Genomic DNA, 57671 nt, shown 5'->3' on the forward strand with positions numbered 1-57671 from the left:
TGTCCGTTGTCAGGGGTTTTGGGACGGATGGCGGCGTGATCTAAGAGAGTATCTGTCTCATCTGGTTAGATTGATTATGCGGCGGTTTTGCGGTGAAGCAAGCGCCGGGTTTCGATAGTCTTTCGTTTGATCCTTTCTCGTTGTTTTAGAATGGTCTGCCCGCGTCCGAAGTAGACATCAGCGGGCGTGAGGTTTTGCAGGCTCTCGTGATAACGCCGGTGATTGTAGTGCTCGACGAAGGCGTCAATCTGCTGCGTGAGATCACCGGGCAGATAGTAGTTTTCCAACAGGATGCGGTTCTTGAGCGTCTGGTGCCAGCGCTCGATCTTTCCCTGAGTTTGCGGATGGTATGGTGCCCCTCGAACATGATCCATTTTCTGATCTTCCAGCCATTCGGCAAGCTCACCAGAGATGTAACTGGACCCGTTGTCGCTGAGCAGACGTGGCTTGTGCAGCACCGTTGCCTGATCACAGCCTGAGGCGTGCAGGGCGAGGTCCAGTGTGTCGGTCACATCCTCGGTCTTCATCGTCGTGCAAAGCTTCCAGGCGATGATGTAGCGGCTGTAATCGTCCAGGATCGTGCTGAGATAGAACCAGCCCCAGCCGATCACCTTGAGATAGGTAAAATCGGTCTGCCAGAGTTGGTTCGGTCGTGTTGTCTTGTCCTGGAACTCGTCTGCGGCTGACAAAACCACATAGGCTGGGCTGGTGATCAGATCGTAAGACTTGAGGATGCGGTAGACCGAAGCCTCTGACACAAAGTACTTTTCTGTGTCAGTGAAGCGAACAGCCAATTCACGCGGGGAAAGCTCACTTTCCTTCAGAGCCAGATCCTTGATCTTCTCGCGCACTGGCGTGGGAATGCGGTTCCAGACCCGTGACGGCGTGGGTCTACGATCTTCAAGCGCCTCGGGGCCGCCGACGAGATATCGGTCGTACCAGCGATAGAAGGTGGTCTTCGGAATGCCCAGCTTCTCCAAAGTGCGCTTGGTCGGCAGATGCGATTGCTCAACCAAGCGGATGACTTCCAGTTTTTCGGATGCGGGATATCTCATGCGTCGTCGTCCCCATCCGCGATCATGCTTTTTTTGAGCAACCGCAGTTCAAGAGCCTGTTCGGCAACCACCTCCTTCAGATCACGGGCTTCCCGTCTCAGATCCTTCACTTCGGTGGAAGTTGCCGCGCGGGCCGTGTCGCCTGCCAGACGTTTCTTGCCGGCCTCCAGAAATTCCTTGGACCAGCTGTAATAAAGGCTCTGCGCGATGACCTCACGACGGCACAGCTCTGCAATGCTGTCCTCGCCTTTTAGGCCGTCCAGCACGATCCTGATCTTCTCTTCTGCGGAATACTGTTTGCGGGTCGCACGGCGAATGTCCTTTACGACCTTCTCACCGTGGCTCTGCTTGGTTCCGGGTTTCTTTCTCATCTCCACTCCTTGGCGGTTACGATGAGCCAGAAACCCTCTCTTATCAAATCGACCTAAACTGTCCCATTGGCGCTGACGTCAGACAATCGAGGTATCGTTCCCACGCACCATTGGGAATCTTGGGGTTTCGTCGGCCTGGGGCTGTATAAATATGATCCAGCATGTCTTCGCGGATTAGATAGCGAACGTTGGAAACGGGGATGCCCACTCGTTCAGCTAATTCCCTTGGTGTCTCGAGAATTTTTTGCAATTTCAACTCCTCAATGACTGCACACATATCGAGGCAAAATTTTCGTTTTGCGTTCAGATCGAAACAAAACTACGATAATGCTACCTAAAACGAACCAAATGCCTCTATCAGCGGTTACATTGAATAGAGATAACCATAATCGTGGTCAATGCAACCACAAAAAGGTACATCATGACTGTTCCTGACCTAGGGGTGCGCCTTGCGGCTGTCCGAACCGAGGCGCGTCTGTCACAAGAAGAAATGGCGCAACGACTTAGCATCAGTCGAAGTGCATATCAGTACTATGAACGTGGCCAACGCGACCTAACCGCCACCCTACTTCTGAAGGTTTATGAAGAATTCGATGTCGATCCGCTCTGGATGCTCGAAGGGGACACTGCTGAAGGCAAAAGCCGCCGACATTCGGAAATGGCGCATGCCTATCGTAAACTTGGAATCGCAGTTGAGCACAGAATAATTAATCGCGGCCTTGTTGTAGCACCCGAAAAGAAATGGGACGCTATAGATTTTCTTTTCAAAGAAGCTCTGAGCCCCGAAACGATTGAGGGCCTTAACCAAGTGCCCGATATAGCCAGAATTGACACCATCTTAAGGTTAGTCGCTTGATGTTAGAGAACGAAGTTTTGCGAAAAGCCGAGCAATTGAGGCCGCGCAAAGTGGGCGTGTTGGGCAAGGTAGATAGCATCCTAGAAGAGACCCAACTTGATGCACCGTACCAACCTGGAAGCTCCAACGGAGTTAGGCCGACTAGAGGTTGCCCGAATGCCACGGAATGTGAGGCCTGCGGAGGGATTGAGTATCTTTCTAGAGAGTTTTGTCGTTGCGGCCATTATTTACGTGGCCAACTAGAAGACGAGTACTTGTCATGGGTGCGTAGGCTGGAGCATGAGGTTGAGGAAATATCTACGGATTATTTGCAGAAGCAGAAGAAGTTGAAAAAAGGTTTGATGCTTACAATTCTTCTTCTCACCCCTCCGATAGCCGTTCAAGTTACCAGCCCAGATCTACTAGGGCTTTTCGCGTACCTTTGGATACTAGCCGGGCTTGTTGTTGTGTGTATTCTTGCGTTTATAGAAGCAAGACTTGCGCGCCCAACCAATGATGCTTCTGAATTTCTGCAAAACTCCTCTCTCCAAGTCTATCTGGAACACAGAAATCTAATCTTGAACTCAAGTCCGGATGCTTCTGGATAGACTGGTTCCCTCAAAAGTATGATGGAAGCATGAGTTTTAGTTCTATCGATTTATTTGCAGACTGCTGCGGCCTTTCGCTCGGGCTTAGGATTTGCATTCCCTGGAACTTGTACTTCAACATTTGGTTGCAGCGCGTGTTTGCCCTGATAGGATCATTGAAAATAAGAGATTTTTTCAGGCTAATATTCAGCGCCTCGACAGGCTCGTTGAGCCCGTTCCTGCCGTTTAGCGAGAGTCGGTCTTTCGCATATGCGGTAGGTCAAAAACCGCACATTCCGGACGTTCAAATTCCAGTGTCGGATGGCAAGGCTGCGGACAAAGTTGCCATAGGCTCAATGGTTGTTGAGGACCGGTCTCAGCCCAAACCAGACATTCAGAGTCGGACTTTGCAAAGTCCGACGGAAGGAATAGGCGGACTTTCTTGCCTATTTGAAGATCATGCAAACTTCATTCAACTTGAGATCCGGTGTGGTAGCTTGGTCGAGCGAGTTCATGAGATCAGATCAGTCCAATTGGAGTACGACCATGCGTCATATCGAGCTATTTCGGATATTACCAAAAGCGACCATAGCCTTTGTGGCTTCAGTATCGATGGCCTGGGGATGCACTGGCATCATGTTGACAGGGCAGGATGGAAGCATCGTTCGCGCAAGGACCGCCGAATGGGGGCCGTTCGATCTTGAGACAAAGATCAACATTATTCCGCGAGGTTTCACTTATACCGCAGGCGAAATGCCAGATGAGCGAGACGGAGCAAACTGGACCGGCCGATTTGGAATGGTCGGTATCAGCATGTTGGATCATGGGGCTCCCGCAGATGGCATCAACGAAGCTGGGTTGACCGCCGGGTTGTTTTATCTGCCCGGCTTCACCGAGTATCAGGAGTACGACCCTGACCTTTCCGGCAACACGATTCCCGGCGATTTGCTAGCCAGCTATGTCCTTTCCCAATTTGAGACAGTTGAAGAGGCTGCCACCGGGTTGGCGAATGTCCGTGTTGTCGGGGTCGTAGATGAGACTCTCGGATTTCCCTTCCCATTTCATATGTTGGTTGCTGACCGGTTCGGCGGAAGGATCGTTGTCGAGTACATTGACGGTGAACTGACGATTTTCGATGCTCCGCTTGGCGTGATCACCAATTCGCCAAACTACGATTGGCACATGACGAACCTTAACAACTACGTAAACCTGTCGGCCCTTGGGCTTCCGGAAGTTGAGGCAAGTGGCGTTACTTTCGCGCCCCTTGGCGCTGGGAGTGGAATGATAGGGCTGCCAGGCGACTTCACACCCCCATCCCGGTTCGTCCGCGCAGTCGCCTTTTCTCAGTCGGCGCGGGAGACGCAAGGTGGCTATGACACCGTGCGCGAGGCGTTTCGCATTCTGGATAATTTCAACATTCCGGCCGATGCAGCGGAGGGCGCTCAAGACGATGTGCAGTCGGACGACCTGCTTTACAGCGCAACTCAGATCACGACCGCTGCGGACTCCCTCAACCTCGTCTACTACTATCACACGATGTACGACAGAACGGTGCATATGGTCGATATGAAGCAGATTGACTTCGGAGCTATGGGAGACGAGATGATCGTCTTTGAAACCAGCGGTGATCGCGAACCAACGTTAGTCGATGTGACCCCAACGAACTGACGTTTTACCACGTGGGCCGTGGCGGCATCACCGCTGGCTGCGGCCCAATAAAACTTCGGAATGGAGGGTTTACCGCTCCAGCGAATTACCGGCGCTAGGCTCGAAGCCGCGTTCACCACTGTTCGCACTAGTGACTGGAGGCAGCCCGAAGCGGACCTTCACTATGAGCTTTACACCCTCTGAGATGCGGACTTTGCGGCCGAAGAAATTTCTTGCACCAAGGTGCTGAGCCCAAAAAGTTAACAAATCAGACCGTTCCTCTAAGCCGATGTTTTTCCTATGGTTGGTAAGTAGTACCAAGCCGGGAGGTCTTAATGAACAAGCTTATCTCAGTAACGGGTGCCGTCTGCTTTGCTTTCACTGGAGCTTGGGCCGACGAACATACCCCGCCCAACATTCTTGTCATCATGGCAGATGACGTAGGTTGGGCGAGCGTCGGCGTTTACCACGGAGGTGTCAAAAGCATCGAGACGCCGAACTTGGATCGTCTCTCGTCAGAGGGTGCTCGTCTCACAGATTATTATGCCGAGCCAAGTTGTACTGCCGGTCGATCAGCTTTCATGACCGGACAATTGCCAATACGGACTGGTATGCACACGGTTGGACTGCCGGGTGATCCGATAGGTTTAAACCCAGATGACCCAACGCTTCCGATGTTCCTGAAAAAGTTGGGGTATACGACGGGACAGTTTGGAAAAAACCACCTAGGCGACCTCAATGAGTTCCTACCGACTACAAAAGGTTTCGACGAGTATTGGGGTTGGCTCTACCACCTGAATGCTATGGAATATACGTCTGATCCGGATTGGCCAGACGACCCAGAATTCAACGCGCAATTTGCGCCTCGCAACATCATTCATTCATTTGCAACAGAGGAAGTAGACGAAACAGTCGACCCGCGATTTGGAAAAGTCGGGAAGCAGCGCATTATTGATGACGGGCCTGCGCCTCCTGAGCGCCAAAAGACTTTGGATGACGAAGTGACATCTTACACGAAGGACTTCATTTCTCGTGCAGTAGAGTCGGACACTCCGTTTTTTGTCTGGATGGCTCCAGCCCGTGCACACGTCTGGACCCACCTCAGCCCCGAATACGAAGCTATGTTGGGCAATGGGCGCGGACTTCAGGATGTTGTCATGAAGGAGTTGGACAACAACGTTGGTAACGTTCTCAGCCACCTTGAGGATCTGGGAGTTGCCGATAATACCATAGTGATGTTCACCGCCGACAATGGCCCAGAAACACTGACGTGGCCCGATGGCGGTACGACGCCGTTTCATGGGGAAAAGGGTACTACCTGGGAAGGTGGCTTCAGGGTTCCCGCGATTATTCGCTGGCCGGGCAAAATTCCTGAAGGACAGGTTTTGAACGGTATCTTCAGCGGAATGGATTGGATGCCAACACTTGTAGCCGCGGCGGGAGGCCCCACAGACTTAAGAGAAAAGCTCCTAGATGGTTATGAAGGGTACAAAGTACACTTGGATGGCTACAACCAACTATCTTACTTGACCGGTGAGGACGAAGAGAGCAATCGCCGCGAGCTGATTTACTATCAGGGTACGGACCTCCAAGCAGTACGCTACAACGATTGGAAAGCGCACTTTGTCGTTCAAAACCACGGCTGGTCAGGCCCGAAGGAAGAACTGGTCGCCCCCTTGCTTTTCAACCTCCGCCGCGATCCCTACGAAAAAGCTGCGGAGGAAAGCGGTATGTACGTCCGCTGGATGGGTGAGAAAATGTGGGCATTCGGCCCAGCCGCCCGGTTAGTGCAGGCACATCTCGCTACTTTCGAGGAGTTCCCTCCGCGCGGGAAGCCGGTCGCCAATCAAGACCATGTTGAAGAACAAACATCAACCGAAGGCGGCATCTCTCAGTAGAGGAAGCTAGGCAACCAATACGCCTTTCCCACCGCAGCGTGGGCATCCGGCTCGGATCATCGGATGCCCAAAATAACCGACTAGGAATCTCGCAAAAAGCGAAACCTCTACGAGACGGAGTCCTCCATGAGTGCTAGATTGGTCCTTCTGCTTGCTGCCGTCGGCCTCATGCCAATCGCGTTATCATACGGTCTGATGCCGAGCAGTTCGATCCCAGTTTTGCTGGGATTTTCGGTGGAAGGAACGAACCAGACGCATGTCTTCCGTGCGATTATGGGACTTTACCTGGCAAACGCTTTGTTTTGGTTAGCGGCCGTGGTGAAACCAGATCTACAACGACCGGCGCTTTGGGTTCTTTTTTTGTTTATGTCGGGACTGGCCGTTGGACGCATACTAAGCATTCTTATCGATGGAGTTCCGAACGGGATACTTCTCTTTTACCTTGCGGCCGAGATAGCTTTTGCAGCTCTGGCGGCGGTTTCACTGAAAAAAGCACGATGAAACAGGAAGTGAAAAGATGCTGAGGTTTTTCTTTGTTCTCTCGATGATTGCAACTTCATCAATTTCGACATCGGCTCTTGCACAATCGTCATCTGCCCAGAGTGCGGTGGACGAAAACTTCTTAGTGCTTGAGACTGCCGTTGAAGAAGCGGGAGCTACGCCAATCGCATCGATAGATCACGCGCGACTGGCCAAGGCCGAAGGCGTCGAAATGCCAGCATCTCGTGTACTCGTTTTCTCTGATCCAGAGGTAAACACACCTATACTGGAGGAGAACGTGCGAGCAGGTCTGGACCTTCCTTTTCGCGTTCTTTCCTTCGATCAGGATGGTCGTCCACAGATCGCCTACACAGACTCTCAATTTCTCAAAGTCCGGCATGGGCTCACGGACGCTTCTTCGTTGAGTGCGTTTCAGAGCAAGATGCTCGAAGTTCTAAACGACTTGGATGCAACATCAGCGCCGACCAACGGATTGTTTGCCGACTACGGGATCATCGAACTGCAAACTCTGCTCAGCGTACCAGAGGCAGTCGAACGTCTCAGGACAGCTGTCATGGGGCAGGACGATACTGTCTGGTTCGGTGAAATCGATTTTGCGACCGAAGCGTCCCAACTGGGGGTGGACCTGCCGGAGGCGGTACTTTTACTGTTCGGCGGACCAGCACCCGGTGGCGTGGCTATGGCGGGCTTTCCGGCAATTGGTTTGGATGCCTTTTGCCAAAAACTATTGGTTTACGCGAATGAAGAAGGCGGCTCCGTAGTCATTTTCAATGACATCGCTGCTTTGGCTGAGTTGCACTACGGTTCTTCAGCCGAACCTCATCACGGTTTGAACAAACGGCTTACCGCAACATTTCAAAACGCAATAGAGTAGCCGCTGATAGGAAACCGCAATAGAAACCCTATACCGATTGGCCATCTTTTCGTTGTCCACTTTGGGCTCGCAGTCGACCTTCGCTGGTTCCCGTGCCTATGTCTGGAGGCAGCCCTAGCCGGACATTCCAAACTGAACTTTGCAAATCCCGACAAGCGGACTTAGCTGCCGTTAACTTTTAGCGGTCAAATGTCCGCTTCCCTCGGTGTTCTAGTGGTCTCTGTCGCACAAGCCGTGGTCGGCCAACGATGCTAATACGTAGCAGTCTTCGGAAACGCCTTTACCATTGCAGCCCTTCGATATCCGGTTGAGTTCCTTTTCAAGTGTTCGGAGGCGTTTGATCTTGGTGCGGACCTCTTCAAGTTGAGATGTTGCGATATCCGTCGCAGCCTCGCACGACCGGTCGGGGTGCTCCTGCAATTCGATCAGCGAAGAAATTGCTTCAATTGAAAACCCAAGATCACGCGCATGGCGGATGAAGCTCAGCCGCTCTAACCCAGCTTGGTCGTATCGTCTTTGGTTGCCTGACGTGCGCTCTGCCTCGGGCAGTAGTCCCATTTCCTCGTAATACCGGATGGTCGGAACTTTGACCTTTGTGCGCTTAGAAAGCTCGCCAATGGAAAACATGAAGAAACCTCTTGAACCTCTAGTCGCTAGAGACATTACATCATGAACAACCAAAGATGAAAGAGGATTCCCATGGCTGGTTGCTGCGGACATGACGCCAAGTTTGACGGTGTTTCAGATGACTACAAAAGACGGCTTTGGATCGTGATCGCGCTCAACGCGACGATGTTCTTTGTCGAGATGACAGCGGGTCATTTGGCCAAATCCCAAGCGCTGCAGGCAGACGCACTCGACTTCGCAGGCGATGCGCTCACCTACGGCATTTCGCTTGCTGTTATCGGGGCCTCTCTCCGCGCAAGAACGAATGCAGCACTGTTCAAAGGCATCAGCCTTCTGATGATGGGCCTTTGGGTGTTCGGATCGACTGTCTATCGCGTCTTCTTTGTGGGCGTTCCAACTGCAGAGATAATGGGGGGCGTCGGCTTTCTCGCGTTGCTTACCAATCTAGCAAGCGTCTTGCTTTTGGTCCGCTACAAAGATGGTGATGCCAATGTTCGGTCGGTTTGGCTGTGTTCGCGCAATGACGCGATTGGGAACGTGGCAGTGATGTTTGCAGCACTTGGTGTCTGGGGCACGTCAACAGGTTGGCCTGATCTTGTCGTGGCAACCGTCATGGCTGGGCTCTTTCTGTCGTCTGCCTTCCAAATTGTGCGCCAAGCCTTGGCTGAGCGCCGGGAAATGACCGACCATAAGCACGCGGAAGCATGATGCTGCCGACCAAGCGCAAAAACAGACCTTCGCCATAGCGCGGCTTCTTGGGGGGTATAGGCTCGAAGTAGTTATTCGTGAAATGACTGCTCAGCGGACAAAGCTGACATAGTCTTTTTCCTGTTGAATTGCTGCTACGGTAACTGAAGAAGAGTTCCAAATCAGCCGTCAACTGTTGTGTTGTGCACGCGTTCATCCTATGTGCACATAATCTGAAATGGAGATTTCATGTCCCGGTAAGGAAGGGAGGCAGCGCGCCTCCCGGAGCACATTCAACATCTGAAGAAACACCGTCACATTATGGCCGACGGTGAGTTTTGATGTGCAAACTTTTTTCTCACCAACAGCGCCCAGATCAGACTTGGGCCAGAGACATGAAAGTGACACCCTATGATAAGGGATTACTCAGACTTCCTTCCGCTTCGCGCACGCAACGCCGGAAGACACTCCGACTTCAACCCTCTTCAGGCATTGGGATGGCAACCGTTTTTCGCCCAGCAGATCAGCGTAGAAGATTTGTCGGTGACACCGCCCGTTCGAATTGTCGAAGTGCATCGCAATGGCCTGCACGCCCTCGGTGACGGCATCGATACGATACTTCCTCCCAGAGCCGATGTAACTGTAGGGGACTGGCTGATGCTGGATCCTTTGCGCCCGCGATCCAGTCGGGTTCTAGAGCGCACGAGCCTCATCAAACGGCGTGCGCCCGGAACCGACCGGCAGGAACAACTGATCGCGGCGAACATTGATACCGCCTTTATCGTCACGTCCTGCAATCAGGATTTCAAAGTGGCCCGGCTGGAACGCTATGCAGCTCTCACTTTTGAGGCAGGGATCACGCCTGTCATCGTCGTCACAAAGACCGACCTCCTGACGGACTCGCAAAGCTACATCGACACGGCCCGCACGGTGTCGGACATGATCGATGTGGTCGCACTTGACGCCCGCGGAGACGCGCCCCGGACAAAACTGACTTCTTGGTGCAGGCCCGGCAAGACGGTGGCGTTTCTCGGCTCATCTGGCGTTGGGAAATCGACGTTAGCCAATGCATTGCTCCAGAGCCAATCCATCGAGACCCAATCTATTCGCGAGGACGACGCCAAGGGGCGGCATACGACAACGCGGCGCGAGCTCCATGCAATGCCCAATGGATGTCTGATACTGGACACCCCGGGTATGCGGGAATTGCAGCTCACCGATGCAGCTGACGGCATTGATGATCTCTTTGCCGACATTCAGGAGTTGGCCGTGCGGTGTCGATTCAGGGACTGCCAGCACGAATCCGAGCCGGGATGCGCTGTTCTGAAGGCTATCGATGAGGGTGCTCTTGATGGCGGTCGTCTTAGCAGATGGCGCAAGCTCATGGCCGAAGACGCCTTCAATTCCGCGAGTCTTGCGGAACGAAGGTCGCGCGACAAGGCGTTCGGGAAGATGGTCCGCGGTGTCAAAAAGCTCAAAGATGTCAGGAAGTAAGACGATGACACAGTCGAAAGCAGGTCAATTCGTATGGCATGACCTTTTCACATCGGACAGGGCGTGTTCGATGGCATTCTACCAGCACGTCGCCAACTGGACGTATGAAGTCGAGCGGGCATCGGATTTTGCATGGGGTGGCGGCGAGCAGGATTTCGTCCTTGCCCTTTCCGGTGACGAAGCGGGTGCGGGATTGATTGAGACGCCCCTGGAGCAGGAAAATGGCTGGATCTCTTACATCGAAGTTCCCGATGTGGACATAGCGATCAACCGCGTCGGTACACTCGGAGGTAAGATCGTTCGGGAGCCATTCGAGGTGCCGGGTGTCGGTCGCAATGCGCTCGTCCGCGATCCGCTCGGTGCTCTAGTGGGGATTTCTTTGTCTCGGCACACTTTCCCCGTACCGCAAAGGCAGTTCGGCCCTGAAGTGTATGTCAGCAACGGGAATGACTTTCCGCAAGCGTTCTACATCGAACTCTTCGGATGGCAGGTTTCTCCCCAGCGGGGCAAGGATTGCGTCACCCTCCTCGAGCCTCAGGGCCAACTTGTTGCAATCCAGCATGCCGCGACTTGGTCAACTGCCTCAAACGCATCTTGGGTTCCTTGCATCAAGGTTGCTTCAGTCTCCGATGCCTCCCGTGCTGCCGAAACCAAAGGGGCGCGTCTGGCTTCTGTGAATGATAATGAAACCGTTCAAGCCGATAGCCCCATCCTGTGTGATCCAAACGGTGCGCCGTTTGCTCTCGGCGTTAAGCAGACAACGAATCTCTATTAGCTTGCCAAATTCTTCACAGGAATTGCAGAGCGGACATTTGCCCGCTCTGCAGCATCCGTGACTCAGGGCTCAGGGCAGCCGTTCGCTGCACTAGGTGTGAACGACTTCTACGCAGGACAAAGTGAGCTTTCGCTGTGGCTGCGCCAGTGACCGCTATGGAGACGATGCCCGCATATCCGCGAGCCTTGCCCTCATATCGCCAAGACTGACTCTAGTTCTTTCTTCGCATTTTCACTGGCGGAGTTTAGGTTTTATCCGGTGACCAATCTGACTATCGACAACAGTGTGTCCGGCGAGCGCGACTTAGGTTTACTATATTTGAAGTCGTGGTTCGTTAAGCGTTGCTCAATGTTGTAAGGAACCGGGCGCTTTGTGCGCGCAATGCCCAGCGTTCTATTACACTCCAAAAGTCCGATGTTGAACACTCCATAACTCAATAACCCAAATCGTCAGGGCCGTGCGCACGCATGGGACAATCCTTAGTGAAAATATATTGGGCTAGCGGGTCATTTCCCATGGGCAATCAACCGACCAGACAATCACATTGCGCCAAAATACCATCTGAACGTGCCAATTTTCTTCAGGCCTATGGTCCACTTGAAGTGACGCGTACACTAAGGGGTGACGCAAAACCTTGTTATAGGAGGCTAAAACGCCAAACCGCCTTTACCCTATGGCCAAATACATCGCGCAGGTGGCCAAATTACTAAATATTTCACCCGAGCGGATCGCGCGCCGAGCCCGGCTCACCGCAGATTTGACACGCGACGAGCGTGTCGAGTTGACGCCTTCGCAAGTGTTCGATCTGTGGCGAGCTGTTGAAGCTGAAGCCGGCCGCCCCGATTTATCGCTCACTTTGGGCAAACTCTTTGCACACGCGCATTTTACGCCTGCGATGTTTGCCTTTTCTTGTTCGCCTGATGTTCGGACCGGCCTTGACCGCTTGTCAGTGTTCAAACCACTGATGGCACCGGTAACCCTGAAAGTCTCCGAGGAAGGTGATTACCTGCATGTCGCAATCGGATCAGTAGACCCAAAAATTCAAATCCCGCCGCAAATGGTCTGGTTTGAAGCAATCTTTCTGCTGGAATGCATTCGTTGCCACACCATCAAGCATATCGTTCCGGCGCGCATAGAACTACCACTCATTGAACATCCAGGGGATGAAGTGATTTCATACTTAGGATGCGAACCTGAGAGAGGCGCACAGATTTCTCTGCATCGGCAAGATGCCGATCTGCTCTTGGTCACCGAGAACGAGGAAACCTGGCCAGAATTCGAGAAGCAACTTCGAGACCGAATGGCAGCACAGGAGCCGAAAGTGGTCTTCGTTACTAGGGTTAAGAACGCCCTACGCGAAATGCTGCCATCAGGAGAAGCAAGCATTGAAGCGATCTGCGAAAAGATGGCCATATCCAAACGCACCCTGCAGCGCCAATTGAGTGAAGAAGGCAAAACTTTCAAGAAGGTTCTCGCATCAACGCGCTTGGAACTGGCAATGCACTATCTGAACGAAGAAGATCTAAGCATCGAAGAAATCTCGTTTTTGTTGGCATACCGAGAGCCAAACTCATTCTATCGCGCTTTCCAACGCTGGACGGGCAAGACCCCAGCGGAAGCGAGAGGTGTGTCAAAGGTTGAACTGAATTTTCTAAATAAATGAAGTGGCGGGGTTACAACGAGGACAGCATGGTCATCAGGCTGCGCGCGACACATATCAACCTTTTCTGGGAGTTTGAGTTTGTCGGCTGATTTCATGCTCATCACATTTTCATTGTTCTTTGCCGGTGCGATCGCGGTCCCGCTGGCGACGCGGTTTGGCCTGGGGTCCGTCCTTGGCTATTTGATCGCGGGCATTGCGCTCAGCCCCATACTTGGCGCGATCGGAGCAGACGTCATCGCTCTCCAGCATTTCGCCGAGTTCGGCGTTGTAATGATGCTGTTTTTGATCGGCCTGGAAATGAACCCACGCGAGCTTTGGGCACTTCGCAATCGAATTTTTTTACTTGGAGGCCTGCAGATCGGTCTGACGACCATAGCCTTTGCCTTGATCGCTCTCGTGCTCGGCCAGCCCTGGACCGTCTCGCTCGCTATTGGCTTGGTGCTCGCTCTTTCTTCAACGGCGATTGTCAATCAAACCCTGAAGGAGAAAGGCCTGTCACGCTCCGACGGCGGGCAGTCCAGTTTCTCTGTGCTACTCGCGCAAGACATCGCCGTAATCCCAATGCTGGCATTGGTCCCGCTTCTCGCCCTGCCGGAGCTTACCGAAGCGCTTAGCCACGGTTCGGGCCACGCAGACGATCACGCCGGCTCCGGGTTCAACATTTCTCTGGTTGAACATCTCAGCGGTTGGCAGACCGCCATCGTGACGGTCATGGCCATTGGTGGGGTGATTGTGATCGGACAATATCTCGTCACTCCCCTCTTCCGCTTTGTTGCCAGAGCGCGGCTGCGCGAGCTCTTTGTGAGCACAGCCCTGATGGTGGTACTTGGCATTGCGCTTCTGATGACAATGGTTGGCCTGTCGCCGGCACTTGGCACATTCCTCGCGGGTGTCGTTCTCGCCAGCAGCGAATATCGCCACGAAATTGAAAGCGATATTGATCCGTTTCGCGGCCTGTTCCTGGGCGTGTTTTTCATGACCGTTGGCGCCGGTATGGATTTCGATCTGCTCTTTGGCAGCTTCGGATCCATCATGGGGCTGACCTTTGGCCTGATCGCGGTCAAAGCCATCATATTGCTGGCTTTGGCACGGGTTTTCAAAATCCGAGGCAGCGACCAATGGCTCTTTGGTCTGGGTCTCGCGCAGGCAGGTGAGTTCGGCTTTGTTTTGCTCTCCTTCACCGTTGCAAATGCCGTCATCCCTGGCGGTGTCGCCGACACTTTGTTGTTGGTGGTTGCGCTCTCAATGCTGGCAACACCGCTGATGTTTATCGTCTATGAGCGTTTGATCGTACCGCGCTACATTTCTGATGAGGACACCGCATCAGACGAGATCGAAGATCACTCGGGTATCATCATCGCCGGGCATGGACGCGTTGGCGGAATCGTCAATATCGCATTGCGTGCGTCTGGCTATGAGACGACTGTCGTTGATTACAGCAGCCAGCAATTGGAGATGCTGCGCCTAATCGACCTCAAAGTGTACTATGGAGATGCCACTCGCCACGACCTCCTGAAAGCTGCGGGCATCGACGAAGCCAAGCTTTTGATTGTTGCCATTGATGGCAAGGATCAAACCACTGAGCTCGTCCGTTATGTTTGCGAAACCCATCCAAATGTACATGTGATTGCCCGTGCCTATGACCGCATTCACGTCTTCGATCTGTGGGATGCAGGGTGCCGCGACATCATCCGTGAAACCTATGACAGCTCGATACGCACTGCGCGATCAGCGTTGGAGGCTCTGGGGCATAGCAAAGACGCCGCAGGACGCATGATGGATGAGTATGACGCGTTTGAGCGAACCCGCATGTTGGAGACGGCTGAGCTTCACAAGCCTGGCGTCGCAATACATGAAAACGAGGAAATGGTCGCCAAATATCAGGAGACGCAAAGTGAGTGGGAGGCCGAGCTTCGGGACCGCGTCCACAGGGCGAAGACAAATCGAGCAGAGTGATCCGTCCTCTTCGGCAAGTCTAATGGCACCAAATGATATTGTTGGTTTTTTGAGTGCTTGTTAGAAATTTCTGTGAATTCAATCTATTACCTAAGGAACTGCCCATGAAAGCGCAGGACGCATTTGACAGCCTCAATCCGACAGCATGGGCCGAAACTTCGGTCGTGGAACGGCTAGCCCTTATTGTGGAGATTCAGGAGAACATCCTGAAATACTGCGATGAATTGGGCACCGCCGATGCAGCGATGAAGAATGAACAGGTTGGCGCAGAGGGCGTTTCTCACTCAGAAGGGATTGTCACGACCGTCAACGCAATGGGCAATACGCTGATGGGGATCCGGCATCTCCATGAGTCGCTTGTGCACGGAGAATTGCCAAAGCCAATCGGTATCAAGCAGTTGCCGGATGATCGCTCCGAGATCGAGGTTTTTCCGCTCTACAAGAAAGACAAGCTGATTGCAGGCAAAGTAAGAGGCTTCCTGCATGTCGCCGGTGAGCCAAAGCAGGTCAATCCCCTCGATAGGCCTGCCGGCATTATCGCGGTCTCTGGAGCCGGCAACTACAGCTCCTCCATCGAGATGGCGATGGCGCTCTTTCTCGAAAACAAAGCCGTGATCCACAAGCCGCACCAGCTGAACGAAGAGTCTGACAAGGTGTGGGCGAAGATTTTCGCCCCGCTCATCGAGCGTGGCGCGCTGGCTTTCATCGACGGCGATCAAGGACGCGAAATGTCCGCCCTCGAGGGGCTTCACTCGATTTACTTTACCGGATCGACCGGCGTCGCCCACGCGATCCAGAACGCAGCGAGCGCTCCGCTCGTTTCAGAGTGTGGTGGCAACAACCCCTGCCTCATCGTTCCGGGGAAGTGGACTGACAAGGAAATCGAGCATTGGGCGATCCAACTGGCATCGGTCGGCAAGCTTAATGGCGGCGCGGTTTGCGGACGGCCACAAACGATCATCACGTCGAAGAACTGGCCGCAGCGCGATCAGTTCATCAAGGCGTTGCGCAATGCGATCTCTGAGACAACTTTCGGGACCTCTACTTACTATCCAGGTGTTGATAAGACCAAGGAAGCGTTCCTCGAGAACCAGCCAACCGCAGAGGTATTGAAACCCGAAGGCGGCAACCACCCCAACAGTGACTTCGTGTTCATACCGGGCATTGGTGAAGATGATTTTGCGGTCAGCAATGAAGCCTTCTGCCAAATCTTCAGCGAGCTTCCTTTGGATACGGAAAACGACGCAGGCGATTACCTCACCAAAGCCGTGGACTTTTGCAACAATCGTCTGCTCGGCACGCTTGGCTGCATGATGCTCGTGGACAATGACACCTTCAAAGCCAACGAAGCGGCTGTTCACTCAGCCGTTCACGAGCTCGACTATGGCGGTATCGCGGTCAACAATGTGCCACCCAATATCTGGCTCAATGCCTATCTGACATGGGGCGGTTGTGGTGAGACAACAGACGACTTTGTTTCTGGAGTAGGCAATTTTGGCAACGGTCTGAACTTCGAGAACGTCGTGAAATCGGTGATTATCGACGATTTTGGGGCGTCTGCCTTCGCCTTCACGAACCGGAAGCAAGTGGACCACATGTTGGTGAACGCGTCCAAATACTCGGTCGATCAAAGCTGGGGCCGGTTCGCCAAGCTCGCCGGGCAAATGGCCTTGGACAGCCTGCACGGCAAAGACTTTTGATGACGGCCCATTGATTCAACCCGGTGGGCATGAGGCCCATCGGGATCACTAAGAATGGCGTGATCTCTTGATTTGCATCGCGCCCGATTTCGCCAATCCGGCGAGGCATACATAGACCATGGCAGGAGATGAATATGACACAAACAATTCTAATCACAGGGTGCTCCAGCGGCATCGGGCGCATGACCGCCAAGTTCTTTCAGGAGAAGGGCTGGAACGTTGTCGCAACCGTGCGCTCCAACCCAAAAGATGATGACGAGCTGAACGCGTTAGACAATGTGTTGGTGACCGCTCTCGATGTGACCAACGAAGAGACCATCAAAGGCGCGATGGCTGAGGCGATTGAGCGCTTTGGCAAGATCGATGTGCTTTTGAACAATGCTGGTTACGGCGCATATGGCATATTGGAATCCACGCCCGAAAAAGCGATCCGTATGCAGTTCGACGTGAACGTCATCGGTGCGCTGCTGGTCACGAAAAACGTGCTTCCCTACATGCGGGCAGCAGGTGAAGGAACCATCATCACCATCTCTTCCATGGGCGGCAAAATCACCTTCCCGCTTGGCACGCTCTATCACGGTTCAAAATTTGCCGTAGAGGGCATGATGGAATCGCTCTCCTACGAGCTTGAGTCTATAGGAATCAAAGTGAAGCTGATCGAGCCAGGAATGATCAATACCAACTTTGCTGAAACAACTGGATCAATGATTAACTATGACCCGGAGCAGGCTGAGTATGGTCCCTTTATGGACAAGGCGCTCGCCGCTATGCAAGCCGCTGGCTCACAAGGATCTGACCCCATTATGGTGGCAGAAACGATCATGCAGGCCGCCACAGATGGCAGCGATCAATTGCGCTACATCGCAGGCCCGGATGCCGAGCAGGTAATCGCAGCCCGTAAGGCAATGGATGACGCTGAATACCTTGCTATGATGAAAGGACAACTGGGGCTTTAACTTAATCGTGAGCGGCCTCCCCAAACCGCTTTTCCCACCTACTTACAGCGCACGCCCACAGAGTCCACTATCGATGCTGGACACTTAGATCATTCCCCCAGACGACTTTAGCGGACGTTTGGTGACTTTGCAGCATCGGTTACAGTGGGCTCGGAGCTGCCATTCTATGCGGTTGGTGCCGAATGGAAAAAGAGCCCAAAGTTGCCTTTACCGTGCCAAAAAATGCTGTAGGGAAAATCGGCAGGTCGCAGCCCAATGCGGACCTTGCAGGGAGCGTCAGAACCGATACTCTTCACCATTTCGAGTAATAACCCTAAGCGATGGCGAAAGACCGTTTGAATGAGGCCCGTTTTGTCGCAATCCATGGTTGATATGAAAGCTGAGACTCAAAGAATATGGTAACAATACCAGACTTTATTTCAAAGTACCTTGAGGGAAGTATGTGGCACACCACGTCCGTACTTCGGTTTGAGAAAATTCTAGATACAGGTTTCATTTTGTAGATCCCCCGTTGCCAGATAGTGAGCGTTATGGAGGCACGCCTTTTGTGCGGGCTGAAGGAGGGGTTAGCCTCTTTGATTTCCCTAAAGGCTTTGATTTGCAAGAATACGAAGCTGAGTTCTTCACAAGTTCTATTGGTGAGTTTCTCCCTTTCAAGAGACAATGGGGGCGATCTGTTTGGCTGCGAATAAACACCGATGTAGTGGCAGAGAACATCAAATCCGGGAGGGAAATCAGAGCCCTTTGGAAGTTAGAAGAATCGACAAAAAGATTTATGGCAGAGATCGAAAGTGCTCACCTGGGCGATATTCCAGTTGCCGCCATTTCTGATGCTTTCGAGATCGGTGCAGGAGACGACTGTTGGAGCAGGCGCTCACTGCGCCCTAGATCGCCAGAAACGCGCAAAAAACAGCCCAGGCCCACCTGAGTAGGATTACAAGTGAAACTCTATGATAAAATCGTTCAGGAACTAGTGGGACCGGAGGACGAGCCTCGATTTCTTGGTGACCGCATGAGGTGTCGATTCTGCGACGCCACAGGGTCAAAGGCATTTGGAAAAAGGACTAACGCTCATACGTTCCCACGATCTTTGGGGAACCGGAGTCTCTACTTTCTAGACGAATGCAAGAAGTGCAATACCGAAAAGTTCTCACGCTACGAATTCACTGAGAATACGCAGTTGAGCGCTAGGCTAGAACAACTTGGCCTATTTTGATCATTTTCGCATCGACCCCAAGTTCTGGTATCAAGTAGCCGTTTTTGGTCCTGAACACATTCCGCAAATACTGATTTCCGTCAGTGTCCATAAACAGACACCGTAAGTTGTAGCAATCGCCCCAAACCCCTGCAATTGCAACTAGTGGAATGCCTATCGGTAGCGAGTCGACTCTTTCAAATTCTCTGTAGTCAATCCCGCAGGCGCAGGATTGGCGGAAGCTCATGGTGAAGCGTTCGTGATGAGTGGGTATCGTCATTCCTTCAGATCAAAGATGGAAGCCGTAGTCTTGGTCTCGTTCAAGCAGCCCATGATTCAGCTCTCTTGCAGCAGAGTTTCGGCGGCTCTCGCTAGCTTCAAACTCGTCTGCAAGTTCTCTTCCAGCGTGGTGTAGTTCTGTTCTTCGGTCAGCAAGTCGGCCAATGTAGCTACGGACTTGAGACGTGATTTCATCAGCAGCTCGATGCACTGCGTTAAGCCATTTAGCCTGGCCTCGATCCCGGTCGTCGAGCGTTCTTCCAAATTGCGCAATTCCGAGGCGGAGGTCTCGCAAGCCGTCACCAACTGCTCGACGCACGCGAGCAAATCTCGCTCCAAGGCTGTCAGGGATTGGTCCATCTAGTTTGGCTCCACTCTGATGCAAGAAACCAATCGGCTCGCCACCGAACAGGTGCGCATGCTTGATGTTTCTGGCGGCAGGATCAAATAAGTCGCTCCCTCGTGAAGTACCGCCTGGATGCCCAACCTCTCTAGCTGCGTCGAGGCGGCTATCGTTGAGAGTTTCCAGCTCCACAGAAAAGTCAGTCCTAAGGTTGCTGCGATCAACACCATACAGGCCGTTATCACCGCCCAAGGTGAGATCTGAATCAGGAATTTGATCTTGTCGATGTGACTCTGCCAGGTCGTCCCGCTCCAATCCAAAAACGTGCGGGTATCGGCTTCGATTGTATTCCGCGCGAGTGTTACACATGCTTGAATATCGCTCCTGAAGCTCTGCAATTGAGAATCCATCAAGGCGGCGTGCTCTTTTCGGATCTTGTCCAAGTCCGCGTTCAATTTCTCGCTCAGCCGGGTCGGCTTGCCAGTCGTCATGGAAAATCTCTCCTTTCAATCGCCAGCGTTCGCCTGTGTCGGGGTCTTTGGCCGTGATGTAATTTTTGCTTACGCGGGGGATATCGAAACCTGCGTCGGTCAGAGCATCGACCATGCTTGCGCGGTCGGTGATGGTGCCGATGCTGATCTGGTCTAAGATCCATTCGTGGAGTTCTTCGCGGCCCTGTGCCCTAGTTGGGGCCTCAACGGTGGCTTGAACCTCCTGTGTGCGTTCCAGATCCATCGGATCGGCCCAGTCGTGCGTCTTGTTCATTAAGTCGCGCAGACTGTCATAGGCTGTCCGATAGCCAGGTGGCGCGATGTTGAGGCTTTTACCGGTTGTCAGCTCCAAACGCGGTGTACAGAAATGCAGCTCAACTCGGTCTTCGTGGCTGTGCCGGACCCAGAGCAAGTCGAATTGCTCACTGTCCATACCAGCGAATGCCAGTGCCTCGAAGGCGTTCATGACTTCGACCTGCTGGGCTTCGGTGGGTGCGTCCTCGCTGGCAAAGCTGATGACGCCCGCGCGGTAGGTCCACTGATTGCGACTGGCGTCGATCAGGGCCTCGGTGCGGGTGGAATCGCCGCGCAGCACTTCAGGCAAAGGATCGCGTATGACCGTCATGGGCTGGCCATCAGCATCGCGGATTAGATCGCGATTGGAGTCATAGGCCAAGACCTCACGCGTGACGAGATAGCCAACTGGACCAGCACCCGCGCCTTTGCCATTGGGAAAGAACTTGATCAGCATTGTCGTGCCTCATCAAGGATCTTGGTAAGCTGGCGTTCAATCACAACCAGTTGTCGGGCGACGGCCAGCGTATCCATGTCAACCCGACCAATCAGAAGCGCCCGATTCACAACCCGCGCAACCTGGTTGAGGTTACCGCCAATGCGCCCTAGTGCCAGGACCAGAGCGGGGTCGACGCGAGGCGCAGGCTTGCGACGACGTGCTTCCGTCAGACCCAAGGCTTCGCGCAAGAGGGTCGCGGCAGACACTCCGGCAGCTTCGGCTTTGGCGCGAAGCTCAGCCTTCTCAGCAACGCTACATCGAAAGACGAAGGTCTCGGTGAGCGGCGCTTTGGCGGGCGGCGTGCCTCCGCCGGTGGGGTTCGAAGGGGAGGCTTGCCACCCCTCGCAAGGTCCCGTGTCAGCAGCGCCAGCGTATGACATGGGTCGCCTTGCTCTTTGCTCAGACCGCATGGCACAGTTCCTGCTTCGATGGTGCAAACAGGGTCCAGCCTTCGGTGATGAGCCAGCTGCGCAACACGGGCCACTCGTTCTTGTTCGTTGGAGGGAACCTGCCGGGGAGCCAGTAGCCGCGCTCGTTGTTTTCGATGGCTTCAGGAAGTACCCGGTCGATCCAAGCACCAAACATTCGTTCGGTGAACTGCTCCCATTGGCGGCAGCCGAAAGATTGGCGCGAGACGAATTCGGGTTGCGCACTGCCCACGCGCGCCGAGTCGGATGGCCCACCATTCGGCAGATCCGGCTCAAGCGCGAGGTTTTGTTCTATGGATTGTTCTTTCTTTATATAGGAAAGATCACCCATGCGCCCTTTGTCTCTCACGGGCGAACCCTTTCGCCCTTCTGAAAGGCTCATCGGTGCATCCTTTTTCCTCCGGCGAAACGGGATGATTTTTGTTGGGGAGCGAAGGTCGTATTCTGTGTGATTGCCTGCGCCACGCCCTTCAGTTCGAAACAGCCAACCGAACTCGACAAGCTGTTTGAGGCAGCGTTTGATGGTTGCTAGCGACATTCCGACCAGGAACTCATCAAGCGTTTTTAGTGAGGGATTGAGTTGGCCGGTCCTGTCGTTGGCGAACTGTACCGAAAGCGCTGAGGCAACTACCTTAGTTGACGAGTTGAGGTCAGCGCATTGCAGAACGGCCTTGAGCCATTCAAAGCGATTGAGCCTAGACATATGCGCCTCCCGCGATTGCGGACCGGCTGCGAATTTGGTATTCTGTTCGTGCAGATAAATTTGCATTACCGTTGAGGTGGGTGGCCGCCCCCTCAGCGGTTTTTCTTTCACTTTTCTTCGGAAACCAGACCCTGAAAACAGAATAATCCGGACAAAATCCGGGTATGCTGCTGCGGCGGCGCAGTTCATTCGTATTTAACTGATTGATTTTATTGGTCGGAGTGAGAGGATTCGAACCTCCGACCCCTGCCTCCCGAAGACAGTGCTCTACCAGGCTGAGCTACACTCCGACCGTGGCGGCGGGTCTATACGCGTGGGTTGGGATGCGCAAGGGGGATTCTTGAGGGCGAAATTGGAAAAGTCCTGGCGTGTTCTGCTGAGTTGGGATGAATGCACTATTGCAGTATCTCGGTTCTATACAGGCGAATTTTCGTGCCGCCGTGATCGACGAACGGACCAGTCGGCAGAAAAGGCAGGCGCGTCGCGCGGGCGAGGGCAGGGGTGCTGGTGATTACACCGACGCGCCAACCCTGGAAGCGGTTCGTCAGCGTTTTGCCAAGGCTGCCGTATAGCGACCGCAGACGTTTTTCGTCACCGATCCGTGCACCGTATGGTGGGTTCACGATGACCAAACCAGCGGGGCCGGGGGGTGGTTTGATATCGCTGACTGAACGATGCTGAAATCGGGTGTGCTCCGCCACACCAGCCTGTTCGGCGTTGGCAGAGGCGGCCTCGACAGCGCCTGTGTTTCGGTCGGAGCCGTAGAACTGAAGGGGGCTTTCGGATGGGTGGCACGCGCTCCGCATTGCCTGCCAGGCCGCTTTGTCGAACCCGGATAGCTGTTCGAAAGCGAAGGATCGCGAACGTCCCGGCGCCAGCCCAAGGGCGATCTCGGCGGCTTCCATCACAAAGGTGCCCGAGCCGCACATAGGATCGAGAACCGGCTCCGTCCCCTCGAACCCGCATTCGCGCAGGAACATAGCGGCCATGGTCTCGCGCATGGGGGCTTTGGCGACAGCGGTTTTGTGGCCGCGCTTGTGCAGCGGCTCGCCTGAGCTGTCGATCGACAGCGTGCAGAGATCCTTTTCGATGCGCAGCAGAACGCGCAGATCGGCCTCGGGAGAAATCGGTGCGCCCAGGGTGTCAGAGATTGCGCCCTCAATACGCTGGCGCGCGGCCCCGGCATGGTAAATGCGGGACTTTCGGCTGGTGGCTTCGACCTTGAGGGGAACATTGGGGCGCAGGAAGTCAGACCATGGGAACTTACGCGCGCGTTTATCCAGTTGGGCCAGATGGACGGCAGGAAAGCTGCCGATGCGCACCAGAACCTTGTTGGCACCGCGCAGGACAAGATTGGCCCGCCAGACCTCTGACCAATCGCCCGTACAGCTGACGCCGCCCGGCACGATACGCGCGCCTGCGAATCCGTGCTGCGTGGCCTCGGCGCAGAGCAGGGTTTCGAGGCCCGGTGTTGCCACCAGGAAGATATCTAGGTCATGGGTCATGCTCATTTTTGTTGCTTACACCGGATGCGGCAGAGGTGCGACCGGCAAAATATCGGTGTGTTAGCGCCAATATGAACATTCGATTAAGACAAAGTGACAAACAATAGATAATTTCGAGCCTAACGGGTTTGCGTTTCTGGTCGTCGGCGCGTAAAGGACCGACATCAGACACACGCCTGCGGATTCCGACCCGCAAATAGCTCTTTGCGACTCGGTCGGTTCATCATCCGCGCTATCAGATGCCTCTTCCAATTGGGCTATGATAGCTGGCGCAGGAGAGAGGCTTGGAAGACAGTAGCGAGATGCAAACTTTCAAACTGAAAAAAGGGCTGGAATTGCCGATTGAGGGTGCCCCGGATCAAACGATCCAGCCAGGGCCGGAATTCAGCCAGGTTGCGGCTTTGGGCGGTGACTATTTGGGGTTGAAACCCCGCATGCTGGTTCAGGAAGGCGATGAGGTGCAGCGTGGCACTCCGCTGTTCTGCCACAAGGACGTCCCCGAGGCGATGATGGTTGCCCCGATGACCGGCAAGGTCATTCAGATCAACCGGGGTGCGCGCCGCGTTTTGCAAAGCGTTGTGATCGAAATCTCCGACCCGAATGACGCGGGCGTTGATTTCTCGGGCGTGGGCAATGGCGACACGGCCGAGGGCGTGGCAGAGAAACTCTGCGCGGCGGGTCTTTGGACTGCGTTCCGCACACGGCCATATTCGAAAATGCCGTCCCCCGGCACCAAACCGGCGGCGATCTTTGTCACCGCGATGGATAGCGAGCCGCTGGCCGCTGATGCCGCTGTGATAATCGCCGATGCAGGGGAAGCTTTTGCCGCCGGTCTGGCGGCGGTTGCCAAGCTGTCGGATGGCAAGACCTACCTGTGCCACAAGGACGGCGAGGCAATCCCCGGCACAGACGTAGCCGGAGTGGAAGCGGCGGCCTTCGCAGGTCCACACCCTGCCGGTCTGGCGGGTACTCACATCCACTTCCTGGAGCCGCTCGCTGGCGACAAACAAGTTTGGACCATCGGATATCAGGACGTTATCGCAATTGGCCGCCTGATGCAGTCCGGCCATCTGGATCCGAATATCGTGATCGCTTTGTCCGGGCCTGGCGCACGTCAGCCGCGTTTGATCCGCACCGCAATGGGTGCGTCGACGGATGAGATGACGAAGGATGAGATCAACTTGGACGGAACACCCCGGATTATTTCGGGCTCGGTTCTGTCGGGCACGCAGGCCGAAGGGCCGACCGCCTATCTGGGCCGGTTCGCGCGTCAAATCACCATCATCCGGGAAGACCACGATCAGATTCCGATGGGCTGGATTCGTCCGATGCCGTCGAAATACTCGGTCCAGCCGGTTCTGGGTTCGGCATTGTCCAACAAACTGTATAATCTGACCAGCAACCTCAACGGTGGCCGTCGCGCGATGGTGCCGACAGGTGTGTTCGAACGGCTAATGCCGCAGGATTACCTGCCCACGCAGCTGCTGCGGGCCTTGCTGGTGATGGACACCGATACCGCTCAGGCACTGGGTGCACTGGAGCTGGACGAAGAGGATCTGGGCCTTGTCGGCTTTGCCTGTCCGGCGAAATATGAATATGGGCTGGCGCTTCGCGACTGCCTCGCCAAGATTGAAAAGGAGGGCTGATCCAAATGGGTTTGCGCAGCTTCTTTGATCGGATCGAGCCAAACTTTACTAAGGGTGGCAAGTACGAGAAGTACTTCCCCATCTACGAGATGGTGGAAAGCTTCATCTACACTCCGAAAACTGTAACCACCGCCGCGCCGCATGCTCGGTCGTATATCGACATGAAGCGGATCATGACCTACGTCGTGATCGCGACGATCCCCTGTATCCTGTGGGGGATGTACAATACCGGCTATCAGGCGAACTCGGCCATTGCGCTGCTGGGGCCTGAATCGGCGACCGGATGGCGGATTGCTCTGCTGCAGATGTTTGGTATCTCGCTGGACCCCTCCAGCGTCTTTGCCAACGTGATGCACGGGCTCACTTATTTCCTGCCGATCTACATCGTGACGCTTGTCGCGGGTGGTATCTTTGAGGTCATTTTTGCCACCGTGCGGGGCCACGAAGTAAACGAAGGTTTCCTCGTTACTTCAATGCTTTACACGCTGATTATGCCTGCAACCGCGCCTCTTTGGCAGGTAGCGTTGGGCATCATCTTCGGCGTTGTAATCGGGAAAGAAGTCTTCGGCGGCACCGGCAAGAACTTCCTGAACCCGGCTCTGGTCGGTCGTGCGTTTCTGTACTTTGCATACCCGGCGAGCATGTCCGGTGACACAGTCTGGACGCCGGTTGACGGCTTCTCGGGCGCAACCGCGCTGTCCGTCTCCGCGTCGCAGGGCTTTCAGGCTCTGGCCGCTGACGGCATCACCTGGTGGAACGCGTTCTTCGGCTCGATCCAAGGCAGTTTCGGTGAGACTTCGACCCTTGCCTGTATGATCGGTCTGGCCTTCCTGCTGGCCACTCGGATCGCCAACTACCGCCTGATTGTAGGCTGTTTGGCTGGCACGATTGGCTTTACCCTGCTGTTAAACCTGATCGGTTCGGACACAAACCCAATGTTCGCGATGCCTTGGTACTGGCATGTGGTCATTGGTGGGTATGCCTTCGGTCTGGCCTTCATGGTGACCGAGCCTGTTTCGGCCAGCCACACCAACATGGGTCGCTACATCTATGGCGCGCTGATCGGTATCATGGTTGTGATGATCCGTGTCATCAACCCGGCTTTCCCCGAAGGCATGATGCTGGCCATTCTGTTCGGCAACGTCTTTGCTCCGCTGATCGACTACTTCGTCGTCCAAGCCAACATCAAACGGAGGGCGCGTCGCCATGTCTGATACGCAATCCCCAGATCAAAACGAGGCACCTAAAGGCGCAATTGCCAAGTTTCTGGCAGCCTCGCCGGACTCTGTCGGCAAGACGATCATCATCGCGGTTGCTGTCTGTCTGGTCGCCTCGATGGTCGTGTCCGCGGCCGCTGTTAGCTTGCGCCCGGTGCAGGAGACCAACCGCCTGAAGGACAAGCAGGTCAACGTTTTGCAGGTGGCGGGCGTTTATGAGCCCGGCATCGACGTGACCGAAGCCTTCGCCGCGTTTGAACCTCATGTGCTTGAACTGGCGACAGGCGAGTTTGTCGATGATCAGTTTGATCCGGCCACGTTCGACGATATCGCAGCCGCCAGCGACCCTGAACTGAGCGTCGCGCTGGATGATGACCCGGCGGGCATTGGCCGCAAGTCGAACTATCGCGTGATCTACCTGCTGCGCGATGATGCAGGTGCCTTGGATAAGGTTATCCTACCGCTGCATGGCTACGGTCTTTGGTCTACACTCTATGGCTTTATCGCTTTGGAGAACAACGGCAACGACATTTATGGCCTGCAGTTCTATCAGCACGGTGAAACCCCCGGTCTTGGGGCTGAGGTGGACAACCCACGCTGGAAGGCGCTGTGGAATGGCAAGAAGCTGCGTGACGATAATGGTGATCTGCAAATCACCGTGTCGAAATCCCAGCCCGCCGCCGGACCCGACTTCTATATCGACGCGCTCGCGGGGGCGACCCTGACCTCGGTGGGTGTCGATAACCTGGTGAAATTCTGGATGGGCGATGCGGGCTACGCACCGTTTCTGGCCAAACTGCAAGCAGGAGAGCTCTGATGTCCCAGACCAAGAAAGAGATGCTGGTCGACCCGCTTGTCGACAACAACCCGATTACCTTGCAGGTGCTGGGCATCTGTTCGGCGCTGGCGGTGACCTCGTCGCTGCAGGTGTCGATGGTGATGGCGTTGGCGGTGATCTTCGTGACCTCGTTCTCGTCCTTCTTCATCTCTTGCCTGCGCAACCAAATCCCCGGCTCGATCCGGATCATCGTGCAGATGGTGATCATCGCTTCGCTGGTGATCCTGGTGGACCAGATCCTCAAGGCTTATGCGTTTGAGATCTCGAAAACTCTGTCGGTTTTCGTCGGCCTGATCATCACCAACTGTATCGTGATGGGCCGCGCCGAGGCGTTTGCGATGAAGAACCCTCCGGTTGCGTCCTTTATCGACGGCATGGGCAACGGCATGGGCTACGGCCTGATCCTGCTGCTGGTCGGCTTCATTCGTGAGCTGTTCGGTGCCGGGTCGCTGTTCGGTGTCACCATTCTGGAGACCGTCAACAACGGCGGCTGGTACGTGCCCAACGGCATGCTGCTGCTGCCCCCGTCGGCGTTCTTCATCATCGGTCTGATCATCTGGGCCTTCCGCACATGGAAGCCGAACCAGGTGGAAGAGCGTGAATACAAAATTCAGCAGGTAGAGGCCCACTGATGGAAGGTCTGATCTCACTGGCCGTAAAGGCCATCTTTGTCGAAAACCTTGCGCTCAGCTTCTTTCTGGGGATGTGTACCTTCATCGCCGTGTCGAAGAAGATCTCAACCGCGCTGGGTCTGGGGATTTCGGTCATGGTCGTGCAGGCCATCACCGTTCCTGCCAACAACCTGCTGCTGAACTACCTGCTGAAACCGGGTGCGCTGTCCTGGGCCGGGTTCCCGAATGTGGACCTGACCTTCCTTGGCCTAATCTCGTATATCGGCGTGATTGCGGCGATGGTTCAGATCCTCGAGATGGTTTTGGATAAGTATTTCCCGCCGCTCTACAACGCGCTGGGGATCTTCCTGCCGCTGATCACGGTGAACTGCGCCATCCTGGGTGGTTCGCTGTTCATGGTGGAACGGGATTACAACTTTGCCGAGGCAACCACCTATGGCCTGTCTTCGGGCTTTGGCTGGGCACTGGCGATCACCGCAATGGCGGGCGTTCGCGAAAAGCTGAAATATTCGGACATTCCCGACGGTCTGCAAGGTCTGGGGATCACCTTCATCACCGCGGGTCTGATGGCGATGGCCTTCATGTCCTTCTCGGGCGTGAAACTGTAAGGAGGGCAGAATGGAAACTTTTGGTTTAGGCGTTGCCCTTTTCACAGTGATCGTCATCGCGCTGGTGACGATCATTCTGGCCGCCCGTTCGAAACTGGTCTCGACCGGTGATGTGAACATCACCATCAACGGCGAAAAGACCATCTCGGTCCCTGCCGGTGGCAAGCTGCTGCAGACCTTGGCGGCCGAAAAGCTCTTCGTTCCGTCTGCCTGTGGTGGCGGTGGTACCTGCGCGCAGTGCCGGGTGAAGGTGCATTCCGGTGGCGGATCGATCCTGCCGACCGAGGAAAGCCACATCACCAAGCGTGAAGCGGCCTGTGGTGACCGTCTGTCCTGTCAGGTTGCGGTCAAGCAGGACATGGACATCGAAGTCCCCGAGGAAGTCTTTGGCGTTAAGAAATGGGAATGCACCGTTCGCTCGAACGAGAACGTGGCGACTTTCATCAAGGCTCTGACCCTGGACCTGCCCGAAGGCGAGGACGTGAACTTCCGCGCTGGTGGCTACATCCAGATTGAAGCTCCCGCGCACCAGTTGAAATACACCGATTTCGACGTAGAAGAGGAATATCGCGAGGACTGGGATCGCTTCAATCTGTGGCAGTACGAGTCTATCGTCGCAGAACCGATTGAGCGTGCGTATTCCATGGCGAACTATCCGGACGAAAAGGGCATGATCATGCTGAACGTCCGTGTTGCCTCGCCTCCTCCGGGTTCCGATGGCATCCCTCCGGGTCAAATGTCGTCATACATCTTCAACCTGAAACCGGGTGATAAGGTCACCATCTCGGGTCCGTTCGGTGAGTTCTTCGCCCGCGAAACCCAAAAAGAGATGGTCTTCATCGGCGGTGGCGCGGGCATGGCCCCCATGCGCAGCCACATCTTCGACCAGCTCAAGCGTCTTGAGAACCGTGATCGCAAGATCAGCTTCTGGTACGGTGCGCGGTCGAAGAAAGAGATGTTCTTTGTCGAGGATTTCGACCAATTGGCCGAAGAGTTCGACAATTTCGATTGGCACGTCGCCTTGTCGGATGCGCAGCCCGAGGACGATTGGAAGGGCTATACCGGCTTCATCCACAACGTTCTGTTCGAGGAATACCTCAAGAACCACCCCGCGCCTGAAGATTGCGAGTTCTACATGTGTGGTCCTCCAATCATGAACCAGTCGGTCATCAACATGCTGCTGGATTTGGGTGTGGACCGCGAAGACATCATGCTCGACGATTTCGGCGGGTAAGAGACAAAAAAGCCGGCGCAACATGCGCCGGCTTTTTTTGGTGGTCTCCAGACCGCATCAGAGCCTCAAGTCACTCGCGTCCCTTGGCAGGCAGGACTTGATGTCGAATACCACGCTGTTGGGTTTGCCGTAAGCTCGGAATGTTGACGGATCAGCGTCTTTGTATTCCTGATGCGCGACGGCCAGAACGACTGCATCATAAGTTCCGTCCTGAGGGGAACTTGAAAGCGAGAGGCCGTATTCAGCCTCGGCTGCGGCGGGGTCGGCATGGGGATCGTGGACGTCGACGCTGATGCCATAGCTCTGCAATTCCTCAATGATATCAACGACGCGTGTGTTCCGCAGGTCAGGACAGTTTTCTTTGAAGGTCAGGCCAAGAACCAGAACACGTGCTGCTCCGACATTGATGCCGCTTCGGGTCATGCGTTTGACCAGTTGAGACACCACATAACTGCCCATCCGATCGTTCAGCCTCCGCCCGGCCAGAATGATCTGAGGGTGATGGCCCACGGTCTCGGCCTTGTGGGTCAGATAGTAGGGGTCCACGCCGATACAGTGCCCGCCGACCAGACCGGGGCGGAACGGCAGGAAGTTCCACTTGGTCCCCGCGGCGCGCAAAACGGCCTCGGTGTCGATCTCCATCCGGCCGAAAATCATCGCCAGCTCATTCACCAGCGCGATGTTCAGGTCGCGCTGGGTGTTTTCGATCACCTTTGCAGCCTCAGCCACGCGGATGCTTTCGGCCTTGTGCGTTCCGGCGGTGATGATCCGCGCATAGAGCGCATCGACCAGATCCGCAACCTGCGGGGTCGAGCCCGAGGTCACCTTGCAGATATCCGCGATCCGATGGGTCTTGTCGCCGGGATTGATCCGTTCGGGGCTGTAGCCAGCGAAGAAATCAGTGTTGAAACTCAGGCCCGAGGTGCGTTCCAGCACTGGTACGCAGTCTTCCTCGGTCGCGCCGGGATAGACGGTGGATTCGTAGATCACCAGGTCGCCGGGTTTCAGGACCATGCCCACGGCTTCCGAGGCCGCGAGTAAAGGCAACAAATCAGGTTGTTTGCCTGCGGTGATTGGGGTGGGCACCGTGACGATGAAGGTGTCGCACTCCGCAAGGTCGGACGCTTGCGTGGTGAAACTCAGACCCGATGCCGCGGCAAGGTCTTCGGGTTCAACCTCTTGCGTTGCGTCCTTACCATTGCGCAAGGCGTCGATACGTGCGGCGTTGATATCAAACCCGACCACGGGGCCGATTTTGCCAAAGGCAACTGCCAGCGGCAGGCCGACATAGCCCAACCCAATCACGGCGATTTTGCGGGCGTCAGGATTGGTTTCCAGCATTCCGGTCTAAGCCCTTTACTTGCCGTGATAGTCGCGGAACCACGCGACAAACTGCGCGATCCCGTCTTTGAAATTAGTTTCCGGGCGGTACCCTGTCAGGTGCTGTAACAGGTCAGTATTGGCCCATGTGGCGGGGACGTCGCCCATTTGCATGGGCATGTAGTTGCGGACGGCCTTTTTCCCGATCGCGGCTTCGATGGCTTCGATGAAATCCATCAGGCGCACCTTGTCACCATTGCCGATATTGACGACCCGGTACGGCGCGACGGGGGACAGACTGTCGCCGTCCTCGACCTCATCCGCGCTGGCGGGTCGCACCGGAGGCACGTCGATCAGCAAACGGATGCCACGGACCAGATCCTCGACATTGGTAAAGTCGCGATACATGTCGCCTTGGTTGTAGATATCAATCGGGCGGTCTTCGAGGATCGCGTCGACGAACTTGTACAGCGCCAGATCGGGCCGCCCCCAGGTGCCATAGACCGTGAAGAACCGGAACATGGTGGTCGGCAGGTCCCAAAGATGGGCATAAGAATGGGCCATCGCCTCATTGGCCTTCTTGGTCGCCGCGTAGATCGTCAGCTGCGTATCGGCTTTCTCAACTTCGGTAAAGGGCATGTCCTCATTCGCGCCATAGACCGAAGAGGTCGAGGCCATCAGAAGGTGCTGAACCTTGTGCTGACGCGCGACCTCCATCACGTTGAACGTGCCGACAACGTTCGAGTTGATGTAGCTGCGCGGCTCTTCAAGGCTGTAGCGCACACCGGCCTGAGCGGCGAGGTGGATGATCACCTCGGGCTGAAACTCATCCGCGACCTGCATCAGCCGTTCGTGGTTTTCCAGCATGTCTTCGGTGGTGGTAAAGCCGGAATTTTGCAGCAACATCTGGTGGCGACGCTGCTTGAGGGCGACGTCGTAATAGTCTGTCATCCCGTCATAGCCATGCACACGGAACCCTTCGGACAGCAACAGCTTCGCCAGGTGAAAGCCGATAAATCCGGCCGTGCCCGTGATCAAAACCCGCTTCATACATCCCTCACGCTTCGGCGACCCGTCTGCAATGTCTATCAAGGTTGCGCGGCCATTGGTCAACCGCCGGTTTCCGGACCGATTGCCGATTGTCCGTGGCAGCCGGTCGGAGTAGAGGTCTTTGCATGGTGACGGGCTGGATCAAAGGGCTGCTTGGGCCGGGCGGAATGCGCGGCGCGGATGTGTCGGGCATTAGGCCCGAGGCGCGTTTCGTGGCGGTCGGAGATATCCACGGACGTCTGGACCTGTTGCAAGCCCTGCTACCGAAGCTCGATGAGGGCCTGCCCTGGGTGTTTGTCGGTGACTATATCGACCGGGGTGACTACAGCGCACAGGTGTTGCGGCAGTTGAAACATCTGAGTTTGACTTCAAACGGGCGGGTAACTTGCCTGTTGGGCAATCATGAAGAAATGTTGCTGCGGTTTCTCGAAGACCCGTTTGGCATTGGCCCGCTGTGGATGAACAACGGGGGCGTCCAGACGCTTGCCTCCTTTGGAATAAAGGATTTCGACGCCGACAAGGGCGATCTAGCGGAACGTTTGCGCATTGCCATGGGGCAGGAGCTTGTGGATTGGCTGACCGAGCGGCCCCTGATGTGGACCAGCGGCAATGTCTCGGTCGTTCACGCCGCTCTGGACCCTCGGGCATCAGCGGAAAAACAGGACCGGAGAACCTGCCTTTGGGGTCATCCCAAGTTCCGACAGCAGTCGCGCCGGGATGGTCAATGGGTGGTGCATGGGCACACGATCGTTGATCAGGTCGAAGTTCGAGATGGGGTGATTTCGATCGACACCGGCGCTTTCGTCACCAACTGCCTGACCGCTGCCGAAATGTATCCCGGAGGGGTCACATTCACGGCAACAGCTTAGGTCGTCTGGCCCGAGGCGAAAGACCGCCGCGGGCCGGGTTGCTTTAGCCAACGATCATCTGCTTCATGCGCAGCGCCTCGTATTCCAGCTCTTTCAGACGGAAATGCACGACGTCACCGATGGTGATCATACCGCACAAAAGTCCATCACGGACCACCGGCATGTGGCGGAACCGGCCTTCGGTCATGGTTTTCAGAACCGCATTCAGCGTATCGTCGGGTGAACAGCTCTGAACCTCTTTGGTCATCAGATCCTCGACCGATTGCGGCAGGGTCTGGCCGGGCGTATCAGCCATACGGCGCACGATGTCACGCTCGGACAGAATGCCCTGTAGCGCTCCGTTCTGATCGGTGACCAGAACGGCACCGATGTGTTTTTCCTTGAGAATATTGACCACCGTGTGGATCGTCTCGTTCGGACGGACCGAGAACACCGCGTCGCCTTTCCCCTCAAGCAGTTTCGCCACGGTCGTCTGCGACTGCGACAGGTTCGATCCTGTCGACTGGCTGTAGGTGGACTTGTCCTGCTTGTCGCCGCGTGTGGGGGCCTGGTATGAGGTTGGGGCCATGGGCAATCTCCTTTTTGGTTCTTGCAAAGTCTTTCCCTTTCACCTTAGCGCAGCTAAATGGCCTGTATAGGGTGCAAATGCCCGCATCGGCGAAAACCCGGAGTCCAATCCTGTGAGTGACATCTATCTGACACCCCCCATTGCTGCGCTGATTTTCTTTGTTGTGGTGGTCTGCGGCCATAATTTTCGCATGGTGTGGAAACAGCAGCCGGACGGGTGGCAGAAGCGGGCGTGGTTGTTCGGACTTCCAGCCGGGATCGGCCTTTTGATGTTGGGTTTTTTGCCGCTGAAGCTGTGAAGCCGGTTTGACTCTGACCGGGGTGGCTGGCATATGCCGGGCACTGCTTTTCCCGGAGACTGATCCATGCGTCTACTGCCTGCGCTGGCCCTTATCACCCTTTTGACTGGCTGCCTGTTCGACAAGGAACCCGATGTGGTGCGCCTGTCGGGTGAGACCATGGGCACGACCTTCAATGTCACTGCGATTGGTGAGGATCTGGACGAAACCGCGTTGGCTGCATCGGTCGAGGAGACTCTGGCTGCGGTCAACGCCAAGATGTCGAACTGGGATCCGAATTCCGAGGTTTCCACCTTTTCGGCGTCCACCAGCACCGACCCTGTTGCTGTCTCCGACGAATTCGCGCTGGTTCTGGCCGCCGCAAATGACGTTCATAACAAAACCGATGGAGCCTTTGACGTCACACTCGGCCCGTTGATCGAACTTTGGGGCTTTGGCCCGCGCAAGCCCGAAGACCCCGTGCCATCCGATGCTGATATCGAGGCCGCGCTGGCAGGCGTTGGACAAAAGCGGCTTTTGACGTTGGATGCTGAGGCAGGAACGCTGGCAAAATCCGAACCTGGCGTTGGGATCAATCTGTCGGCCATCGCCAAGGGCTATGGCATTGACGCTGTCGCCGAGACCCTGCGGGACGCAGGCATCGAAAACTATCTGGTTGAGATCGGCGGTGATCTGGTCTCAAAAGGCCAGAACGACAAGGGCGAAACGTGGCAGATCGGGATCGAAAAGCCTCAGGCCGGGTCCCAGAGCCTGCAGCTGATCGTGTCGCTGGACGATCGCGGCATGGCCAGTTCGGGCGATTACAAGAACTACTTCGAACAAGACGGCGTGCGTTATTCGCATATCATCGACCCGACAACCGGGCGTCCGATCACGCATCGCACGACCTCGGTCACGGTTCTGGCGGTAAACGCCATGATGGCGGATGCTTGGGCGACTGCAATGCTGGCGCTGGGTCGGGAAAAGGGTATGCAACTGGCCGAAGAGCATAAACTTGCCGTGTATTTCATATCGCGGGATGTGACAGGCGGCGATGATGCCTATATAACCTCGCACAGCAGCGCGTTCAAAGACGCACTGGACACCAACTGATTGGTAGGAACCGAGATGAGCACATTCATTCTGGCCTTTATTCTTCTGTCTCTGGTGATGGTCGGCATGTCGCTGGGCGTGATGTTGATGGGTAAGACCATCAAGGGCAGCTGCGGCGGTTTGAACGCGATCTCGGGCGCGGATAAATGCGTGGTCTGCCAAAAGGACATCGACCCTGACAGCCCTCTGCGTGATCAGCTGCAATGCAAACGCGCCAAGAAGATGCTGGAGCAGATGGAGCGTCAGGCCTAATCGGCATTTGCGCTGCCCATTGGGAATTGGCTAGATAGCCTCCTGACCAGACCGGAGGCGCATGTGGCCAAAGCCAAGAATATCCTGTTCATCATGTTCGACCAGCTGCGCTGGGATTACCTGAGCTGCTACGGGCATCCGCATCTTCAAACGCCGAATATCGACCGATTGGCCGCTCGGGGTTTGCGCTTCAATCGCGCCTATATCCAATCACCGATCTGCGGCAGTTCGCGCATGTCGACCTATACCGGTCGGTATGTGCATTCGCATGGAGCCTCGTGGAACGGGATCCCCTTAAAGGTCGGTGAGATGACGATGGGCGACCACCTGCGTAAGGCAGGGATGGAGTGCTGGCTGGTTGGCAAAACCCATATGCGCGCGGATGTAGAGGGCATGGCGCGGCTCGGCCTTGAACCGGACAGCCTGATTGGCGCCCGTGTGGCGGAATGCGGTTTTGACGTGTTCGAACGCGATGACGGCATGCGCCCTGAAGGTCCGGACGGGTTTTATGACCCCGATGGGGCCAAGGCCTACAATGAGTATTTGCGAGACAAAGGCTATGAAAGCGACAACCCCTGGCATGACTTCGCAAATTCCGGGTTGGATGCAGATGGCAATGTTCTGTCTGGTTGGTTCCTGAAGAACTCCTCGGAGGCTGCAAATATCGCCGAAGAAGACAGCGAGACACCCTATTTGACCGGACGCGGGATCGAGTTCATGGAGACCCATAACGCCCCATGGTGCTGTCACCTGAGCTTCATCAAACCGCACTGGCCCTATATCGTGCCAGAGCCCTATGCCTCAATGTACGGGCCTGAGCATGTGCTGCCGGTGGTGCGATCCGATGAGGAACGCAAAAATGCGCATCCGGTGTTGAAAGCGTTCATGGAGACCAAAATCGGTGAGACCTTCTCGCGCCAGGATGTGCGTGAGGCGGTGATCCCAGCCTATATGGGCCTGATCAAGCAGGCCGACGATCAGATGGGCCGGTTGTTTGACTGGATGGAGCGGACCGGCCGGATGGAAGATACGATGATCGTTCTGACCTCAGATCATGGCGACTTTCTAGGCGACCATTGGATGGGCGAGAAAACGTTCTTCCACGATACCTCGACCAAAATGCCACTGATCATCTATGACCCTTCGCCCGAGGCCGACGCGACCCGAGGCATGGTGAGCGATGCGCTGGTCGAATCCATTGATCTTGCTCCGACATTCGTAGATGTGGCCGGAGGCGGCGTCGCCAGTCATATCCTCGAAGGTCATTCCCTGTTGCCGATCCTGCATGGACAGGCACAGGACCGGCCTCGGGATGTGGTGGTCTGCGAATACGACTATTCCGCGTCGCCAATTGCCGAGCGGATGAACGCCTCTGTCCGCGCTGCGGTGATGTTCATGGTCGCCAACAAACGCTGGAAGCTGATCCATTGTGAGGGCGGGCACCGTCCGATCCTGTTCGATCTTGAAAACGACCCGGAGGAGTTGGTTGATCTGGGCGACAGCGAAGATCATGCCGAGGTGATCAGTGAAATGTATGACCACCTGTTCGCTTGGACACGCCGCCCGTCACAGCGCACGACGCGGTCTGAACAGCAACTGATCGAGATGCGAACCAAAAGCCGGGGCAGGGGGATCGTGTTGGGGATCTACGACGAAAATGACATGCCGCTAGACCTGACGGTCAAATACCGAAACCGGAAAGCCAAGCCGTACAAGAGTTATCTGAAGGACTAACTGCGCCGCGCTTTCCACTGAACATATCGGGCCATGCCGCGTTCCAGCAGGTTCGGGGTCTTGCCGTCATCCAGATGCAAATCTCCACCACCGGCCCGGTACATCTCGGCAAACACATCCAGCACCTTGGATTTCACCATGCCGCGCAGCGGGACATGGGCCATCATGCCATAGGTTGCGGCCCCTCCGGTTTTGGCGAGCTCGGGGTTGGCGCGAACGGTTGCAACCGCCTGGGCGAGATCGGCCAGGTATTCATCGGTGACATGCCGGTGTTTGGCGGTGACCATGCAATGGATGCCATCTGGGTTTTGAACGCGATTGATGCTCCAACCGGCGCGCTCCAGCTGATCCGCCACGGCATAGATGTTCAGTTGCGGATCGGTTGAGCCATAGGCCAGCAGCGGCCCCTGCGGGTTTCCCAGAATGCGCAGGCCGTCTATCGCCGCTATTCCCGTCTTCAAGGTCTCGACCGCTTCGGTGGTGTCTTTCGCCAACCGGCAGTAGCCGTCCTCACCGAGTTTCTGCATCACCGCCCAGGCGGCGGCATAGGCGCCTCCTGGTCTTGTGCCCAGCAAAGCGGGCGAGGCAAAGACCCCTCCGGGCCAGTCCGGGAAGACGAACATCTGGTGCTTCAACAGGTCAAGATTGCGATACAGGATGGTTGACGCCCCCTTGGCCGCATAGCCGTATTTATGCAGATCGGCCGAGATGGACGTCACCCCCGGCACCCGGAAATCCCAATCGGGCAGGTCAACGCCGTTCCGCTCCATGAAGGGCAGGATCAGCCCGCCGACGCAGGCGTCGATATGCAAGGGAATGCCTTTGGACTGTGCGATCGCGCCCATCTCGGCGATCGGATCAATCGTCCCATGCGGGTATTCCGGCGCGGAGCCGAGGATCATCACCGTGCCCGCGTCAATCATCCTCGCAAGTTTGGAGATATCGGTGGCGTAGTCCTGCGTCATCGGCAAAAGGCGCGCCTTGACGCCGAAATATTCGGCCGCCTTGAACCAGGCGACATGCGCTGTTTTAGGCAGGATCATGTTCGGACGGGTCACTTTACGCTTTTTGCGCGCCATGTCCCAGTAGGTTTTGACCGCCATCAGACAGCTCTCGGTGCCGCCCGCAGTGACCACGCCACAGGTGTCCGGTCCGCCCTTCAGCAGCCCAGCCATGGTTGAGATGATCTGCGTCTCCATCCGTTTGAGGCTTTGGAATGCGGCCGGATTCAATCCGTTTGCCGAGGAGAACGCGCTGTAGGCCTTGGCTGTGAAAGCGTCGTGGTCTTCGTCCAGATGATAAACAAGGCTCCACGTCCGGCCCTCGCGGTAATTCGGGTCGTTTTCGGCAAAGGATTTTAACTGGTCCAGGATCTCGCCTTCGGGGCGGCCTGTCTCTGGCAATTTCTGATGATCCATATCCTATCCTTTCCCGGCCAACAGCAGCGCCAGTGAAATGCCCAGATAGTTCCCGATGGCAAAGCCAAGAATGCCGGTTGCCATGCCCGACATCAAGATCGCAGGGTTGCGCAAGCTGCGCGCGACCATGGGCACAAAAGCAGGCGACATAACGGCAGCGACCGAGGTGATCAGGAACGTATCCCTGTCGACCCCAGCGGCGCGTGCAAGTAGCGCGTGCAGACCGAAGCTGCCGAAGGTGGCGATCAACACAAAGCCAAGAACGGACAGATCCATATCGCGCAACTCCGCCAGATCCATCGAAGCCGCAACGCTGAATGAAAACACGTAAAGCAGGTACATGCCCATATGAGGTGCGGCCCGGTTTTTGCGCAAAGACGGTGTGACCGAACCAAGCAGACCCAGCGACGTAAGAAGAACCACGGTCATGACCTGTGATGGCGCAAAGCTGAACATAGGGGTCATTAGCACCGCTGCGGCCACGCAAAATGCGCCAATCAGAAAAGCGACCACCCCCTGACGGAGCATATTTGGCGCATTCGCCCCGTCCGTGTCGGGAACCTGCGTGTCGCGATCACCCGGGAAGGGCTTCAGAAAGCGGGCGAAAACCAACGGGGCCAGTGTCAGCACAAACAGCAGGTAACCGGCGCCGACAACAGTATCGACGGTTGCAAACAGCAGATATCGGTTCTCGGGGATATCCAGTGCCAGTTTGATCGCACCCATATTCGCAAGACCGCCTGTATACATCCCCACAGCCATGCCGGACAGCTGCTCACTCTGCTCTGTGCCGCCTGCTTGGAACGCAAAGAACAGGCCCGTTGCAACAAGCGTGACCGAGACAACGGCCAGCGCCATCGACAAAAGCGCAGAACCTGCGATCCGCCCCCATGCCCCAACGTCGACTCCAAACAGCAGCAAAGGCAGGGCCAGTCCTAAGCTAGCCTCCATGACCCCGTCACGGACCTGACCAGCCACGTCAGGCTGCAGACCAGACAGCCCCAACGCCAAACCGGCCATATAGCACAGCACAATCGGCCCCAGCCGCCCGGCCAAAGTCGAATGCCGTGCAAGCAGCATCATCGCGGCGGGCGCCAAAAGGTAGATCAGTGCGAAGACTGAGATCTCTGGCCGCATAGGTTCCCTCTCCCTGAAAGTGAGACTAGGCAGCACGACGCGGTTCGCACAAGGTGGTCTGACGTAAGGTTCACGCTCCTTTCGGGTAAGGAAATCCGGGAGTCAGGGTCAGTTTATGAAACGATTAAATCTGCGCCGATGGGCGCAAAGGCGGTTCACCCCAAAGCGGTCAGGCGGTAGAAGGTTCGCCAAGAGCAGTTACCGGAGACCAAAATGGCCACGCCCAAACCCGTAGTCCTGTGTATTCTTGATGGTTGGGGATTGTCCGAAGACACTCAGGCCAATGCCCCGTATTTGGCCAATACACCTGCATTCGATGCGATTATGCAGGGCCCGCATGCCACGCTGATTACGCATGGCCCGGATGTGGGCTTGCCCAGCGGTCAGATGGGTAATTCCGAGGTTGGGCACACCAATATCGGCGCGGGCCGTGTGGTGGCGATGGATCTGGGCCAGATTGATCTGGCGATCGAGGATGGCTCATTCTTCGAAAATGACGCGCTGCAGGCGTTCATTGAAAAAGTGAAAGCCGCGGGCGGAACGGCGCATCTGATGGGGCTGGCCTCGGATGGCGGTGTTCATGGGCATGTGAACCACATCGTTGCAGCGGCCAAAGCGATCACGGATGCCGGCGTTCCGGTGGCTCTGCATGCAGTGACCGACGGGCGCGATGTCGCTCCGAAATCGGCTTTCACCTACATCTCCGAGCTTGAGGAACGCCTGCCCGAAGGGGCGCGTATCGTCACCGTCTGCGGTCGTTACTTCGCCATGGACCGCGATAACCGGTGGGAGCGTGTCAGCCAAGCCTACAACGCCATGATCAAAGGACAGGGCCGTGCCGGTACCACGGCGCATGGAGCGGTTGACTACGCTTACAACCAATCCGAGACGGATGAGTTCATCGTGCCGACCGTGCTGAAAGGTTATGACGGTGTCAAAGATGGTGACGGGTTTTTCTGCCTGAATTTCCGCGCCGACCGCGCTCGGGAGATTCTGCGCGCGATTGCCGAGCCGGGCTTTGACGATTTCGACACCGGCCCGCGCCCAGCGCTGTCTGCCCTGCTTGGCATGGTCGAATACTCTGACGGCCACAACGCCTATATGACAACCGTGTTCCCCAAACGAGCCATCGTGAACACTTTGGGCGAGTGGGTGGCCAAACAGGGTTTGCGTCAGTTCCGTCTGGCCGAAACCGAGAAATACCCCCATGTCACCTTCTTCCTGAACGGCGGCAAGGAGGTCCCCGAAACTGGCGAAGATCGCTTCATGCCCAAATCGCCCAAAGTGGCCACTTATGATCTGCAGCCCGAGATGTCCTCGACCGAAGTGACGGACAAGTTCGTTGAGGCCATCAAGGCTGGCTATGATCTGATCGTCACCAACTATGCCAACCCCGATATGGTCGGCCACACCGGAGACCTGAGCGCTGCGATCAAAGCCTGCGAGGCCGTGGATCAAGGCTTGGCCCGTGTGGTGGCCGCGTTGAAAAAAGCCGGGGGGGCGATGATCGTCACCGCAGATCACGGCAATTGCGAAGTGATGGTGGACCCGGAGACAGGTGGCCCACACACCGCGCACACGCTGAACCCAGTGCCGGTGGCTTTAGTTGGTGGGCCTGAGGGGGCGGCGCTCCGCTCCGGGCGTTTGTCGGACCTTGCGCCCACTTTGCTGGCACTGATGAACCTGCCCAAACCGCCTGAGATGACTGGGGAAAGCCTGCTGTCATGAGGGTTCTGGCCGCAGCCTTGGCGGTGGTCTTGTATGGCCCGGCAGAGGCGCAGAGCACTCCGTCTCAGGCGGCACTGGCGGCAGCCGAGATGTTGGAACAGGCGTCAATCTCGCTGTCCGATGCAGAAAGCGCGCGCGACCGCGTACGCGCTCTGACCGAGACGATCCAAGCTTACGAGGCTGGGCTGTCCGCCATGCGGGACGGGTTGCGCATGGCCGCCACGCGCGAGGCGCAGCTGTCGGCTGAGCTGCGCGCGCGGGAACAGGATGTGGCGCAATTGCTGGGCGTATTGCAGACCATTGAAACAACCACCCCGCCGGTGCTGATGCTACACCCCTCGGGGCCCTTGGGGGCCGCGCGGGCCGGGATGATGCTGTCCGAGGTGACACCGGGCCTGAATGCAAAAGCGCAGGCTTTGGCACAGGATCTGCAAGAGGTTCAGACCTTGCGCGTACTACAGCAGGATGCAGCGGAAACCCTGACAGAAGGTCTGACCGGGGTGCAGTCCGCCCGTACCCGCCTGAGCGAAGCCATCGCGGATCGCACCGGGTTGCCGCAGCGCTTTGTCGAGGACCCGATCAAAACGGCAATCCTGATCTCTTCGACCGAAACACTCGATGGGTTCGCAACAGGCCTATCCGAAATCTCGGAAGGCGAGATCGCGCAAAGTGACGACTCTATTCAAAGCCGCAAAGGCGACGTGCCTCTGCCGGTCCAGGGCGTTTTATTGCACCGGGCCGGGGAAACAGACGCAGCAGGCGTAACGCGGCCTGGGCTCGTGCTTGGTGCGCGCCCGCGTGCTCTGGTAACAACGCCCACGGCGGCAACAATTCGCTACCGAGGGCCGCTGCTGGACCTGGGAAATCTGATCATTCTTGAGCCTCAGCCCGGCCTTCTGTTCGTCTTTTCGGGCTTGCAGGAAGTCTATGGAGACATAGGTCAAGTGATACCAGAGGGCACTCCGGTCGGTTTGATGCCCGGTGAAACGCCGGAAATCGGTGCTATTTTGTCAACTCGTGGTGATGGCACTGGAACTGACCGGTCAGAAACGCTCTATATAGAGGTCAGAGAAGATAACAGCCCCGTGGACCCCGAGTCGTGGTTTCGGACCAGCAAGGATGGATAAACGAGTATGAAGAAATTTGTGATGGCCGGACTGGCCGGAACGGTTGCAGGCATCATTGCAACAACTCAGATCGCAGGACCCCTGCTGGCGCAGGAGGCCGAGAGCAAGGCCGATGTCTACCAGCAACTCGACCTGTTCGGTGATATTTTTGAGCGGATCCGCGCGCAGTATGTCGAAGAGGTTGAGCCGGAAGAGCTGATCGAAGCCGCGATTGACGGCATGTTGACCTCGCTTGATCCGCATTCCAGCTACCTGTCGCCCGACGACGCCGAACAGATGCGCGTGCAGACCCGGGGTGAGTTTGGTGGGCTTGGTATCGAGGTCACGCAAGAGGAAGGCTTTGTCAAAGTCGTCTCTCCGATCGACGACACGCCCGCCGATGAAGCCGGGATCGAGGCCGGAGATTTCATCACCCATGTGGACGGCGAAAGCATTCTGGGCCTGACGCTGGACAAGGCGGTTGAACTGATGCGCGGTCCTGTCGGCTCGGAAATCGTGATCACCGTTGTGCGTGAAGGTGAGCCTGATCCGTTCGATGTCACCATCATTCGCGATACGATCAAACTGACCGCCGTACGTGCCCGGACCGAGGGCACCAGTGTTGTCATGCGAGTGACCACGTTCAACGATCAGACCTTCCCGAACCTGCAAGCCGGAATGGAAGAGCAGATCGAGGAAGCGGGCGGGATCGACAAGGTCAACGGCTTTGTGCTGGATCTTCGCAACAACCCCGGCGGTCTGCTGACGCAGGCGATCAAGGTCTCGGATGCCTTCCTGAACGAGGGTGAGATCGTCTCGACCCGTGGACGTGACCCGCAGGACGGCGAGCGTTTCAACGCGACCCCCGGCGATCTGGCCGAAGGTAAGCCGATTGTGGTGTTGATCAATGGCGGTTCTGCCTCGGCCTCTGAAATCGTTGCCGGTGCCCTGCAAGACCACCGACGCGCGATTGTTGTTGGTACCAAGAGCTTTGGTAAAGGCTCGGTGCAGACGGTGATGCCGCTGCGCGGTGACGGTGCGATGCGTCTGACCACCTCGCGGTACTACACGCCGTCTGGCCGTTCGATCCAGGCGTTGGGTGTCAGCCCGGACATTATCGTGGAACAACCGCGCCCGGCTCCGGAAACTGAAGAAGAGGATGATCGTCCGGCACGCTCGGAAGCGGATCTGCGCGGCAGTCTGAACAATGACAGCCTCAGCGAGGATGAAATCCGCCAGATCGAAGAAGACCGCGCCAAAGCTGAAGCCACCGCTGAGCTGCGGGAAGAGGATTACCAGTTGGCCTATGCCATCGACATCCTCAAAGGTCTTTCGGCGTTCAATCCTGACGGTCCGTCTCAGTAAAATCCAAAGGGTCGCGCCAGGCGCGGCCCTTTCAACTTTCGATCTTGTGCAGCTTGGCTTCGTCCAGCATCAGCGCCAGAAGAATGCCCAACGAGACCGAAATCGTGGAAAAGATGAAGGCCATGCTCATGCCGCTGTCAAAGGCGGTTGTTAGGGCGGATTTGACCGTATCGACCTGATCCGCGCTCAGCTTTGCCATCACCGCATGTGCAGAGTCGGTGCTGAGGGAACCGCCATTGATCGCCCGTTGTTCGGCGTCGGTCAGATCAATCCCGGCAGCGGCTAGCTTCCCCCGAAGGGTAGACAACGATACCGCATACATGATGGCTGTCGCACAGGCGACCGAGATTGCTCCGTAGACCAGATGCGTCATGAAACTGAGGCCCCCAACCAGCCCGGCGCGTTCAGGTTTGACCGCGCAGACCGCAGCGGTTCCGGACGGTCCGACCGTCAAGGTCGCGCCCAGCCCGATCATGGCCATACCCGGCAGGATGTGGAAATAGCCCAAACTGCTGGGCAGGATCACGATACTAGCCGATCCCACCGTCGCCAGAACATAACCCCAAAACAGCAGGCGTTTGGGGCCGAAGTCATTGTAAAGTGTGCCAGAGACGATCGACCCCACTGCCAGCAGGATGGTCAGAGGGGCCAGCCCGAGCGCTGATTGGAAGGTCGACCAACCCAGCACCTTTTGCATGTATTGCGGGAAATACAGCAACGCGACAAAGGCGGCTGAGACGTTGAACATATTCAGTCCAAGCGTGATCAGAAATTCTCGATTCTGCATTAATTGCGGCAGCAAGAGCGGCTCTTTCACCCGCTTTTCAACGCGTGGAAACAGCAGGAACAGAACGGCGCTGACAAAGAAGAGCAGCAAAAGCGGGATCGACGACCAGCCCCAATCGGCTCCCACATCCAGCCCGTAGAGCAGAAGAAGAACAGCAAAGGAAAGGATACCCATACCGGCAAAGTCGATATGCTCGCCCTGTTTGTGCTGGGTCTCCCGCTCCATCAGGATCAAAGCGGTTGCCATCGAGATGCAGGAGAACACGACATTAGCGAGGAAGAAATACCGCCACTCGCCGAAACTGACAGCTAGCCCGCTGATCATTGGGCCAAACACATTGCCCGTTGTCACACCGGCCAGGATCAGCCCCATGACAAGCGCGCGGTGTTCCTGTTTCGATACTTTGGTGGCCCCAAAGGCCAAGGTGCAGGGCCAGACGCATCCTGCGCCAATGCCTTGCAAGGCGCGCGCGCCGATCAGGAAATCCAAGCCGGGCGCGAAGAAGCACATCACCGAGGCAAACAGAAAGATCGACAGGCCGATAATCATCACTCTGCGGTGTCCGTACATGTCGCCCAAACGCCCTCCGGCGACCATGGTCATGGCGAAGAACAGTGCGTAAATGTTCAGAACCCACTGGGTGCTGGTGATATCGCTGTCAAAGCTGCTTTCGATTGACGGAACCAGCATCAGAGCCCCGGTAAAGTCGATGCCGATGCCAAATGCGGTCACCATCAAGGCAATGACTTTGATGATATTTTTGCGATCCATGGCGGCTTCCGGAGTGTTGCGGCTGCCTCAATGATGCATGTAAATGGCGAAAAAGATAGGAAAACCCGGGTAGTGGCTCAGCTCGGGTCCCTGCAAATTCTGCGAAAAGCCCGCTTGAGCATGTCAAGCTCACCGCGCAATAGCTCAACTTCGGCGCGCAGATCATCGGCGGCAGGTTCGCCCGATATCACCGTGAAATCACCCAGTTTCCGGGCCGTTGAGCGCTCGGATATGACAAAGCAATGGACCCCGTCCGACAGAGCTGCGATCGGCACCGGGATGGTCACGGACCAGCCTTCCTCGACATCCGAGAGTGTAACACCTTCGACGTCCTCACCCCGGTACAGCACCTGAATATCCGGCTGGGTCTGGGTGCGCAGATGCCCTTGCCAAATTCCGTTCTCAAACCGGGTGCGGGTCAATAGTGGCTCAGTCATTCCCTATGACCTCACAAATCAGCGCGATGGTGGCGGCACAATGTCAGGTCGCGCAGAGTGACGCTGTTCATGCCGGGGTTTTCAAGGATTAGGTCCAACCAGACCTTCTCGATCCGTTTCTCATTCAACGGCAGATGGGCCAGATCGAAATCGACGCTGGACGACGGGTTGGTCAGATCAAGCTTGCGCAGAACCTGTTCGGTATTCGGGCCGCTAAGGATGTTCAGCCGGGCAAAGAGGTCGATCTCCTGCTCCGCGTCAATATGCGTGTCCAGGCGGATAAGGTGCTGCAGGCTAAGGTCCTGAGAGGCATCGCTAGGCAGTTGGATCGAAAGCGACAGAAAGCTGCCTTCGAAACCAAAGACCTCCATGCCCATATTGAAAGGGGCCAGATCACTGGACAGACGGTTGCGGTTCTGGCGCAGGGCGATCTCGGCCTGTGGGCAGTCGTGAAACACCTGCACCTGATCGCCCAGGGACGCTTTGCGCGGGGGTGAGGCAATGCCGGGCGTGGCAAGGGGCCAGCGCCACAGCTCGGGGCGCCAGCTCCAATCCGTGCCGATCGGTTTGGGAAACTGGTTCGAGCCGATTTGCGGATCGCGCAGCCGAATATCCGCCGTGTCAATCACCTGCCTAAGCTGTGTTTGCAGGGCGCGCGCGCTGTCGCGCTGGCGTCGCAGTTCGGCCTGAGGGGCGTCACCCGCCATCTGCGCGGCCTTGCGCCAGCGGTCCAAAACCCTGCGGTGAAAATAGCGTTCGAGAATCCTACCCATGGTCCCTTCGTCCGACGTAGGACCTCTTTAGTCAAAGACCGGGCAAGGGACAAACCCGGAATTTGGATCTGTCGGTTTTCGGCGCGTAAGGCCACCGTCGGTTCTTGCATTACGTGGGGTCTGTGCTTAGGGTCGGGCCTCTTGAAAAAGCGGGTCACCAGCAACCACGTCACGCATCAGTTTTTCATTCGACAAGGCCCGGCCATGGAACCCACCCTGTTTTCGTTCATATGGAAACACTCCAAAAAACAACAGCTTGTGCTGTTGGTTCTGACGGTTCTTTCGTTTCCGTTCCTGTATGCCTCGCTTGAGCTGCCCAAGCAGATCATCAACGATGCCATTGGTGCGCCCGCGGATACGGTCACGATCTGGGGGGTGACCGTCACGCAGATTCAATACCTTATGATCCTGTGTTTTGCCTTTCTGGCCACTGTGATCGCTAGCGGCTTGATGAAGATGCGCATCAACACGATGAAGGGCGTTCTGGCGGAACGGATGCTGCGTCGCTTGCGATTTACGCTGATCAACCGGTCGATGCGCTTTCCGAAATCGTATTTTGCCACCACCAGTCAGGGTGAGCTGGTGTCGATGATCACTTCCGAGGCCGAACCTATGGGTGGTCTGATGGGCGACGCCATCGCTCAGCCGGTGTTCCAGTTCGGTCAGATGATGACCATCGTCACCTTTCTGTTCATGCAGAGCGTCTGGTTCGGGCTGGCCAGTATCGCCCTCATACCGCTACAGGCGTGGTTGATCCCGAAACTGCAACGCCAGATCAACCTGCTGAACAAAGAACGCATTCAGGAGGTCCGCCACCTGAGTTCCGAGATCGGCGAAAGTGCCGCTGGCATAAGCGATTTGCGCACCAATGGCGGCTGGCGCTACCGATTGGCGCAATTTAGCTACCGTCTGGGGAACCTGTTCGAGATCCGCTTCAAGATCTACAACAAAAAGTTCTTCATGAAGTTCCTCAACAATCTGATCACTCAGATGACCCCGTTCTTGTTCTACTCGGTCGGGGGGTATCTGGCGATCACGGGTGAAGTGACTGTGGGTGCTCTGGTGGCGGCCTTGGGGGCCTACAAGGATTTGAGCGGCCCGTGGAAAGACCTGCTGACCTACTACAATCAGGTGCAGGACATGTCGCTGCGCTGGGAGATCGTGACCGAAAGATTCGCCCCGTCTAACATGATCCCCGAACACCTGTTCGAGGGCCGGCCTGAGGTCATCACGCACCTCACCGGCGATATCGAACTGCGGAACATCACCGTGCGCGATGATGACGGTAAAACCATTCTGGAAGACATCGATCTGAGAATTCCCAAGGGCGCGCGGGTGGCGATTCAGTCGACCAACGCGGCTGAACGCACCGCTCTGGCGCAGCTTCTGACGCGTGAGGTGGTGCCGGTTCAGGGCGAGGTCCTGCTGGCCGGGCATAATCTCAACGAACTGCATCAAGCGGTGATTGCTGCTCGGATCGGATACGCCTATTCGCGGCCCTACCTGTTCGATGGAACTCTGGGTGACAACCTGCTGATGCCGCTGCGCCCCTATCCTCAGCACGAAACTGAGGACAAGAAGGCCCCGACCCGCCGCCAGATCGAGGCCGTTCGGTCCGGCAATCCGACAGATTCGCTCGAGGATGAATGGGTCGATCCGGGGCTGGCCGGGCTGGACGATATCGACGACATCCGCGCGTGGTGGTTCCAACTGGTCGAGGCGATGGGCATTGACGAGTTCATGTTGCGCCGCACCCTACGCACGCAGTTTGACCCGAAACTGCATCCGCGCCTGGCGCAAGAGCTTGTCAAACTGCGCGAGACAGTGGCCCAGAAATTACAGGACAAGGGCCTCGATCGCTATGTCTATCGGTTCGATCCGGATCAGTTCAATCCCGCGGTGCCTTTGGGTGGCAACCTGCTGTTCGCCACGCCCGCGCGGGATATCACGCCCGAGTCATTGGCCGGTGATCAGCGGTTCCGAAACATGTTGCGCAGCCATGATCTGGCCGAAGAAGCAATGAACATGGCCAGCACCGTGATCGAGACGTTGGACCAGGCCTTTGGTCGCGATGGCACCGATCACCCTCTGTTCCTGCGGTTGGGCATGTCCAAGGACATGTATCACAGGCTTTTGGACATCAAGGATCGCCTGAAAACCAAAGGGGACAATGCGGTCTCAGAACCGGATTGTGCGCTGATGCTGACAGTACCGTTCCTATTGACGGCCGAGCAAATTGGCCCCGACTTTCCGAACGAGTACAAAGACAAGATCCTTGCGATCCGGAAACAGCAATCCGCTGCCATGCATGAGGCGCTGGATGGGATGTTCGTCCCACTGTCACCTGACGCCTACTTCCCGCGTCTGACCGTGATCGAGAATGTCCTTTACGGGCGCGTTTCTCTCATGGCGGGTGCGCACGCCGAAGAGATTGAAGATCTGGTCGCCCAAGCCGTGAATGAGGCCGGTCTGCGCCGCCGCGCTGCGGCCACCATGTTCGACCTGCCCTCGGGCTTGGGCGGGAACAACTTGCCCACGGTGTTCCAGGAACGCGCATCGTTCTCGCGTGCGGGTATCAAACGGCCCGATATCCTGATCCTCGACAAGGCGCTCGCCAGTCACGATTCGGAAAGCCGCCTGCGCACCCGGCTGCGCCTGCGGGAATTGCTGCCCGAGTCGATCATGATCTTCATGGAGGATCACTTTGCCCATCCCGAAGCCTATGACCTGTTCGTCGAGGTAAAGGATGGCCGCATCGACGGTGTCTCACGCACGCCCGTTCTGCATCAAGAGGGGGCTACTGCCGACCTCAGCAGAAAGCTCGAAATCATCTCGACCACCGAGCTTTTCTCGGGCATCGACGCGCGGAACCAACGGCTGCTGGCGTTCTCGGCACAATGGTATGACGTCGCCGCGGGGCAGGTGATCTTCTCGCGAGGGCAGACGGCGGACGCAGCCTACCTGTGCATTCGGGGTCAGGCCCGGTTGGACTGGTCGGATGAAGATGGCAACAAACGTCCCATTTCGATTGTTGAGCCGGGCCGCCTAATCGGGGACCTGTCGATCATCACCGGTGACCGCCGACAACTTGATCTGGTCGCTAACACAGATTGCGCCTTCCTGCGTATCGGAGCCGAAGAACTGCGCGCCGTTGTCGAAAGCGACGCCTCGGTCGCGACGCAGTTGCTGCAAACCGTCGCGGGATACCTGACTACGCTCGCCACGCGCGTGAACACGGTTGCCAACCCGGCGGATGTCTTCCCGGACGTGGTGCAGGAAACCGTTTCTGACGAGGGTCAACGTGATGATTGAACCCGCTGCCTACGCTGCGCATGAACATCTGGTGCGCGACGCCCGCGCGCGCCCTGATCTGTGGCGGCTGCTGGTCGGGCTGGTGATTGTTTGCGCGCTATATTTGGCGGCGAACACTGTTCTTTTTGCGGTTATAGGCGCCCTCATCCCCCCCTCTAAGGCCCAGGGGTTTTTGCGCGGCACGTCTCCCCTTGCGACATTTGTCCTGCTGGCCAGCTTTGGGTTTCTGACGATTGGCGTTGCTGTTGCTGCAAAACAGATGCAGCAAAGATCACTCTGGGCGATTCTCGGAGAGCGCCGCCTGGCAATCAGTCAATTCACACGGGTTTTGGTGGCCCTGGTGGTTCTCGGTCTGGCACTGGCAGCCCTACCGCCTTACGGAATGGGGGATCCGCTGACCCAGAACCTTGCCTTCTCGACCTGGATCTTACTGCTGCCGTTCGCAGCAGGCGCAGTGCTGATTCAGACCAGCGCCGAAGAGATCCTGTTTCGCGGCTACCTGCAGCAATCTCTGGCCGCGCGGTTTCAGTCACCGCTGATCTGGGTAGGCGTGCCTTCGGCCTTGTTTGCAGCGGGTCACTATGCGCCGGGGATTGCTGGCGACAACGCGCTGCTGGTTGCAGTCTGGTCCTGTGTGTTCGGCGTTCTGGCGGCTGATCTGACGGCTCGTTCTGGCACTTTGGGCCCAGCTATCGCCTTGCATTTCTTCAATAATGTGATCTCTCTCCTGATTATCTCATTGCCCGATACGCTCAGTGGTCTGGCCCTTTTCGTGCTGCCCTACGATATGTCGGACGGTGGAGTATTGCGGCAGTGGTTGTGGGTGGATTTCGGCTCGATGATGGTTTGCTGGCTGACAGCACGACTAGTCATCAGGCGCTGATTGCATTTCTTTCCGTAGCGTCTTATTTGACGTCAACGCCGCACAATCCAAGGCTCTGATATGAACTGGATCACAAACTACGTCCGCCCCCGGATCAACTCGATCTTCTCGCGCCGAGAAGTGCCAGAAAATCTGTGGCACAAATGCGATGAATGCGGAACGATGCTGTTCCATCGTGAATTGGCCGAAAACCAGAACGTCTGCACCCAGTGCGGTCACCATATGGCAATCACACCGCGTGATCGCTTTGGCCACCTGTTCGATGGCGGGATTTTCACCGAAGTTGCGGTGCCTGCGCCCAAAGATGACCCGCTGCAGTTCCGCGATCAGAAGAAATACCCCGATCGCATGAAGGCGGCCCAGAAGAAAACGGGCGAAAAAGAAGCCATGCTGGTCGCTACGGGCGAAATCGGGCGTACCCCGATTGTTGCGGCGGCGCAGGATTTCTCGTTTATGGGCGGTTCGATGGGCATGTATGTTGGCAACGCGATCATCGCCGCCGCGCAAGAGGCGGTTAAGCTAAAGCGCCCGCTGATCCTGTTCTCGGCCGCCGGCGGTGCCCGGATGCAGGAAGGCATCCTGAGCCTGATGCAGATGCCGCGTACCACCGTGGCCGTCGAGATGCTGAAAGAGGCGAACCTGCCCTATATCGTCGTTCTGACCCACCCAACCACCGGTGGTGTGACTGCATCTTACGCGATGCTGGGCGACGTGCATATCTCGGAACCCAACGCGCTGATCTGTTTTGCGGGTCCCCGCGTGATTGAGCAGACCATCCGTGAAAAGCTGCCCGAGGGGTTCCAGCGCGCCGAATACCTGCTGGACCACGGTATGCTCGACCGCGTGACCAAGCGCACCGAGCTGCGTGAAGAGCTGATCACCATCACCCGCATGCTGATGAACCAGCCTCCGGCGATCAAGGGCGATCTGCCTGCGCCTGAAACGGAAGCGGCCGCCGTAGACGCGCCTGCTGAAGATACGGATCAGAAATGACCGCCCAAACATCTGACGCCATCCTCGACCGGATGATGGCGCTACACCCCAAGATCATCGACCTGACCTTGGATCGCGTCTGGCGTTTGCTAGGGGCATTGGACAACCCGCAGAACAAGCTGCCGCCGGTGATCCATATCGCCGGAACCAACGGTAAGGGTTCGACGCAAGCGATGATCCGAGCCGGGCTTGAAGGGGCAGGGCTGTCGGCCCATGCCTATACTTCACCGCATCTCGCCCGGTTCCATGAACGCATTCGTTTGGCCGGAGAGCTGATCTCGGAACCCGACCTGACGGCGGTGCTTGATGAGTGCTACGCAGCCAATGGCGGCGAAAACATCACCTATTTCGAGATTACGACCTGCGCGGCCCTTCTGGCCTTCGCACGGGCCAAGGCGGATTACACCCTGCTCGAAGTCGGCCTCGGCGGGCGTCTGGACGCGACCAATGTGATCGAAAAACCTGCCGTGACGGTGATCACCCCGATCTCGATCGACCACGAGCAGTTTCTGGGTAATACGCTGGCGAAAATCGCCGCTGAAAAGGCCGGTATCATCAAACGCGGCGTACCTTGCATCGTCGGCCCGCAACCTGATGAGGCGATGGAGGTGATCGAACAGACCGCCGCACGCCTCGGCGCACCTCTGATTGCTTTCGGCCAGCACTGGCACGTCACCGAAGAGAATGGCCGCCTGATCTATCAGGACGAAACCGGCCTGCGTGACCTGCCTCTGCCCAACCTCTTGGGTGCCCACCAGATCCAGAACGCAGGAGCGGCTCTGGCCGTTCTGCGCTACCTCAACCTTGGTGACGCCGCTTATGAGGCCGCCGTTACCAAGGCTGAATGGCCCGCGCGGATGCAACGCCTCAAAACCGGCCCGCTCGTGCAAGCCGCAGGGCAGGCCGAGCTTTGGCTGGACGGAGGGCACAACGCCGCAGCTGGGATTGCTCTGGCCGAGGTTCTTTCGAACCTGCCGAAACGCCCGACCCACATGATCTGCGGTATGCTGAACACCAAAGATGTGGCAAGCTACCTTGCGCCGCTTGCCAAACAGGCTCAAAGCCTGACCGCCGTGTCCATCCCGGGTGAGGCCGCAACCCTCAGCGCCGAAGAAACTGCCGCTGCCGCTGCCAAGGTCGATCTGCCCGCATCAACTGCCAACAGCGTGGCCGAGGCGCTAGACACAATCGTCGCCAAAGACCCGCAGGCGCGTATTCTGATCTGCGGGTCCCTCTACCTTGCGGGCAACATCCTGCGCGAAAATGGCTAAGATCCGTCCGCAGGGCTTCATCTGGCTGAAAATATCCCGGGGGAGCCGCCAACGGCGGCGGGGGCCGAGCCCCCTACTTCCCCCAATCCTGATCCTGCATTTCCCGTAGGCGAGACGCGGTACGCTCAAACTCAAAGGTGCCTTCGCCCTCGACATACAGCATCTCGGGCTCGGCAGCTGCAGAACAGATCAACCGAACCTTGGCCTCATACAGCGCGTCGATCAACGTCACAAAGCGTTTGGCCTCATTGAAGTTGTTGCGCGACAGACGGGGAATATCCTCCAACACCAGAACCTTGACCGTTTCGGCGATAGCAAGATAGTCCCCAGGCCCCAACATCCGTCCACACAGGTCATAGAACGAGGCCCGCGCGACCCCATTGCGAAAAGCCGGGAGCTCAACGGCGCGGCCTTTGACCTGCAGGACCAAGGGCTCTGCCGTGCCTCCCGACAAATCCGCCCAAGCGGCGCGTATCTTCTCACGCGCCTCCGGGCCGATTGGCGAGAAATAGACCGGCGCGCCCTCAAGGCGGTTTTGGCGATAGTCGGTCGGCGAAACCAGCTCCCATACCTGAAGCTGCTCTTTGATATGGGCAATGAAGGGCAAAAACAGCTGTCGGTTCAAACCGTCCTTGTACAGATCATCCGGATGCCGATTCGAGGTCGTGACGATGACCACGCCCCCCGCATGCAGCAGATCAAACAGGCGTCCGACGATCATGGCATCGGTAATATCGGTGATCTGCATTTCATCAAACGCCAGCAGCTTGACCGATTTCACGACCTCCTGCGCGACCGGGGCAAGCGCGTCTTCGACGCCATCCTTGCGTGCCTTGTGCATACCCGCATGGATTTCCTGCATGAACGCGTGAAAATGAACCCTCCGCGCTGATATGTCTTCCAACGCGTCCACGAACATATCCATCAGCATGGATTTCCCACGCCCAACCCCGCCCCACAGGTACAACCCTTTGGGTGGTGGTGGAGCCTTGCGGAACAAGCCTCGCTTCACCGGTGCGCTCAATTCGGCCCGGATACGTTCGAAATGCGGCAGAACGGCTTCCTGCGCGTCATCCCGTGTCAGAGACCCATCGGAGATACGTTCATTATAAAGCGAAATCAGATCCGTCATGGGTTTGAGCCATAGCGCCCGCACTACGCGTTGAAAAGCGGGCATTTTCAGGCATGCATCAATTTTCCTTATGTCGAACCGCAAATCTACTGAATTGACGGGCCGCCGAAAAACAGTAGCGTCGCAAGACTGGTTTGTCTGAGGGTCCTATGCCGCACTCCGCACGTTTGCTGAATCCAATTCTGATCGTGGGCTGTATCATCATTACAGTCAGTTTCGCGGTGCGCGCTTCGTTCGGGGTGTTCCAGATCCCGATCGCCTCTGAGTTCGGCTGGCTGCGGACAGATTTTTCAATGGCAATTGCGATCCAGAACCTGGCCTGGGGCATCGGTCAGCCGATCTTTGGCGCTATCGCTGAAAAGATCGGCGACCGAAAGGCCATTGTTCTTGGTGCGCTGACTTATGCCGCCGGTATGGTGCTTTCAGCTTGGTCCGTCACTCCGTTCGAACACCAAATCTACGCATGGTTGGTCGGGTTTGGCATTGCAGGGACCGGCTTCGGCGTGGTTCTGGCTGTGGTTGGGCGGGCATCCTCTGACGCAAACCGATCCATGTCTTTGGCCATCGTGACGGCTGCGGGCAGTTTCGGTCAGGTTTTGGGCGCGCCAACGGCCGAATGGATGCTGACCTTCCTACCCTGGCATCAGGTCTATATCGTGTTCGCCGTCGCTATTCTCTGCCTCGTGCTGATCCTGCCCTTCATGCGTGCGCCTCAGCAAAGCATTAAGGCCGAGCTGGAGGAAAGCATGGGTCAAATCTTGGGGCGTGCCCTTCGAGACCCGTCTTATACGCTGATCTCACTCGGCTTTTTCAGCTGTGGCTATCAGCTCGGCTTTATCACAGCTCACTTCCCAGCATTCGTGACCGAGATGTGCGGCCCCATCCAGCCGGGTGGCGTGTTGCATTCGATAGGCATAACGACCACGTCCGCCTTGGGTGCGTTGTCTATTTCGCTGATCGGACTGGCCAATATCGGCGGCACGCTTTTGGCAGGCTGGGCTGGGAACCACTTCCCTAAGAAATACTTGCTGGCCATCGTATATACGGCGCGCACGCTGGCTGCTGTCGTGTTCATCATTTTTCCGATCACCCCAATTTCGGTCATCGTTTTTTCGTTGGCTATGGGCTCTCTCTGGCTGGCCACAATACCACTGACATCCGGTTTGGTCGCGCATCTCTACGGGCTGCGCTACATGGGTACGCTGTATGGAATTGTCTTCCTCAGCCACCAACTTGGGAGCTTCCTTGGCATCTGGCTGGGCGGGCGGATGTATGACGTCTATGGCGACTACACAATGGTTTGGTGGATCGGTATCGCCGTGGGCGCGTTTAGCGCGATTGTCCACCTGCCTATTCGCGAGAACCGAGGGCCGACCCCCGCCGCTGCCTAGCTGGGCGCACCCGCAGCGCGGCACGCGCTGCCTGGCCCAACAGGCGAGAGCGCATCTTTGATGCGACGTCAACTGGCGGGAGGGTTAGCCGCGCAGCGCCGCTCGCAGTTCCCGCTCCAGAGCGTCCAAGAACCGCGAGCGATCGGCTTTCCCAAACGGTTTGCCGCCACCCCCTGCGCCCAGAGGGTTAGCCGCGCGCAAATCCGCCATCAGGTCGCGCATCGCCAGTTGCTGGCCGATATTCGCAGCGGTGAAAGCCTCGCCATTGGGCCGTAGCACACGGGCACCGGCCTCGACACACTTGGCGGCCAGCGGGATGTCCGAGGTGACCACCACATCGCCGGCACCGCAGCGCTCGGCGATCCATTTGTCGGCCTCATCCGCGCCCTCTGCGACAATGACGACCTGCACCAGAGGGTTTGCCGATGGCCGCAACCCGCCATTCGACACCAGCGCCATGGGCACCTTGTGTCGGGTTGCGACCCGCTCAGCCTCAGCTTTCACCGGGCAGGCGTCCCCATCGACATAGAGCGTTGTCACGCCTTCTTTGCCTCTTTCTTTGCGGGTTCAACAGGCTTTTTCTTGACCTTGAACTCTTCGGGGATCGGCATCCGATTGAACGCGTCCAGACCCGCGATCTTATAGGCCTCGGCCAGCGTCGGATAGTTGAAAGTGTTCTGCACGAAGTAGTCCACGGTGCCCTTCAGGTTCAGCACGGCTTGGGCGATATGGATCAGCTCCGTCGCGCCTTCGCCTACGATCTGCACACCAAGCACCCGGCGAGTTTTCAGGGAAAACAGCATCTTCAACATGCCATGTTCCAACCCCATAATATGCCCGCGCGAGGTCTCGCGGAACCGCGCCACGCCGACCTCATAGGGGATGCCGCGCTCCTGCAACTCTTCCTCGGACATGCCGCAGGTCGAGATTTCGGGCACGGAATAGATCCCGTAAGGATACCACGGGCTTTCCGGCAGGGTCGGGGTTTCAAGCGCATGACAGGCCGCCACGCGTCCCTGTTGCAACGAGGTTGAGGCCAGCGAAGGGTGCCCGATCACGTCTCCCGTAGCGTAGACATGCGGCACTTCGGTCTGGTAGGTCTTGCGATCCACGCTGATCCGGTTGCGGTGATCGGTTTCAACACCAACAGCCTTCAGATTCAGTGTCGAGGTCGCGCCCATGCGTCCGGCAGCAAACAACAGCATCTCGGCCCGGACGTGACGGCCGTTCTCAAGGGTGACCTCGATATGCTCGCCCGCATCTTCGATCTTTTCGACGGCCGAGCCGAGCCGAAGATCCACTCCATTCTCACGGATTTGATGGGTGAAATCGTGGATCAGGCGTTTGTCGATGAAATCCAGGAAGGTGTCGCGCGGCTCGATCAGGGTGACACGGACATCCAGGGCCGAAAACATGGTGGCGTATTCCACGCCAATCACCCCGGCACCGATAACGACCAGCGACCGAGGGATCTCGGCCATTTCAAGGAATTCATCGCCATCCACAACGGTTTTGCCGTTGAAAGGCACATAGTCCGGGCGATAGGTTTTTGTTCCGGTCGCAATCAGGAATTTTGCGGCGGTCAGGCGGGTTTTTTCACCGCTATCCGTCGCCACCTCGATCTCATGCGGGCCCGTGAACGAGGCCAACCCGTTCAGAGTATCCACATGGTTTCGGTTGAACTGATGCTCCAGCACGTCAACTTCGTGGTCGAGTGTCATGTGCAGCCGGGCCTTCAGGTCCTCGGCGCGGATCTGCTCTTTGACCCGGTAAGAGCGGCCGTAAAAGCTGCGCTCGCGCCAGCCCGAAAGGTTCAGCACGGTTTCACGCAGGGTTTTGGACGGGATCGTGCCGGTATGCACCGATACGCCTCCGAAACGATCGTGCCGGTCGATCACCAACACCCGCCGCTTCAATTTGCCCGCCTGAATCGCCGCCGACCGGCCCGAGGGGCCAGACCCGATGATGATCAGGTCATAGTCATACTTGCTCATGCCTCAGTCTCCGTACAGCGCTTCGGCGTGGAACGTGATGTGGTCTTCCATGAAGGTGGACACGAAGAAATAGGAATGGTCATAGCCCGGTTGGAGACGATAGGTCGCCTGCTGGCGGCGCTCGGCGATGGCCGAAGCCAAAGTTTCGGGGCGCAGAAGGTCGATGAACTGGTCGTTCGCACCGGTGTCGATCAGGACAGGGCCGTCAAATCCGACCTCTTTCATCAGGAGCGATGCGTCGTGCTTGCCCCAAACGGCCTCATCATCGCCCAGATAGGCGCTCAGCTGTTTGCGGCCCCAATCTGCGCCGGTCGGGTTCGAGATTGGCGCAAAGGCCGATACCGAGCGATAGCGCCCCGGCAGGTTCATCGCCAGTGTCAGCGCACCATGGCCGCCCATCGAATGGCCGGTGATAGCCTGACGGTCCGTGTCGATGGCAAAATTCTCAGCGA

The 57671-nt window shown here is 56.7% G+C and carries 50 protein-coding genes and 1 tRNA gene (1 of these 51 running past the window's edge); 32 read left to right on the plus strand and 19 right to left on the minus strand.

Features of this window, described 5'->3' with window-relative positions; genetic code table 11:
• Positions 1-74 precede the first annotated feature (74 nt).
• Positions 75-1426, minus strand: a protein-coding gene (locus ACP15L_RS18495; RefSeq protein ID WP_425084199.1) for an IS3 family transposase whose coding sequence is annotated in 2 segments (ribosomal slippage) — positions 75-1090 and positions 1090-1426 — 1353 coding nt in all. Because the reading frame shifts where the segments join, the coding sequence is not laid out codon by codon here.
• Between the two features lie 421 nt (positions 1427-1847).
• On the opposite strand from ACP15L_RS18495, the gene ACP15L_RS18500 reads away from it, so the two are divergent.
• From ACP15L_RS18500 to ACP15L_RS18520, 5 genes are all read left to right on the plus strand, one after another.
• Positions 1848-2282 carry a helix-turn-helix domain-containing protein gene (locus ACP15L_RS18500; RefSeq protein ID WP_131726293.1) on the plus strand — a complete coding sequence of 145 codons (435 nt, stop codon included), beginning with the start codon at positions 1848-1850 and terminating at the stop codon, positions 2280-2282.
• A gap of 1112 nt (positions 2283-3394) precedes the next feature.
• Complete coding sequence (locus ACP15L_RS18505; RefSeq protein WP_425085310.1) at positions 3395-4516, plus strand: linear amide C-N hydrolase; 1122 nt, start codon at positions 3395-3397, stop codon at positions 4514-4516.
• Positions 4517-4830: 314 nt separating this feature from the next.
• Positions 4831-6393 (plus strand): arylsulfatase, encoded by a 1563-nt coding sequence (locus tag ACP15L_RS18510; RefSeq protein ID WP_170443616.1) that lies wholly within the window; start codon positions 4831-4833, stop codon positions 6391-6393.
• Between the two features lie 126 nt (positions 6394-6519).
• Positions 6520-6894, plus strand: coding sequence for a DUF4345 domain-containing protein (locus ACP15L_RS18515; protein ID WP_170382456.1), 375 nt, complete (start codon positions 6520-6522; stop codon positions 6892-6894).
• Positions 6895-6910: 16 nt separating this feature from the next.
• Complete coding sequence (locus tag ACP15L_RS18520; protein WP_425085311.1) at positions 6911-7768, plus strand: DUF302 domain-containing protein; 858 nt, start codon at positions 6911-6913, stop codon at positions 7766-7768.
• A 210-nt stretch (positions 7769-7978) separates the two neighbouring features.
• On the opposite strand, the gene ACP15L_RS18525 is transcribed toward ACP15L_RS18520, so the two are convergent.
• Positions 7979-8395 carry a MerR family transcriptional regulator gene (locus ACP15L_RS18525; protein WP_170459097.1) on the minus strand — a complete coding sequence of 139 codons (417 nt, stop codon included), beginning with the start codon at positions 8393-8395 and terminating at the stop codon, positions 7979-7981.
• 72 nt (positions 8396-8467) lie between these two features.
• On the opposite strand from ACP15L_RS18525, the gene ACP15L_RS18530 reads away from it, so the two are divergent.
• The 8 genes from ACP15L_RS18530 (at position 8468) to ACP15L_RS18565 (ending at position 18554) form a co-directional block, all read left to right on the plus strand.
• Positions 8468-9103, plus strand: coding sequence for a cation transporter (locus tag ACP15L_RS18530; protein WP_170459099.1), 636 nt, complete (start codon positions 8468-8470; stop codon positions 9101-9103).
• A 390-nt stretch (positions 9104-9493) separates the two neighbouring features.
• Positions 9494-10576, plus strand: a complete 1083-nt coding sequence (gene rsgA / locus ACP15L_RS18535) for a ribosome small subunit-dependent GTPase A (protein WP_171181864.1) — start codon at positions 9494-9496, stop codon at positions 10574-10576.
• A gap of 4 nt (positions 10577-10580) precedes the next feature.
• A complete protein-coding gene (locus ACP15L_RS18540; RefSeq protein ID WP_237217125.1) occupies positions 10581-11351 on the plus strand; it encodes a VOC family protein in 771 nt (256 codons plus the stop codon).
• Positions 11352-12024: 673 nt separating this feature from the next.
• Positions 12025-13014 carry an AraC family transcriptional regulator gene (locus ACP15L_RS18545; RefSeq protein ID WP_170329055.1) on the plus strand — a complete coding sequence of 330 codons (990 nt, stop codon included), beginning with the start codon at positions 12025-12027 and terminating at the stop codon, positions 13012-13014.
• A 93-nt stretch (positions 13015-13107) separates the two neighbouring features.
• On the plus strand, positions 13108-14970 hold the full coding sequence (locus ACP15L_RS18550; protein ID WP_425085312.1) for a cation:proton antiporter: 1863 nt from the start codon (positions 13108-13110) through the stop codon (positions 14968-14970).
• 104 nt (positions 14971-15074) lie between these two features.
• Positions 15075-16670, plus strand: coding sequence for an aldehyde dehydrogenase family protein (locus ACP15L_RS18555; protein WP_425085313.1), 1596 nt, complete (start codon positions 15075-15077; stop codon positions 16668-16670).
• Between the two features lie 134 nt (positions 16671-16804).
• Positions 16805-17626: an SDR family oxidoreductase gene (locus tag ACP15L_RS18560; protein ID WP_170329059.1), complete on the plus strand. Its 822-nt coding sequence runs from the start codon at positions 16805-16807 to the stop codon at positions 17624-17626.
• Between the two features lie 511 nt (positions 17627-18137).
• On the plus strand, positions 18138-18554 hold the full coding sequence (locus ACP15L_RS18565) for a hypothetical protein (protein ID WP_170463067.1): 417 nt from the start codon (positions 18138-18140) through the stop codon (positions 18552-18554).
• A gap of 556 nt (positions 18555-19110) precedes the next feature.
• On the opposite strand, the gene ACP15L_RS18570 is transcribed toward ACP15L_RS18565, so the two are convergent.
• The 5 genes from ACP15L_RS18570 to ACP15L_RS18590 all read right to left on the minus strand — a co-directional run bounded on the left by ACP15L_RS18570 (position 19111) and on the right by ACP15L_RS18590 (position 23369).
• The gene (locus ACP15L_RS18570; protein WP_170367310.1) at positions 19111-20685 is read right to left on the minus strand and encodes a relaxase/mobilization nuclease domain-containing protein; all 1575 of its coding nucleotides are present in this window, start codon (positions 20683-20685) and stop codon (positions 19111-19113) included.
• A complete protein-coding gene (locus ACP15L_RS18575; protein WP_082643591.1) occupies positions 20679-21107 on the minus strand; it encodes a plasmid mobilization protein in 429 nt (142 codons plus the stop codon). The genes ACP15L_RS18570 and ACP15L_RS18575 overlap by 7 nt, the downstream gene beginning before the upstream one ends.
• Before the next feature lie 19 nt (positions 21108-21126).
• On the minus strand, positions 21127-22047 hold the full coding sequence (locus ACP15L_RS18580) for a hypothetical protein (protein WP_058281560.1): 921 nt from the start codon (positions 22045-22047) through the stop codon (positions 21127-21129).
• Positions 22048-22071: 24 nt separating this feature from the next.
• Positions 22072-22148: transfer RNA gene (locus ACP15L_RS18585), tRNA-Pro, on the minus strand.
• Positions 22149-22253: 105 nt separating this feature from the next.
• Positions 22254-23369 carry a THUMP domain-containing class I SAM-dependent RNA methyltransferase gene (locus ACP15L_RS18590; protein ID WP_425085314.1) on the minus strand — a complete coding sequence of 372 codons (1116 nt, stop codon included), beginning with the start codon at positions 23367-23369 and terminating at the stop codon, positions 22254-22256.
• A 296-nt stretch (positions 23370-23665) separates the two neighbouring features.
• On the opposite strand from ACP15L_RS18590, the gene ACP15L_RS18595 reads away from it, so the two are divergent.
• From ACP15L_RS18595 to nqrF, 6 genes are read left to right on the plus strand one after another with little or no spacing between them, the layout of a single operon-like run.
• On the plus strand, positions 23666-25009 hold the full coding sequence (locus ACP15L_RS18595; protein ID WP_425085394.1) for a Na(+)-translocating NADH-quinone reductase subunit A: 1344 nt from the start codon (positions 23666-23668) through the stop codon (positions 25007-25009).
• Between the two features lie 5 nt (positions 25010-25014).
• Positions 25015-26223: an NADH:ubiquinone reductase (Na(+)-transporting) subunit B gene (locus ACP15L_RS18600; RefSeq protein WP_170472437.1), complete on the plus strand. Its 1209-nt coding sequence runs from the start codon at positions 25015-25017 to the stop codon at positions 26221-26223.
• Positions 26216-27043, plus strand: a complete 828-nt coding sequence (locus ACP15L_RS18605; protein WP_170554954.1) for a Na(+)-translocating NADH-quinone reductase subunit C — start codon at positions 26216-26218, stop codon at positions 27041-27043. Before ACP15L_RS18600 ends, ACP15L_RS18605 begins: the two co-directional genes overlap by 8 nt.
• Positions 27043-27696, plus strand: a complete 654-nt coding sequence (locus ACP15L_RS18610) for an NADH:ubiquinone reductase (Na(+)-transporting) subunit D (protein ID WP_152460184.1) — start codon at positions 27043-27045, stop codon at positions 27694-27696. The genes ACP15L_RS18605 and ACP15L_RS18610 overlap by 1 nt, the downstream gene beginning before the upstream one ends.
• On the plus strand, positions 27696-28304 hold the full coding sequence (nqrE, locus tag ACP15L_RS18615; protein WP_170377273.1) for an NADH:ubiquinone reductase (Na(+)-transporting) subunit E: 609 nt from the start codon (positions 27696-27698) through the stop codon (positions 28302-28304). Before ACP15L_RS18610 ends, nqrE begins: the two co-directional genes overlap by 1 nt.
• A gap of 10 nt (positions 28305-28314) precedes the next feature.
• On the plus strand, positions 28315-29538 hold the full coding sequence (gene nqrF, locus ACP15L_RS18620) for an NADH:ubiquinone reductase (Na(+)-transporting) subunit F (RefSeq protein WP_425085315.1): 1224 nt from the start codon (positions 28315-28317) through the stop codon (positions 29536-29538).
• A 57-nt stretch (positions 29539-29595) separates the two neighbouring features.
• Here the strand turns inward: nqrF and tviB are convergent, their stop codons facing one another.
• Positions 29596-30879, minus strand: a complete 1284-nt coding sequence (tviB, locus tag ACP15L_RS18625) for a Vi polysaccharide biosynthesis UDP-N-acetylglucosamine C-6 dehydrogenase TviB (protein ID WP_425085316.1) — start codon at positions 30877-30879, stop codon at positions 29596-29598.
• A 15-nt stretch (positions 30880-30894) separates the two neighbouring features.
• Positions 30895-31908 carry an SDR family NAD(P)-dependent oxidoreductase gene (locus ACP15L_RS18630; RefSeq protein ID WP_425085317.1) on the minus strand — a complete coding sequence of 338 codons (1014 nt, stop codon included), beginning with the start codon at positions 31906-31908 and terminating at the stop codon, positions 30895-30897.
• A 125-nt stretch (positions 31909-32033) separates the two neighbouring features.
• Here ACP15L_RS18630 and ACP15L_RS18635 point away from each other — a divergent pair, with 125 nt between their 5' ends.
• A complete protein-coding gene (locus ACP15L_RS18635) occupies positions 32034-32777 on the plus strand; it encodes a metallophosphoesterase (RefSeq protein ID WP_425085318.1) in 744 nt (247 codons plus the stop codon).
• A gap of 43 nt (positions 32778-32820) precedes the next feature.
• Here the strand turns inward: ACP15L_RS18635 and ACP15L_RS18640 are convergent, their stop codons facing one another.
• Positions 32821-33345: a CBS domain-containing protein gene (locus ACP15L_RS18640; RefSeq protein ID WP_170472451.1), complete on the minus strand. Its 525-nt coding sequence runs from the start codon at positions 33343-33345 to the stop codon at positions 32821-32823.
• A gap of 112 nt (positions 33346-33457) precedes the next feature.
• Here ACP15L_RS18640 and ACP15L_RS18645 point away from each other — a divergent pair, with 112 nt between their 5' ends.
• The 4 genes from ACP15L_RS18645 (at position 33458) to ACP15L_RS18660 (ending at position 36721) form a co-directional block, all read left to right on the plus strand.
• The gene (locus ACP15L_RS18645) at positions 33458-33643 is read left to right on the plus strand and encodes a hypothetical protein (protein WP_170377287.1); all 186 of its coding nucleotides are present in this window, start codon (positions 33458-33460) and stop codon (positions 33641-33643) included.
• A gap of 66 nt (positions 33644-33709) precedes the next feature.
• Positions 33710-34735 (plus strand): FAD:protein FMN transferase, encoded by a 1026-nt coding sequence (locus tag ACP15L_RS18650; RefSeq protein WP_425085319.1) that lies wholly within the window; start codon positions 33710-33712, stop codon positions 34733-34735.
• A gap of 15 nt (positions 34736-34750) precedes the next feature.
• Entirely contained in the window at positions 34751-34987 is a 237-nt protein-coding gene (gene nqrM, locus ACP15L_RS18655; protein ID WP_170377292.1) for a (Na+)-NQR maturation NqrM, read from the plus strand.
• 93 nt (positions 34988-35080) lie between these two features.
• A complete protein-coding gene (locus ACP15L_RS18660) occupies positions 35081-36721 on the plus strand; it encodes a sulfatase-like hydrolase/transferase (protein WP_425085395.1) in 1641 nt (546 codons plus the stop codon).
• Here ACP15L_RS18660 and ACP15L_RS18665 read toward each other — a convergent pair.
• Entirely contained in the window at positions 36718-38139 is a 1422-nt protein-coding gene (locus tag ACP15L_RS18665; protein WP_425085320.1) for a pyridoxal phosphate-dependent decarboxylase family protein, read from the minus strand. The two genes, ACP15L_RS18660 and ACP15L_RS18665, sit on opposite strands and share 4 nt — an antisense overlap.
• Positions 38140-38142: 3 nt before the next feature.
• Positions 38143-39276, minus strand: coding sequence for a DUF819 family protein (locus ACP15L_RS18670; protein WP_425085321.1), 1134 nt, complete (start codon positions 39274-39276; stop codon positions 38143-38145).
• A gap of 213 nt (positions 39277-39489) precedes the next feature.
• Here ACP15L_RS18670 and gpmI point away from each other — a divergent pair, with 213 nt between their 5' ends.
• From gpmI to ACP15L_RS18685, 3 genes are read left to right on the plus strand one after another with little or no spacing between them, the layout of a single operon-like run.
• A complete protein-coding gene (gene gpmI, locus ACP15L_RS18675) occupies positions 39490-41004 on the plus strand; it encodes a 2,3-bisphosphoglycerate-independent phosphoglycerate mutase (RefSeq protein WP_425085322.1) in 1515 nt (504 codons plus the stop codon).
• Positions 41001-42131, plus strand: coding sequence for a murein hydrolase activator EnvC family protein (locus tag ACP15L_RS18680; protein WP_425085323.1), 1131 nt, complete (start codon positions 41001-41003; stop codon positions 42129-42131). The genes gpmI and ACP15L_RS18680 overlap by 4 nt, the downstream gene beginning before the upstream one ends.
• 6 nt (positions 42132-42137) lie before the next feature.
• Positions 42138-43475 carry a S41 family peptidase gene (locus ACP15L_RS18685; RefSeq protein ID WP_170377303.1) on the plus strand — a complete coding sequence of 446 codons (1338 nt, stop codon included), beginning with the start codon at positions 42138-42140 and terminating at the stop codon, positions 43473-43475.
• Between the two features lie 31 nt (positions 43476-43506).
• Here ACP15L_RS18685 and ACP15L_RS18690 read toward each other — a convergent pair whose 3' ends face one another.
• The 3 genes from ACP15L_RS18690 to ACP15L_RS18700 form a co-directional block, all read right to left on the minus strand.
• The gene (locus ACP15L_RS18690) at positions 43507-45033 is read right to left on the minus strand and encodes an MFS transporter (protein WP_425085324.1); all 1527 of its coding nucleotides are present in this window, start codon (positions 45031-45033) and stop codon (positions 43507-43509) included.
• A gap of 77 nt (positions 45034-45110) precedes the next feature.
• Positions 45111-45470, minus strand: coding sequence for a hypothetical protein (locus ACP15L_RS18695; protein WP_425085325.1), 360 nt, complete (start codon positions 45468-45470; stop codon positions 45111-45113).
• An 11-nt stretch (positions 45471-45481) separates the two neighbouring features.
• Positions 45482-46243, minus strand: a complete 762-nt coding sequence (locus ACP15L_RS18700) for a DUF6478 family protein (RefSeq protein ID WP_425085326.1) — start codon at positions 46241-46243, stop codon at positions 45482-45484.
• 204 nt (positions 46244-46447) lie between these two features.
• On the opposite strand from ACP15L_RS18700, the gene ACP15L_RS18705 reads away from it, so the two are divergent.
• The 4 genes from ACP15L_RS18705 to ACP15L_RS18720 are packed head-to-tail and all read left to right on the plus strand — an operon-like array spanning position 46448 to position 52702.
• Positions 46448-49555: an ABC transporter transmembrane domain-containing protein gene (locus tag ACP15L_RS18705; RefSeq protein ID WP_425085327.1), complete on the plus strand. Its 3108-nt coding sequence runs from the start codon at positions 46448-46450 to the stop codon at positions 49553-49555.
• Positions 49548-50438 (plus strand): lysostaphin resistance A-like protein, encoded by an 891-nt coding sequence (locus ACP15L_RS18710; RefSeq protein WP_425085328.1) that lies wholly within the window; start codon positions 49548-49550, stop codon positions 50436-50438. The genes ACP15L_RS18705 and ACP15L_RS18710 overlap by 8 nt, the downstream gene beginning before the upstream one ends.
• A gap of 60 nt (positions 50439-50498) precedes the next feature.
• On the plus strand, positions 50499-51431 hold the full coding sequence (gene accD, locus ACP15L_RS18715; RefSeq protein WP_425085329.1) for an acetyl-CoA carboxylase, carboxyltransferase subunit beta: 933 nt from the start codon (positions 50499-50501) through the stop codon (positions 51429-51431).
• Entirely contained in the window at positions 51428-52702 is a 1275-nt protein-coding gene (locus ACP15L_RS18720; protein ID WP_425085330.1) for a bifunctional folylpolyglutamate synthase/dihydrofolate synthase, read from the plus strand. Before accD ends, ACP15L_RS18720 begins: the two co-directional genes overlap by 4 nt.
• Positions 52703-52775: 73 nt before the next feature.
• Here the strand turns inward: ACP15L_RS18720 and zapE are convergent, their stop codons facing one another.
• A complete protein-coding gene (zapE, locus tag ACP15L_RS18725; RefSeq protein ID WP_425085331.1) occupies positions 52776-53834 on the minus strand; it encodes a cell division protein ZapE in 1059 nt (352 codons plus the stop codon).
• A 149-nt stretch (positions 53835-53983) separates the two neighbouring features.
• On the opposite strand from zapE, the gene ACP15L_RS18730 reads away from it, so the two are divergent.
• Entirely contained in the window at positions 53984-55225 is a 1242-nt protein-coding gene (locus tag ACP15L_RS18730; RefSeq protein WP_425085332.1) for an MFS transporter, read from the plus strand.
• An 84-nt stretch (positions 55226-55309) separates the two neighbouring features.
• Here ACP15L_RS18730 and ACP15L_RS18735 read toward each other — a convergent pair whose 3' ends face one another.
• The 3 genes in view from ACP15L_RS18735 to fghA are tightly spaced (at most 3 nt apart) and all read right to left on the minus strand, a layout consistent with a single transcriptional unit that may run on beyond the window.
• Complete coding sequence (locus tag ACP15L_RS18735; protein WP_170640178.1) at positions 55310-55765, minus strand: YaiI/YqxD family protein; 456 nt, start codon at positions 55763-55765, stop codon at positions 55310-55312.
• Complete coding sequence (sthA, locus tag ACP15L_RS18740) at positions 55762-57219, minus strand: Si-specific NAD(P)(+) transhydrogenase (RefSeq protein ID WP_425085333.1); 1458 nt, start codon at positions 57217-57219, stop codon at positions 55762-55764. The genes ACP15L_RS18735 and sthA overlap by 4 nt, the downstream gene beginning before the upstream one ends.
• A 3-nt stretch (positions 57220-57222) precedes the next feature.
• On the minus strand, positions 57223-57671 hold the 3' portion of the coding sequence (fghA, locus tag ACP15L_RS18745; RefSeq protein ID WP_419740751.1) for an S-formylglutathione hydrolase. It continues 385 nt past the right edge of the window; only the last 449 of its 834 coding nucleotides appear in the window; its start codon lies off the right edge, out of view; it ends in the stop codon at positions 57223-57225.

It is taken from the genome of Ruegeria profundi (assembly GCF_049800715.1).
In the GTDB taxonomy this organism is placed as follows: Bacteria; Pseudomonadota; Alphaproteobacteria; order Rhodobacterales; family Rhodobacteraceae; genus Ruegeria; species Ruegeria profundi_A.

Excerpts from the sequence above, each read along its gene's own strand:
- ACP15L_RS18690 (WP_425085324.1), bottom strand. The coding sequence starts at position 45,033 with ATGGATCGCAAAAATATCATCAAAGTCATTGCCTTGATGGTGACCGCA.
- ACP15L_RS18640 (WP_170472451.1), bottom strand. The coding sequence starts at position 33,345 with ATGGCCCCAACCTCATACCAGGCCCCCACACGCGGCGACAAGCAGGAC.
- ACP15L_RS18545 (WP_170329055.1), top strand. The coding sequence starts at position 12,025 with ATGGCCAAATACATCGCGCAGGTGGCCAAATTACTAAATATTTCACCC.
- ACP15L_RS18580 (WP_058281560.1), bottom strand. The coding sequence starts at position 22,047 with ATGAACTGCGCCGCCGCAGCAGCATACCCGGATTTTGTCCGGATTATT.
- zapE (WP_425085331.1), bottom strand. The coding sequence starts at position 53,834 with ATGACGGATCTGATTTCGCTTTATAATGAACGTATCTCCGATGGGTCT.
- tviB (WP_425085316.1), bottom strand. The coding sequence starts at position 30,879 with ATGCTGGAAACCAATCCTGACGCCCGCAAAATCGCCGTGATTGGGTTG.
- nqrM (WP_170377292.1), top strand. The coding sequence starts at position 34,751 with ATGAGCACATTCATTCTGGCCTTTATTCTTCTGTCTCTGGTGATGGTC.
- ACP15L_RS18700 (WP_425085326.1), bottom strand. The coding sequence starts at position 46,243 with ATGGGTAGGATTCTCGAACGCTATTTTCACCGCAGGGTTTTGGACCGC.
- ACP15L_RS18590 (WP_425085314.1), bottom strand. The coding sequence starts at position 23,369 with ATGAGCATGACCCATGACCTAGATATCTTCCTGGTGGCAACACCGGGC.
- ACP15L_RS18650 (WP_425085319.1), top strand. The coding sequence starts at position 33,710 with ATGCGTCTACTGCCTGCGCTGGCCCTTATCACCCTTTTGACTGGCTGC.
- gpmI (WP_425085322.1), top strand. The coding sequence starts at position 39,490 with ATGGCCACGCCCAAACCCGTAGTCCTGTGTATTCTTGATGGTTGGGGA.
- ACP15L_RS18525 (WP_170459097.1), bottom strand. The coding sequence starts at position 8,395 with ATGTTTTCCATTGGCGAGCTTTCTAAGCGCACAAAGGTCAAAGTTCCG.
- ACP15L_RS18660 (WP_425085395.1), top strand. The coding sequence starts at position 35,081 with ATGTTCGACCAGCTGCGCTGGGATTACCTGAGCTGCTACGGGCATCCG.
- ACP15L_RS18600 (WP_170472437.1), top strand. The coding sequence starts at position 25,015 with ATGGGTTTGCGCAGCTTCTTTGATCGGATCGAGCCAAACTTTACTAAG.
- ACP15L_RS18560 (WP_170329059.1), top strand. The coding sequence starts at position 16,805 with ATGACACAAACAATTCTAATCACAGGGTGCTCCAGCGGCATCGGGCGC.
- ACP15L_RS18515 (WP_170382456.1), top strand. The coding sequence starts at position 6,520 with ATGAGTGCTAGATTGGTCCTTCTGCTTGCTGCCGTCGGCCTCATGCCA.
- ACP15L_RS18540 (WP_237217125.1), top strand. The coding sequence starts at position 10,581 with ATGACACAGTCGAAAGCAGGTCAATTCGTATGGCATGACCTTTTCACA.
- ACP15L_RS18575 (WP_082643591.1), bottom strand. The coding sequence starts at position 21,107 with ATGTCATACGCTGGCGCTGCTGACACGGGACCTTGCGAGGGGTGGCAA.
- ACP15L_RS18550 (WP_425085312.1), top strand. The coding sequence starts at position 13,108 with ATGCTCATCACATTTTCATTGTTCTTTGCCGGTGCGATCGCGGTCCCG.
- ACP15L_RS18570 (WP_170367310.1), bottom strand. The coding sequence starts at position 20,685 with ATGCTGATCAAGTTCTTTCCCAATGGCAAAGGCGCGGGTGCTGGTCCA.
- ACP15L_RS18685 (WP_170377303.1), top strand. The coding sequence starts at position 42,138 with ATGAAGAAATTTGTGATGGCCGGACTGGCCGGAACGGTTGCAGGCATC.
- ACP15L_RS18610 (WP_152460184.1), top strand. The coding sequence starts at position 27,043 with ATGTCCCAGACCAAGAAAGAGATGCTGGTCGACCCGCTTGTCGACAAC.
- ACP15L_RS18665 (WP_425085320.1), bottom strand. The coding sequence starts at position 38,139 with ATGGATCATCAGAAATTGCCAGAGACAGGCCGCCCCGAAGGCGAGATC.
- ACP15L_RS18605 (WP_170554954.1), top strand. The coding sequence starts at position 26,216 with ATGTCTGATACGCAATCCCCAGATCAAAACGAGGCACCTAAAGGCGCA.
- ACP15L_RS18500 (WP_131726293.1), top strand. The coding sequence starts at position 1,848 with ATGACTGTTCCTGACCTAGGGGTGCGCCTTGCGGCTGTCCGAACCGAG.
- ACP15L_RS18720 (WP_425085330.1), top strand. The coding sequence starts at position 51,428 with ATGACCGCCCAAACATCTGACGCCATCCTCGACCGGATGATGGCGCTA.
- ACP15L_RS18680 (WP_425085323.1), top strand. The coding sequence starts at position 41,001 with ATGAGGGTTCTGGCCGCAGCCTTGGCGGTGGTCTTGTATGGCCCGGCA.
- nqrF (WP_425085315.1), top strand. The coding sequence starts at position 28,315 with ATGGAAACTTTTGGTTTAGGCGTTGCCCTTTTCACAGTGATCGTCATC.
- ACP15L_RS18505 (WP_425085310.1), top strand. The coding sequence starts at position 3,395 with ATGCGTCATATCGAGCTATTTCGGATATTACCAAAAGCGACCATAGCC.
- sthA (WP_425085333.1), bottom strand. The coding sequence starts at position 57,219 with ATGAGCAAGTATGACTATGACCTGATCATCATCGGGTCTGGCCCCTCG.
- ACP15L_RS18555 (WP_425085313.1), top strand. The coding sequence starts at position 15,075 with ATGAAAGCGCAGGACGCATTTGACAGCCTCAATCCGACAGCATGGGCC.
- ACP15L_RS18510 (WP_170443616.1), top strand. The coding sequence starts at position 4,831 with ATGAACAAGCTTATCTCAGTAACGGGTGCCGTCTGCTTTGCTTTCACT.
- ACP15L_RS18710 (WP_425085328.1), top strand. The coding sequence starts at position 49,548 with ATGATTGAACCCGCTGCCTACGCTGCGCATGAACATCTGGTGCGCGAC.
- nqrE (WP_170377273.1), top strand. The coding sequence starts at position 27,696 with ATGGAAGGTCTGATCTCACTGGCCGTAAAGGCCATCTTTGTCGAAAAC.
- rsgA (WP_171181864.1), top strand. The coding sequence starts at position 9,494 with ATGATAAGGGATTACTCAGACTTCCTTCCGCTTCGCGCACGCAACGCC.
- ACP15L_RS18635 (WP_425085318.1), top strand. The coding sequence starts at position 32,034 with ATGGTGACGGGCTGGATCAAAGGGCTGCTTGGGCCGGGCGGAATGCGC.
- ACP15L_RS18530 (WP_170459099.1), top strand. The coding sequence starts at position 8,468 with ATGGCTGGTTGCTGCGGACATGACGCCAAGTTTGACGGTGTTTCAGAT.
- ACP15L_RS18705 (WP_425085327.1), top strand. The coding sequence starts at position 46,448 with ATGGAACCCACCCTGTTTTCGTTCATATGGAAACACTCCAAAAAACAA.
- ACP15L_RS18670 (WP_425085321.1), bottom strand. The coding sequence starts at position 39,276 with ATGCGGCCAGAGATCTCAGTCTTCGCACTGATCTACCTTTTGGCGCCC.
- ACP15L_RS18695 (WP_425085325.1), bottom strand. The coding sequence starts at position 45,470 with ATGACTGAGCCACTATTGACCCGCACCCGGTTTGAGAACGGAATTTGG.
- ACP15L_RS18520 (WP_425085311.1), top strand. The coding sequence starts at position 6,911 with ATGCTGAGGTTTTTCTTTGTTCTCTCGATGATTGCAACTTCATCAATT.
- ACP15L_RS18595 (WP_425085394.1), top strand. The coding sequence starts at position 23,666 with ATGCAAACTTTCAAACTGAAAAAAGGGCTGGAATTGCCGATTGAGGGT.
- ACP15L_RS18730 (WP_425085332.1), top strand. The coding sequence starts at position 53,984 with ATGCCGCACTCCGCACGTTTGCTGAATCCAATTCTGATCGTGGGCTGT.
- accD (WP_425085329.1), top strand. The coding sequence starts at position 50,499 with ATGAACTGGATCACAAACTACGTCCGCCCCCGGATCAACTCGATCTTC.
- ACP15L_RS18630 (WP_425085317.1), bottom strand. The coding sequence starts at position 31,908 with ATGAAGCGGGTTTTGATCACGGGCACGGCCGGATTTATCGGCTTTCAC.